57 protein-coding genes and 2 tRNA genes (2 of these 59 cut by a window edge) are annotated in these 57,671 nt (G+C 37.7%); 22 read left to right on the top strand and 37 right to left on the bottom strand.

Going from position 1 to position 57,671, the window contains the following annotated elements; genetic code table 11:
• The 3 genes in view from HBN50_RS06725 to HBN50_RS06715 are tightly spaced (at most 36 nt apart) and all read right to left on the bottom strand, a layout consistent with a single transcriptional unit that may run on beyond the window.
• Nucleotides 1-713, bottom strand: partial view of an amino acid ABC transporter ATP-binding protein gene (locus HBN50_RS06725; protein WP_443135168.1) — the 5' portion only. 43 nt of this gene lie to the left of the window's left edge; only the first 713 of its 756 coding nucleotides appear in the window; its start codon is at nt 711-713; the stop codon falls past the left edge of the window.
• Between the two features lie 36 nt (nt 714-749).
• The gene (locus HBN50_RS06720; RefSeq protein WP_273868819.1) at nt 750-1,427 is read right to left on the bottom strand and encodes an amino acid ABC transporter permease; all 678 of its coding nucleotides are present in this window, start codon (nt 1,425-1,427) and stop codon (nt 750-752) included.
• Between the two features lie 14 nt (nt 1,428-1,441).
• Entirely contained in the window at nt 1,442-2,215 is a 774-nt protein-coding gene (locus HBN50_RS06715) for an ABC transporter substrate-binding protein (RefSeq protein WP_273868817.1), read from the bottom strand.
• A 204-nt stretch (nt 2,216-2,419) separates the two neighbouring features.
• Here HBN50_RS06715 and hpf point away from each other — a divergent pair, with 204 nt between their 5' ends.
• Nucleotides 2,420-2,737 (top strand): ribosome hibernation-promoting factor, HPF/YfiA family, encoded by a 318-nt coding sequence (gene hpf, locus HBN50_RS06710; protein ID WP_273868816.1) that lies wholly within the window; start codon nt 2,420-2,422, stop codon nt 2,735-2,737.
• Nucleotides 2,738-2,774: 37 nt separating this feature from the next.
• Here the strand turns inward: hpf and HBN50_RS06705 are convergent, their stop codons facing one another.
• On the bottom strand, nt 2,775-3,533 hold the full coding sequence (locus tag HBN50_RS06705) for a hypothetical protein (RefSeq protein WP_273868814.1): 759 nt from the start codon (nt 3,531-3,533) through the stop codon (nt 2,775-2,777).
• Nucleotides 3,534-3,664: 131 nt separating this feature from the next.
• Here HBN50_RS06705 and HBN50_RS06700 point away from each other — a divergent pair, with 131 nt between their 5' ends.
• The 3 genes from HBN50_RS06700 (at nt 3,665) to HBN50_RS06690 (ending at nt 6,569) form a co-directional block, all read left to right on the top strand.
• Entirely contained in the window at nt 3,665-3,961 is a 297-nt protein-coding gene (locus HBN50_RS06700) for a hypothetical protein (protein ID WP_273868813.1), read from the top strand.
• Between the two features lie 85 nt (nt 3,962-4,046).
• On the top strand, nt 4,047-6,062 hold the full coding sequence (locus tag HBN50_RS06695; protein ID WP_273868812.1) for a TonB-dependent receptor plug domain-containing protein: 2,016 nt from the start codon (nt 4,047-4,049) through the stop codon (nt 6,060-6,062).
• Nucleotides 6,063-6,077: 15 nt separating this feature from the next.
• Nucleotides 6,078-6,569 carry a hypothetical protein gene (locus HBN50_RS06690; RefSeq protein WP_273868810.1) on the top strand — a complete coding sequence of 164 codons (492 nt, stop codon included), beginning with the start codon at nt 6,078-6,080 and terminating at the stop codon, nt 6,567-6,569.
• On the opposite strand, the gene HBN50_RS06685 is transcribed toward HBN50_RS06690, so the two are convergent.
• Together HBN50_RS06685 and HBN50_RS06680 are read right to left on the bottom strand one after the other, a co-directional pair.
• On the bottom strand, nt 6,459-7,322 hold the full coding sequence (locus HBN50_RS06685) for a hypothetical protein (RefSeq protein WP_273868809.1): 864 nt from the start codon (nt 7,320-7,322) through the stop codon (nt 6,459-6,461). The genes HBN50_RS06690 and HBN50_RS06685 overlap by 111 nt on opposite strands.
• Entirely contained in the window at nt 7,319-8,137 is an 819-nt protein-coding gene (locus HBN50_RS06680) for a C1 family peptidase (protein WP_273868808.1), read from the bottom strand. Before HBN50_RS06680 ends, HBN50_RS06685 begins: the two co-directional genes overlap by 4 nt.
• Nucleotides 8,138-8,314: 177 nt before the next feature.
• On the opposite strand from HBN50_RS06680, the gene HBN50_RS06675 reads away from it, so the two are divergent.
• Entirely contained in the window at nt 8,315-9,430 is a 1,116-nt protein-coding gene (locus tag HBN50_RS06675) for an extracellular catalytic domain type 2 short-chain-length polyhydroxyalkanoate depolymerase (RefSeq protein ID WP_273868807.1), read from the top strand.
• Here the strand turns inward: HBN50_RS06675 and HBN50_RS06670 are convergent.
• Nucleotides 9,320-9,778 carry a GNAT family N-acetyltransferase gene (locus HBN50_RS06670; RefSeq protein ID WP_273868806.1) on the bottom strand — a complete coding sequence of 153 codons (459 nt, stop codon included), beginning with the start codon at nt 9,776-9,778 and terminating at the stop codon, nt 9,320-9,322. The genes HBN50_RS06675 and HBN50_RS06670 overlap by 111 nt on opposite strands.
• Nucleotides 9,779-9,826: 48 nt before the next feature.
• The gene (locus HBN50_RS06665) at nt 9,827-12,049 is read right to left on the bottom strand and encodes an NADP-dependent isocitrate dehydrogenase (RefSeq protein WP_273868805.1); all 2,223 of its coding nucleotides are present in this window, start codon (nt 12,047-12,049) and stop codon (nt 9,827-9,829) included.
• Nucleotides 12,050-12,391: 342 nt separating this feature from the next.
• On the opposite strand from HBN50_RS06665, the gene HBN50_RS06660 reads away from it, so the two are divergent.
• The 4 genes from HBN50_RS06660 (at nt 12,392) to HBN50_RS06645 (ending at nt 16,389) form a co-directional block, all read left to right on the top strand.
• Nucleotides 12,392-12,937, top strand: coding sequence for an HNH endonuclease (locus tag HBN50_RS06660; protein ID WP_273868804.1), 546 nt, complete (start codon nt 12,392-12,394; stop codon nt 12,935-12,937).
• Between the two features lie 181 nt (nt 12,938-13,118).
• Nucleotides 13,119-13,619: a hypothetical protein gene (locus HBN50_RS06655; RefSeq protein ID WP_273868803.1), complete on the top strand. Its 501-nt coding sequence runs from the start codon at nt 13,119-13,121 to the stop codon at nt 13,617-13,619.
• A 242-nt stretch (nt 13,620-13,861) separates the two neighbouring features.
• Nucleotides 13,862-15,103 carry a hypothetical protein gene (locus HBN50_RS06650; protein ID WP_273868802.1) on the top strand — a complete coding sequence of 414 codons (1,242 nt, stop codon included), beginning with the start codon at nt 13,862-13,864 and terminating at the stop codon, nt 15,101-15,103.
• Nucleotides 15,100-16,389, top strand: coding sequence for a hypothetical protein (locus tag HBN50_RS06645; RefSeq protein WP_273868801.1), 1,290 nt, complete (start codon nt 15,100-15,102; stop codon nt 16,387-16,389). The genes HBN50_RS06650 and HBN50_RS06645 overlap by 4 nt, the downstream gene beginning before the upstream one ends.
• Before the next feature lie 2 nt (nt 16,390-16,391).
• On the opposite strand, the gene HBN50_RS06640 is transcribed toward HBN50_RS06645, so the two are convergent.
• The 5 genes from HBN50_RS06640 to HBN50_RS06620 all read right to left on the bottom strand — a co-directional run bounded on the left by HBN50_RS06640 (nt 16,392) and on the right by HBN50_RS06620 (nt 18,231).
• Nucleotides 16,392-16,766 carry an NIF family HAD-type phosphatase gene (locus HBN50_RS06640; RefSeq protein ID WP_273868800.1) on the bottom strand — a complete coding sequence of 125 codons (375 nt, stop codon included), beginning with the start codon at nt 16,764-16,766 and terminating at the stop codon, nt 16,392-16,394.
• Between the two features lie 10 nt (nt 16,767-16,776).
• Nucleotides 16,777-16,914, bottom strand: coding sequence for an NIF family HAD-type phosphatase (locus tag HBN50_RS06635; protein ID WP_273868799.1), 138 nt, complete (start codon nt 16,912-16,914; stop codon nt 16,777-16,779).
• Nucleotides 16,915-16,997: 83 nt separating this feature from the next.
• A tRNA-Cys gene (locus tag HBN50_RS06630) sits at nt 16,998-17,075 on the bottom strand.
• A 106-nt stretch (nt 17,076-17,181) separates the two neighbouring features.
• Entirely contained in the window at nt 17,182-17,841 is a 660-nt protein-coding gene (locus tag HBN50_RS06625) for a hypothetical protein (protein WP_273868798.1), read from the bottom strand.
• 84 nt (nt 17,842-17,925) lie between these two features.
• Nucleotides 17,926-18,231, bottom strand: coding sequence for an HU family DNA-binding protein (locus HBN50_RS06620; RefSeq protein WP_021270872.1), 306 nt, complete (start codon nt 18,229-18,231; stop codon nt 17,926-17,928).
• A gap of 294 nt (nt 18,232-18,525) precedes the next feature.
• Here HBN50_RS06620 and HBN50_RS06615 point away from each other — a divergent pair, with 294 nt between their 5' ends.
• Nucleotides 18,526-20,157 carry a hypothetical protein gene (locus tag HBN50_RS06615; RefSeq protein WP_273868794.1) on the top strand — a complete coding sequence of 544 codons (1,632 nt, stop codon included), beginning with the start codon at nt 18,526-18,528 and terminating at the stop codon, nt 20,155-20,157.
• On the opposite strand, the gene HBN50_RS06610 is transcribed toward HBN50_RS06615, so the two are convergent.
• From HBN50_RS06610 to queA, 7 genes are all read right to left on the bottom strand, one after another.
• A complete protein-coding gene (locus tag HBN50_RS06610; RefSeq protein ID WP_273868793.1) occupies nt 20,154-20,828 on the bottom strand; it encodes a hypothetical protein in 675 nt (224 codons plus the stop codon). The genes HBN50_RS06615 and HBN50_RS06610 overlap by 4 nt on opposite strands.
• Nucleotides 20,800-21,729: a protein translocase subunit SecF gene (secF, locus tag HBN50_RS06605; RefSeq protein ID WP_273868791.1), complete on the bottom strand. Its 930-nt coding sequence runs from the start codon at nt 21,727-21,729 to the stop codon at nt 20,800-20,802. The genes HBN50_RS06610 and secF overlap by 29 nt, the downstream gene beginning before the upstream one ends.
• Before the next feature lie 26 nt (nt 21,730-21,755).
• Nucleotides 21,756-23,465, bottom strand: a complete 1,710-nt coding sequence (gene secD / locus HBN50_RS06600; RefSeq protein ID WP_273868789.1) for a protein translocase subunit SecD — start codon at nt 23,463-23,465, stop codon at nt 21,756-21,758.
• 137 nt (nt 23,466-23,602) lie between these two features.
• Entirely contained in the window at nt 23,603-23,905 is a 303-nt protein-coding gene (locus HBN50_RS06595) for a twin-arginine translocase TatA/TatE family subunit (RefSeq protein WP_273868787.1), read from the bottom strand.
• A gap of 12 nt (nt 23,906-23,917) precedes the next feature.
• Nucleotides 23,918-24,268 (bottom strand): preprotein translocase subunit YajC, encoded by a 351-nt coding sequence (gene yajC, locus HBN50_RS06590; protein ID WP_273868786.1) that lies wholly within the window; start codon nt 24,266-24,268, stop codon nt 23,918-23,920.
• Between the two features lie 24 nt (nt 24,269-24,292).
• Nucleotides 24,293-25,408 (bottom strand): tRNA guanosine(34) transglycosylase Tgt, encoded by a 1,116-nt coding sequence (gene tgt, locus HBN50_RS06585; RefSeq protein ID WP_273868785.1) that lies wholly within the window; start codon nt 25,406-25,408, stop codon nt 24,293-24,295.
• Between the two features lies 1 nt (nt 25,409).
• A complete protein-coding gene (gene queA / locus HBN50_RS06580) occupies nt 25,410-26,474 on the bottom strand; it encodes a tRNA preQ1(34) S-adenosylmethionine ribosyltransferase-isomerase QueA (RefSeq protein ID WP_273868783.1) in 1,065 nt (354 codons plus the stop codon).
• A gap of 136 nt (nt 26,475-26,610) precedes the next feature.
• Between queA and HBN50_RS06575 the strand changes: the two genes are divergently transcribed.
• The 3 genes from HBN50_RS06575 (at nt 26,611) to HBN50_RS06565 (ending at nt 29,978) form a co-directional block, all read left to right on the top strand.
• Entirely contained in the window at nt 26,611-27,882 is a 1,272-nt protein-coding gene (locus tag HBN50_RS06575; RefSeq protein WP_273868781.1) for a hypothetical protein, read from the top strand.
• An 84-nt stretch (nt 27,883-27,966) separates the two neighbouring features.
• Entirely contained in the window at nt 27,967-29,037 is a 1,071-nt protein-coding gene (locus tag HBN50_RS06570; RefSeq protein WP_273868779.1) for a DUF2515 family protein, read from the top strand.
• Nucleotides 29,037-29,978, top strand: a complete 942-nt coding sequence (locus HBN50_RS06565; RefSeq protein WP_273868777.1) for a hypothetical protein — start codon at nt 29,037-29,039, stop codon at nt 29,976-29,978. Before HBN50_RS06570 ends, HBN50_RS06565 begins: the two co-directional genes overlap by 1 nt.
• Nucleotides 29,979-30,005: 27 nt before the next feature.
• On the opposite strand, the gene HBN50_RS06560 is transcribed toward HBN50_RS06565, so the two are convergent.
• On the bottom strand, nt 30,006-30,758 hold the full coding sequence (locus HBN50_RS06560; protein ID WP_273868774.1) for an HAD family hydrolase: 753 nt from the start codon (nt 30,756-30,758) through the stop codon (nt 30,006-30,008).
• A gap of 82 nt (nt 30,759-30,840) precedes the next feature.
• Between HBN50_RS06560 and HBN50_RS06555 the strand changes: the two genes are divergently transcribed.
• Complete coding sequence (locus HBN50_RS06555; protein ID WP_273868771.1) at nt 30,841-32,637, top strand: CocE/NonD family hydrolase; 1,797 nt, start codon at nt 30,841-30,843, stop codon at nt 32,635-32,637.
• On the opposite strand, the gene HBN50_RS06550 is transcribed toward HBN50_RS06555, so the two are convergent.
• The 4 genes from HBN50_RS06550 to HBN50_RS06535 form a co-directional block, all read right to left on the bottom strand.
• Nucleotides 32,618-32,977 carry a hypothetical protein gene (locus HBN50_RS06550; RefSeq protein ID WP_273868770.1) on the bottom strand — a complete coding sequence of 120 codons (360 nt, stop codon included), beginning with the start codon at nt 32,975-32,977 and terminating at the stop codon, nt 32,618-32,620. The genes HBN50_RS06555 and HBN50_RS06550 overlap by 20 nt on opposite strands.
• A gap of 150 nt (nt 32,978-33,127) precedes the next feature.
• Nucleotides 33,128-33,565, bottom strand: coding sequence for a hypothetical protein (locus tag HBN50_RS06545; protein ID WP_273868769.1), 438 nt, complete (start codon nt 33,563-33,565; stop codon nt 33,128-33,130).
• A 178-nt stretch (nt 33,566-33,743) separates the two neighbouring features.
• Nucleotides 33,744-33,828: transfer RNA gene (locus HBN50_RS06540), tRNA-Leu, on the bottom strand.
• Nucleotides 33,829-33,934: 106 nt separating this feature from the next.
• Nucleotides 33,935-34,285, bottom strand: coding sequence for a hypothetical protein (locus HBN50_RS06535; protein ID WP_273868768.1), 351 nt, complete (start codon nt 34,283-34,285; stop codon nt 33,935-33,937).
• Between the two features lie 276 nt (nt 34,286-34,561).
• Here HBN50_RS06535 and HBN50_RS06530 point away from each other — a divergent pair, with 276 nt between their 5' ends.
• The gene (locus tag HBN50_RS06530) at nt 34,562-34,777 is read left to right on the top strand and encodes a hypothetical protein (RefSeq protein ID WP_273868767.1); all 216 of its coding nucleotides are present in this window, start codon (nt 34,562-34,564) and stop codon (nt 34,775-34,777) included.
• On the opposite strand, the gene mnmA is transcribed toward HBN50_RS06530, so the two are convergent.
• From mnmA to HBN50_RS06515, 3 genes are all read right to left on the bottom strand, one after another.
• On the bottom strand, nt 34,769-35,917 hold the full coding sequence (gene mnmA / locus HBN50_RS06525; RefSeq protein WP_273868766.1) for a tRNA 2-thiouridine(34) synthase MnmA: 1,149 nt from the start codon (nt 35,915-35,917) through the stop codon (nt 34,769-34,771). The genes HBN50_RS06530 and mnmA overlap by 9 nt on opposite strands.
• A gap of 63 nt (nt 35,918-35,980) precedes the next feature.
• Nucleotides 35,981-37,123 (bottom strand): M28 family metallopeptidase, encoded by a 1,143-nt coding sequence (locus tag HBN50_RS06520; RefSeq protein ID WP_273868765.1) that lies wholly within the window; start codon nt 37,121-37,123, stop codon nt 35,981-35,983.
• Nucleotides 37,123-38,334, bottom strand: a complete 1,212-nt coding sequence (locus HBN50_RS06515; RefSeq protein ID WP_273868764.1) for a hypothetical protein — start codon at nt 38,332-38,334, stop codon at nt 37,123-37,125. Before HBN50_RS06515 ends, HBN50_RS06520 begins: the two co-directional genes overlap by 1 nt.
• A gap of 114 nt (nt 38,335-38,448) precedes the next feature.
• Here HBN50_RS06515 and HBN50_RS06510 point away from each other — a divergent pair, with 114 nt between their 5' ends.
• The 4 genes from HBN50_RS06510 (at nt 38,449) to HBN50_RS06495 (ending at nt 41,906) form a co-directional block, all read left to right on the top strand.
• On the top strand, nt 38,449-39,156 hold the full coding sequence (locus tag HBN50_RS06510) for a hypothetical protein (protein ID WP_273868763.1): 708 nt from the start codon (nt 38,449-38,451) through the stop codon (nt 39,154-39,156).
• 113 nt (nt 39,157-39,269) lie between these two features.
• A complete protein-coding gene (locus tag HBN50_RS06505) occupies nt 39,270-40,421 on the top strand; it encodes a DNA cytosine methyltransferase (RefSeq protein ID WP_273868761.1) in 1,152 nt (383 codons plus the stop codon).
• The gene (locus HBN50_RS06500) at nt 40,393-41,409 is read left to right on the top strand and encodes a Ppx/GppA phosphatase family protein (protein WP_273868759.1); all 1,017 of its coding nucleotides are present in this window, start codon (nt 40,393-40,395) and stop codon (nt 41,407-41,409) included. The genes HBN50_RS06505 and HBN50_RS06500 overlap by 29 nt, the downstream gene beginning before the upstream one ends.
• Nucleotides 41,410-41,543: 134 nt before the next feature.
• Nucleotides 41,544-41,906, top strand: a complete 363-nt coding sequence (locus HBN50_RS06495; protein ID WP_273868758.1) for a hypothetical protein — start codon at nt 41,544-41,546, stop codon at nt 41,904-41,906.
• Between the two features lie 72 nt (nt 41,907-41,978).
• On the opposite strand, the gene HBN50_RS06490 is transcribed toward HBN50_RS06495, so the two are convergent.
• From HBN50_RS06490 to HBN50_RS06450, 9 genes are all read right to left on the bottom strand, one after another.
• Entirely contained in the window at nt 41,979-44,798 is a 2,820-nt protein-coding gene (locus tag HBN50_RS06490; protein ID WP_273868757.1) for a hypothetical protein, read from the bottom strand.
• Nucleotides 44,785-45,912 carry a hypothetical protein gene (locus tag HBN50_RS06485; protein ID WP_273868756.1) on the bottom strand — a complete coding sequence of 376 codons (1,128 nt, stop codon included), beginning with the start codon at nt 45,910-45,912 and terminating at the stop codon, nt 44,785-44,787. The genes HBN50_RS06490 and HBN50_RS06485 overlap by 14 nt, the downstream gene beginning before the upstream one ends.
• A gap of 245 nt (nt 45,913-46,157) precedes the next feature.
• The gene (locus tag HBN50_RS06480) at nt 46,158-47,333 is read right to left on the bottom strand and encodes an ABC transporter permease (RefSeq protein ID WP_273868755.1); all 1,176 of its coding nucleotides are present in this window, start codon (nt 47,331-47,333) and stop codon (nt 46,158-46,160) included.
• The gene (locus tag HBN50_RS06475; protein WP_273868754.1) at nt 47,333-49,459 is read right to left on the bottom strand and encodes a 3-hydroxyacyl-CoA dehydrogenase NAD-binding domain-containing protein; all 2,127 of its coding nucleotides are present in this window, start codon (nt 49,457-49,459) and stop codon (nt 47,333-47,335) included. The genes HBN50_RS06480 and HBN50_RS06475 overlap by 1 nt, the downstream gene beginning before the upstream one ends.
• Before the next feature lie 12 nt (nt 49,460-49,471).
• Nucleotides 49,472-50,767 (bottom strand): thiolase family protein, encoded by a 1,296-nt coding sequence (locus HBN50_RS06470; protein ID WP_273868753.1) that lies wholly within the window; start codon nt 50,765-50,767, stop codon nt 49,472-49,474.
• Between the two features lie 215 nt (nt 50,768-50,982).
• A complete protein-coding gene (locus HBN50_RS06465) occupies nt 50,983-52,023 on the bottom strand; it encodes an outer membrane beta-barrel protein (protein ID WP_273868752.1) in 1,041 nt (346 codons plus the stop codon).
• A gap of 146 nt (nt 52,024-52,169) precedes the next feature.
• A complete protein-coding gene (locus HBN50_RS06460; protein ID WP_273868751.1) occupies nt 52,170-52,406 on the bottom strand; it encodes a hypothetical protein in 237 nt (78 codons plus the stop codon).
• A gap of 38 nt (nt 52,407-52,444) precedes the next feature.
• Nucleotides 52,445-53,824 (bottom strand): hypothetical protein, encoded by a 1,380-nt coding sequence (locus HBN50_RS06455; RefSeq protein WP_273868750.1) that lies wholly within the window; start codon nt 53,822-53,824, stop codon nt 52,445-52,447.
• A 7-nt stretch (nt 53,825-53,831) separates the two neighbouring features.
• On the bottom strand, nt 53,832-55,142 hold the full coding sequence (locus HBN50_RS06450) for a glycosyltransferase N-terminal domain-containing protein (protein WP_273868749.1): 1,311 nt from the start codon (nt 55,140-55,142) through the stop codon (nt 53,832-53,834).
• 198 nt (nt 55,143-55,340) lie between these two features.
• Here HBN50_RS06450 and HBN50_RS06445 point away from each other — a divergent pair, with 198 nt between their 5' ends.
• The 3 genes from HBN50_RS06445 to tmk form a co-directional block, all read left to right on the top strand.
• Nucleotides 55,341-56,180, top strand: a complete 840-nt coding sequence (locus HBN50_RS06445; protein WP_273868748.1) for a hypothetical protein — start codon at nt 55,341-55,343, stop codon at nt 56,178-56,180.
• A gap of 151 nt (nt 56,181-56,331) precedes the next feature.
• Nucleotides 56,332-57,519, top strand: a complete 1,188-nt coding sequence (locus tag HBN50_RS06440; RefSeq protein WP_273868747.1) for a hypothetical protein — start codon at nt 56,332-56,334, stop codon at nt 57,517-57,519.
• 40 nt (nt 57,520-57,559) lie between these two features.
• Nucleotides 57,560-57,671, top strand: partial view of a dTMP kinase gene (gene tmk, locus HBN50_RS06435; protein ID WP_273868746.1) — the start only. 575 nt of this gene lie beyond the right edge of the window; the window shows 112 of its 687 coding nt (coding positions 1-112); its start codon is at nt 57,560-57,562; its stop codon lies off the right edge, out of view.

The following is a 57,671-nucleotide window of genomic DNA, read 5'->3' as shown; positions in this document are numbered from 1 at the left end:
GCAGGTGAGCTAAATATTTTTTCAGGACTATCTTGCTCGACGATTTTCCCTTCATCCATGAAGACAACACGCGAGCCAACTTCTTTAGCAAAACCCATCTCGTGCGTTACAACCATCATTGTCATCCCTTCATTGGCGAGATCTTTCATAACTTCTAAAACTTCACCAACAAGTTCAGGATCTAGTGCACTCGTTGGTTCATCAAAAAGCATCACATCCGGCTCCATAGCAAGAGCTCTAGCGATGGCCACACGTTGCTTTTGACCACCAGATAAACTAGATGGATAAGCATCTTTTTTATCTTTTAAGCCTACCTTTTCCAAAAGAATAATGGCCTTTTCTATGGCCGCACTTTTTTTCATTCTTCCAAGTTGAATAGGGGCCTCAATGATATTTTCTAAGACACTTAAATGACCAAAGAGGTTGAATGATTGAAAAACCATACCAATGTGAGAGCGTTGTTTATTGAGAACACTTTCTTTGCGCTTTACAATTTTACCGGACTCTTCTTTAACACCAATGGACTCTCCCCTGTAATAAACGAGACCGCCTGTTGGTACTTCAAGATGGTTTACACAACGAAGAAGAGTTGATTTTCCCGATCCACTTGGACCAATGACAACGACAACCTCCCCCTTAGCAATATCCATACTAATATTTTTTAAGACATGGTTTTCATCAAAACTCTTTGAAAGATTTTTTATTTCAATAATGGGTCTATCTGCAGACTGATCTTTTGTAGATGTCATTTAAATCTCTCCTCTTCTAGCTAGGCGTCTTTCTGTATAAGTCGAGACGATCGTCAAGGCCAAAACAATCATGAGATAACCTATGGCCGCCCAAAAATAAACTTCCCATGGACGAAGATACTTAGCACCAAGTCTTTGAGTCATGTAGAGGAGCTCTCCAAGTGCGATAACAGAAACAAGGGATGTATCTTTTGAAAGAGCGGCAAGCTCATTAACTACCGGAGGAATTAATCTCTTATAAGTTTGAGGGATAATAATTCTTCGCATCCCCTGCCAATAACTGAGCCCAAGGGCCCTTGCTGCCTCTAACTGACCTTTTGGAATTGATTCAATCGCCGATCTAAAAATCTCCGCAAAATAGGCCCCACAATTGAGACTGAGCCCCAAAACACCTGCAGGAAAAGAATCGAGAGTGATATCTAAAACCTGTGGAAGAGCAAAGTAGATGAAGAGAATTTGTAAAAGAAGAGGCGTTCCTCTAAAAATTGTAACGTATAAAACAGTTAAGGCCTTAAGTGCTTTTGAATTTGAAATTCTGCACAGGCACAGAAAGAGCCCGATACACATTCCAAAAAATGCACTTACGATAGTTAACTTTAATGTAATTCCCATTCCAAGGGCAAGCCTAGGAATAACGATTTGAGTTGAAAACTCAAGAAAACTGAGAGGATCATCCATAATATTGTTCTCGTTTAATTATGTGGAAGTCTATTGAACCACTTCTTATAAATACGATTAAAAGATCCATCTTTTTTCATCTTCTTCACCGCTTTATCAATTTCAACAAAAAGTTCTTGATCACCTTTTCTAATGGCAATACCAACTGGCTCCGGCGAAATGGCCTGTCCAGTAACATCGAAAGTCTTCTTATCAAGGGCCGCGTAGTAAGAACCGACAGGTTCGTCAATAACGATGACCTGGGCCTGATTACTTTTTAAAGCAGAGAAAGTATCTGTTGCAGCAACAAAAGTTTTAACAGCTTTAATGTTGACTTCTTTTTGAAATTTTTCAACAGCTTCACTCGACGTTGTATCTCTTTGAACAGCAACAACAAGACCATTGAGATCATTGATTGTTTTCACTTGAGGTCCCGACTTTTTAGAAATAAAAACTTGTCCCATCTTCACATATTCAACAAAGTTCACGACACGCTGACGCTGCTTTGTTACGTTCATACTCGAAATGATGACATCGTATCTCTTACCTGCAAGACCAGCTAAGATACCGTCCCAAGGCATCACAACAAACTCCGCTTTCACACCAAGTTTTTTTGCTAACATATTGGCGAAGTCGATATCAAAACCAATAACTTTCCCCTTAGCATTTTCAAACTCCATCGGTGGATAAGTTGAGTCCACAGCAACTTTTAAAACACCACTTTTTTTAAAGTCTTCAAAAGTTCTAGCAAACGCGCTCGACTGAAAAAAGAAGGCCAAGATCGCCCCCCACAAAACAAGCATTTTCATATTGTTACTCCTAAGAAATTAGATAGTTATTATGATACTTGACATTGGTTCAGCCCCCTACTTAAGAAATCCTCAAGACAACGTAAAAACGTACACTTAACATCCTAGTAATTAGCAAAAACTTTGCAATAACTTTGCAAACACCCGCTTGAACTTAACAAAGTTCCAAGAGAAGATAATTTTACCAAAGCAAAGGAGTAATGAATGCAATTACAAATGACATTTAAGAAGAAACTTAATCACGGAGTTTTAGAGGATATCATCCAAAAGAAATCTAAAAAGATTGAACGCCTTCTTGGGAAGAATGTCAAAGTTCAATGGCTTCTCGATGTTGAAAAGGACAACCACTTTAGCGAGGTCCATATCTCTGGTCACAAAGGACCAATTATTAGGGCCCATGCCATTTCAGACAACCTTCTAAAGACAATTGATGATGTAATTAAAAAAGTTGAAACACAGATTAAGAAGAAAAAAGGTAAACAACACAATTATAGGCCACTAGATATGGTTGCCAATACATGACCAATCCATACACTTGGGGCCACAGATGGCCCCACTTTTAATTTAAAACCCAAGAACTATCATAACAACGACTATCCATATCTTTACAACTACCTGTTCGATAAGCATTCTTGGAGCAAGAATAATAAAGACGATTCTTTTTCTTACATCCTGGGTAGATAATGGAATTTAAGTGAATCGGAAATAGCGCAGGACTAGAAGTATCTTTAATTATCCCTCCCATGAGAGAATCTGTTCTACCAATTGCACGGCAATCATAAATTTTCTCACCCTTTGAGTTCTCCATTATGATTTCTTCATACTCATCAACTAAGCCTAGCTGATGCAATGTCTCATGCACGACAGTAAAACAATTTAAATCAAGACTCCACTTATCTGAAGAGGATCGAATATTAGGATCAATGAGTTTAACTTTTTCGGCCTTAGGTTTTTTGATTCCATCTAACCCTTTATGCCATAGACTTAATTTAATCTCTCTTCCTTGCTCATCTCGAAGGGCCTTCTTATATTTCTTATAACAAAAGTTAATTCTCTCGCGCACTTTTGAATAAGAATTATAGGCCGATGAGTTTTGACTTCCTTTATTAAAAGTAAAATCGAAATTAACGAAAACTTCGTAGCGATCTTCAGTAAGACGCTTCAAAATATAATTACCAGCAACCCCAGTTTCACGCTCATTCTTTACTTTGAAACTCTCTCCAATACTAAGATCGCGACAAAGGGATCGAGAACTAAACAGACCCGCAAATGAATTCAAACTAGTGGCAAAAAATAAAGATAAAATAATTGATTTCATTCCCAAGTCTTAGCATCCCTCTATTTTTTGTGTCTAAAATTATGACACAAAGCAAAGAGGTCTGAATATTTTACAAACCACGCAAGGGTTGATAACAAGAGCGCACCAACAAAACGAACTTAGGAAGCTCAATGAAAATCGTTCTCTTTGCTCTTTTAACTGCAACGAATGTCTACGCTCTTTGCTTAACAGATCAAGCACAAGTTAGTGCAACAGTACTCTCTGTTATGGATACAGGAAATGAGTGTCTCTATGAAGTTGAAGTTGGTGAAAATTCTCCCCACGCTCTTTGTGCCCTTTCAAGCTCGACAATTGAATCTCACCTTATCAGTGAAAGGAACAATGGATCATGCACTTACCAGCAATATGACCAATTCCTAAGGGTTCTTGTACACGATAAGCAAAATGACACAATCTACTTAGATTAAATAAAATATTCTTACATAGTATGAAGAATTGTCATCATCTACAAAATTGTGACATTTTTTTGAGAAGCTGTGCTTATTTATAAGCATGAAATTTCAAAAAGTTTTTCTATTTAGCCTTATCATAGGCCAAGTTCCTAGTTTTGCTCAGACAACACTGGGCACGATTAACGTGAGCGCGAAGAAGACAACTCTCGCGGCCACTAGCGAATCAGATGTCTCATCCAATGAATCTTTCGACCAACAGGCCATTGATTTATTGCAATCACAATCACTCGATGATCTCTTAAAGCTCTCAGTGAGTTCAACCACTCTTGGTGGTCCTCGCTCAAGTGGAGAGGCCTTATCGATTAGAGGTCTTAAGGCCGGAAAGCTCTTTCTCTATGTTGATGGCATGGCCCAAAGGATGCAAACAGATCATAGTTCTATGCTTGCCCTTGAAATGGAAGATATCGCAAGAGTTACCATTTATTCAGACTCCCAAGCGGAAGTTGGAAGTAGTATTGGAGGTGGTGCTAGCTTTGAAACAAAAGATGCGACTCATTATCTTTCTAAAAAAGATAAAGCTGCTGGAGAAATGCAAGTCTCTGTTCAAGGGGCCAACAAAGAGAAGATGACCAATGCAAAGGTTATGGCCAGAGAAGAAGATTACGATATTTATTTGAGTGCAACCAAGAGAAAGGCCGACGATACAGTTCTTGCTAATAAAGAAACTCTCACAAACTCGAGTTATGAAGATGAAAACTTTCTCTTTAAAGCAAATCTTCCCGATTTTATCGAAGATCAAAAACTAACTTTTCAAGTTCAGCGCTTTCAAAGAACAGACACTGTTCCCCTCAATCCAAGCCTAAATCCTCCTAAAGACCTTTATGATCTTCAAGGAAATACAAAGCAACAGAGATTGAGTTATAAAATCGAACACAATGCTATTTTTGATAATCTCTCAATTAAAACTTTTGCTTACGATCAAAAAAATCGTATTAATAAAATCAGACAGAGTGATAGTGAAGAAGAACAACGTGTTATTCAAACAAAGTCTCTTTCGACAAACCTGATCTATAATTACGAAGGTCTCTATACTTTAAAAACGGGAGCAACTGTTCTTCAATATCAACTTGAAGGAAGTAAAGCAAACCAGGCACTACCAAGTTATGCGGATGGGAAAGCTCGTGAGCTGAACTTCTATGCTAAGGCGGATGCAAGGCCAGCTGAATTCTTAACACTTGGCCTATCTGCTCGAACAATTGACTATAAAATGGTCTCTGCTAATCAAGACTTTGAGCAAAAAGATATTAGTGAAATCAATTACAGTAGTTATGTTGAATTTGATGCTTACAATAAGGCCTTTATAAAATTAAGCTACGGAGAAGGGACAAACAATCCTCGCCTTCAAGATGTCTTTGCCGATGGACTTCATAGAAAGTCAGACAACATAATGTTTGCTAATAACTACTTCATTCCAAATCTTGATCTTGAAACAGAGAGATCAAAAAAGTATGAAATACAGGGAAAAATTGAGACAAACCTCTTTTCTTCCTATGACCGTCTAAAGCTTCAATACTCGCAATACTGGTCATATGTTGACAATTATATCACTACGCAAAGTGAAGAGAAATTTGTTTTTGATTATCCTGAAACAGGTACAACTCAATTTGTTAATATTGAAAATGTAAAATTAAAAGGTAGAGAATTAACTCTAGGTTATGCCAATGACTACTTTGATATCAATATGACATATGCCCGTTACCGTGGAATCAATGTTAACCAAGCGCTTCTCATTGAAACAATGCCTGCTGATCAGTACACATTTAACACACAGGCCTTCATCGACAATTGGGGACTCACCTTGGGCTATCTCGGACAGCTCGCACTAAAGCAAGATCGTCAAAACAGGGATGTTTTACAAAGAGAGCAAGAATCACCAAGCTACTTTGTTCACAATATTTATGCGAAAAAAGATTTCCTCAAGGGAACACTTAAAGGTTTAACAATCACAAGCGGAATTGATAATCTTACAAATAGAAAATATAGAAAATACGGCTCCCACATTATGGAAGCTCAAATGAATTACAAAATGAAAATCGGATATATTTTTAAAATCTAATAAAGGAAGGACAAGATGAAAAAAGCTCTACTCTCTCTGCTTATTTTACCAACACTAACTTATGCAAATATTCCAACTGGAAATTACCAACTTCAAAAAATCATTTGTACAAAATCAAATGAAACGATTTATAACATCGATAAAAGAAGCAAGTACATGAATTACTATATTGGGCTTGATATTCAAGATGGAACAATGAGAATGAAGGCCGTTGTTAAGGCCCTTGAGTGGAACCCAGCGGGTCTATTTAACTGCACTCAGTACAACTCAGGAAAGTTCTCTTATAAAGGTGAAAACCAGTATGAAGGTTACCTTGATTACGAGTCAGGAAAGTGTAATATCGCTCTTATGACAAGATATATTGAAAAGAGAAAGCTTGGAACAGAAGCGCAGGGACTATTTACTTACAAAGTTGATGGGCGCATGCTTACAATTCAAAGTCCTAACTCTGGATTCTCTTGTGTTAAGTCTGACAGTAAAGTGACTTACATCTACAAAAGAGATTAATTTATTTTCTAATGGCCCAGGTGGAAACCAACATCTGGGTCTTTTCGCACCAAAGATCCCTGCAATAGATGTGTCAAAACGACATTGAGCACTTGGATAAAACGTATTTTCAAGATTTAGTTTTTTAGCAATCTCTAAAGAGGGATTAATGAAGCTAACTTCTTCGCCTTGATATTTAAAAAAATTCATATCATCGGCAAGCGCACTCATCGCGCGCACACAGAAAATAAAATCCTTTGAATCAACTCTACATCTTTCAACAATTTTTGGGTCCATCTCATCGAGACGCTCGATTCGATCCAAATGAGTTTGTCCCTCAGAAAGATAATTGAAAACAACTTTAAGACACTTTGAACTTGCAAAGTAATCACTTTGACCTTCGGTTGAACTTCCAGATAATTTATAAGGATACCCCCCTATACCATGTCCAAGCTCATGACAGGCCGTTAAAGCGAGGGCATCAAGGCTCATCCCCTCTAATCGTATAAACCCACCAAATAAGAAGATATGATGAAAGAACTCTCCTTCTCTTTCATAACCAGAGTAAGAAGCGTGAACCTCATTTAAATTCCACCAATAGTCTTCATACCCAGGTGCGATTAATTTATTTATTACAAGATGATGACGATCATTTTCTTTTAAATCTTCAAAAGCAGAATGAATAGCGACTTTAAGCAAATTAAAGTCGCTCTTTTTTATTTCGGCCTTAACCGTTAACGAGAAGAAAAAAAGAAATACTGAAAGTGCTTTCATTTGCCAATATCTGAAAGGATTCTATCCCAACGAAAGGAAATTGGATCTACAGCATGCTTTAAAACGTAGTCATAAGACATATAGCCGTAGCCCTCATCACCCCAGTTCTTTGACCAGCTATTTTTGAATTGAAAAATTCTCTTTTCTTTATCATACCCAGTGAAGTGGATCGCATGGCCATAACAAGCAAGCTCCCCTGACTCGCACTTTTCAAAAGTTTCATCAGGTAGGGAAACATTTTGTTCATCCCAAAGCGGGGGATAAACCATCACAGTTGCAACAACTCCATTTCCATCACGAATCTCATCTTCATAGAGATCTGTTTTTGACTTCCATGAGCTCCATAAATTTGTCACCATCTTTACTTCAAGACCAGACATTCTGACAGTCTTTAGAGAGTCGACATCGACTGGACCTTGAGAAAAGCATGTGCTTGGCGCACTCTCATCGAGAGGATCATAGCTAGAACAAGGCCCACCGTTTTCAAAGAAACTCATCTGATAAGGAAGCTCACTCTCTTCGACAAAGAAGTACTGCTTTCTAAAATTGAGCGCGATTTCGTACGTGTAACCATGTTCAGAGTTGGAATACTCTCCAAAGTGCTCTTTCCCATAGTAAATTTGAAATTGTTCAGAGATATCAACTTCTAAATCAAACTTCTTTTTGATTGAACCTTCAAGCATTGCAGTTACCGCAAAATAGGCACATGTATTTCTATCTTTTTGGCTTTTTACAGGACTTTGATATTTTCTAATTGAGATCATTTCGGCGCTTGTGCCAAATGACAGAAGGAGTGTTAATACAAATAATTTCATAGATTCCCTTTCTTAAGTTTGCTCTAACTTATCGAAAAAGAGATCGTTTTCACACTTATTGTGAACAAATATGTAAATAAGATATGCCTTATCGGGTTTCTACTAACCAAATCCTAACAGAAAGAACCTAGTCAAAAAGTCTTTAGAAACACTAACATAGAATCAAAGGAGCCTATTTTGAAAACGATTTTCTTCGCTACGACAATGATCATCTTCATAATTAAGATAACCACACCAAGTTTTGCAACGTATCTTCAAGTCAATAACAAGCTGACAGTTTCGGGAATTTCCTCAGGCGCTTTCTTCGCCCACCAATTTCACTTAACTTATAATGAAGATGTTATAGGTGCCGCTCTCTTTGCTGGAGGTCCCTTCTATTGTGCAAGAAATAGCATAAATCGGGCTCTAGATACATGTATGAAGGGAGAAGATAGTCACACTCTTGCCCTTGAATCTCATTCAAAGTTAAAAGATCTTGAAAAAGAAGAGCTCGTTGATCATTTAGATAACATAAAAAATGATCGCGTTTTTCTATTTAGTGGTCTCAATGACAATGTGGTTGATTCAAGCGTAGTTTATCAAGTAAAAAAACTCTACCTTCTTCTAGGTATAAAAGAGGGTGACCTCTTTTACAAAGATTCCACTCTTGCAGGTCATGCCTGGCCAACACTTAATTATGGAAATCCTTGCGAAACTCCTAAACAGGGACCTTTTATTAGTGATTGCGATTATGATGGAGCATTGGAGTCTTATCGATTTCTCTACCCCAATAAAGAAATCTCTTCTATATACAATGGTGGTAATCTCATTGAAATAGATCAATCAAACTTTTTTACAGAGAGAATTGACTCTATTCTTATGCAAGAAAAAGGATATCTTTATATACCAAAATCTTGCTATGAAAAAAGATGCGACTTTCACATTGCCTTTCACGGCTGTGCTCAAACGCTTGATCACATCCAAGAACAATTTATTAAAGAAACAGGTATTATCGAAGCTTCTAAAAAGCTCGATCTCGTCGTTCTCTTTCCTCAGGCAAGAAAATCATACTTGCCGAGCATGAACCCCTACGGTTGTTGGGATTGGTGGGGCCACTCTAGTTCTGATTACTATCACAAAAAAGGAAATCAGATGAATATTATAAAGAAGATGGTCGATTACTATATGAGTAAATCGAATGATCTAGAGAAGCAATTTCATTTGAGCGCGATCAAAGAACACCCCATCGCGCTCGACGATTTCACGCTTAACAACTTTAAATCCAAAGTGAGAAAAAACAGGTTCACTCAGTAAACTAGCATCACAAGAAATCTCTTTAAGGTTTAAATCTCTTGCATAAGTAATCGCCCTTTTTAAAAGATGACTTGCAACCTTATTCCCCTCAAAATCGGGGTGAACATAGAGGCTAGATAAGTAACCATCATCATGAAGACCTAAAAAACCTGCAGGCCTTGTTTTTAGAAACGCTATTTCTACACGACCCTTTAGGACAAATTCTTCGAAATCATCTTTTTCACTAAAGCTTGACCACATATGAACTTGCTTTTCATCATAAAGCTTTCGCCCAATATGAAGAGCACTTAAGCGATAAATCTCTTTTAAGTTTTTTAAGTCTTTATTAGTCGCGATTTTGAATTTCATAGAAAATTTGTGGGAGAAAGCAAGAAGTTGTTTCTCCCACAAGTTAAATTACATATTATCGATAATTGAATTGAAAGTATCTGATGGACGCATCGCCTTTGAAACTTTTGTTTCATCAGCATGATAGTAACCACCCATATCAATAGCAACACCTTGAACTTTATTTAGCTCACCAACAATCTTTTCTTCGTTTGAAGAAAGCTCTTTGAAGATAGCGCTAAATTTATCTTTAAGCTCACTGTCCTCATTTTGCTCTGCTAGAGCTTCGGCCCAGTAGAGAGAGAGATAAAAGTGAGAACCTCTGTTATCAAGTTCACCAACTTTTCTAGAAGGTGATTTATTTGTTTTTAGAAACTTTGAATTGGCAACGTTAAGGGCCTTTGAAAGCACGAGGGCCTTCGCATTTCCATTCTTTTGACCAAGATCTTCTAGTGAAACAGAGAGAGCAAGGAACTCTCCGAGAGAATCCCATCTAAGGTGATTTTCTTCTGCAAATTGCTGAACGTGCTTTGGAGCAGAACCACCTGCACCAGTTTCAAAAAGTCCTCCACCAGCTAATAGAGGTACAATTGAAAGCATCTTAGCACTTGTTCCAAGCTCAAGAATTGGAAAAAGGTCAGTTAGGTAATCTCTAAGAACGTTACCTGTAACAGAAATTGTATTTTCACCATTTTTTACTCTTTCAAGTGTATAGCGAATCGCTTCAACTGGCGCGAGAATCTTAATTTCTAGGCCATTTGTATCGTGATCTTTAAGATACGTTTCAACCTTAGTAATAAGTTCAGCGTCGTGAGCTCTATTTTTATCTAGCCAAAAGACAGCTGGTTGACCTGTTAGGCGTGATCTAGTGACACCTAATTTAACCCAGTCTTTAATAGCAACATCTTTGGTTTGACACATTCTGAAAATATCACCGGCCTCTACATCAAATGAGAAAATTTCTTTTCCATCATTATTTGTGACAACCACTCTTCCAGCATCAGTCATTTCAAAAGTCTTATCGTGTGAACCATACTCTTCAGCCTTTTTGGCCATGAGACCAACATTTGAAACGTTCCCCATAGTCTTAACATCAAAAGCTCCATTTTCTTTACAAAACTGGATTGTCTCTTGATAGATACCAGCATAGCTTCTATCTGGAATAAGGGCCTTTGTATCATGAAGTTTCCCATCAGCTCCCCACATTTTACCAGATGAACGAATACAAGCTGGCATAGAAGCATCAATAATAACATCACTTGGAACATGAAGATTTGTAATACCCTTATCTGAATCAACCATCGCAAGTGCTGGCCCATTTTCGAGGGCCGCTTTAAGATCGGCTTCGATTTCAGCTTTCTTAGAAGGCTCAAGAGTTTCAATCTTTTTATAAAGATCGCCAAGACCATTATTAGCATTCACTCCAAGTGTAGCAATTGTATCAGCATGCTTAGCGAAAACGTCTTTAAAGTAAACTTTCACAGCATGACCAAACATAATTGGATCTGAGACTTTCATCATCGTTGCTTTTAAGTGAACAGAAAGAAGAACACCCTCTTTCTTCGCCTCTGAAATTTCTTTTTCAAAATAGGCCTTAAGATCTTTTGCTCTCATACGAGAAGCATCAATCACCTCACCAGCAAGTAGTGGAGTACTCTCTTTAAGAACTTCCCTCTTTCCATCGTTTGAAATAAACTCAATTTTCACATCCCCTGCACTTTCCATTGTATGTGAAAGTTCAGAACCGTAGAAATCACCTTCATTCATGTGAGCGACGTGAGACTTAGAATCTTTTGACCACTCACCCATCGAGTGTGGATTGTTTTTAGCATATTCTTTTACCGCATCAGCGACACGACGATCAGAGTTCCCTTCACGAAGAACAGGGTTAACAGCTGAACCAAGAACTTTAGCATAACGTGACTTAATTTCTTTTTCTTCTTCACTTGAAGGGTTTTCAGGAAAATTAGGAACCGTTACACCGTGCTCTTGCAATTCACTGATACAGGCCTTTAGCTGAGGAATTGAAGCTGAAATATTTGGTAGTTTAATAATATTGGCACCTGGAGTTTTAGCAAGCTCTCCAAGTTCACTTAGAGCATCAGAGAGTCTGTGCTCTTCTTTTAGGAATTCAGGAAAATGAGCAATCACTCGAGCTGCAAGAGAGATATCTTTTAACTCAACTTCGATTCCGGCCGTTTTAGTAAAGGCCTCGACGAGAGGAAGAAAAGAATGCGTTGCAAGAAAAGGTGCTTCATCTGTTTTTGTGTAATAAATTTTAGATTTAGTCATGTGATTTCCCGTGGGTTTCATAGGATTAATATTTAAAAATATTCATCAAGAGCATATATCAATTGGCTTCATTGATAAAGACTTACATTGCCATGAGCATCGCATTAAATAAGGATGAAACGGTCTCGAAAAGTGTCCGAGCTTTTCACTCAGTTACATTTTAATCCCAATGTCCCCGCTCTATGGATCGTTGTGACCCTAAACAAGCGCACTATCGTTGGCATCATTTTTGCGAATATAAAATTGCCTAGGTTAGAAGGCAAAAGGAGGAAATTAAAAAACTTTTTAGGATTGAAAGTTTTAATGCCACGCACACACGTACACACACAAAAAAGAGAGGCCATGATGGAATACCAAAAAATTTTTGTATCAATGATTTGCTACATTACTCCTCTAAGCGTTGTTCTTTATGTCTTACTATTTCACACACTCCCTACAAAAGTTAGTGCGGCCAATTACTATGTCAACTTTGTCGCGCCGGTTATCGTTGAAAAAAGCAAGTTGAGCTATGGCAATAGTGCCAATTGGAAATATCTACGCAAAAAAATTTTTGAAGTTCAAGGTGATCGTTGCCTTTGCTGTGGAAAAAAATCTGAGCAACTCCATGTCGATCACATTAAGCCAAAAAGTCGCTACCCTCACTTAGAATTTATGATCGACAATCTTCAGGTGCTTTGCCCTGAATGCAATATGAAAAAATCAAATTCCCACGAGACTGATTACAGAAAAACAGAGCACCTCGTCTCTCTTGTCCGTGAAATTAATAACAATAAACTTCTTCAAAGAAAGTATGTCTACGACTTCAAAGTTCTTGAAAAGCTCGCCAATAAGAGATTCAAGGCGGAAATGAAAAATCGAAGTTATATGCAGGTTCTTCCAATTGTTTAATTTTTTAAAGCCTTAGAATTATTGAATTCTAAGGCGCTATTTTTTTGACTAAATTCTAAACAAATGTATCGAAATTCACTATTTCTTCATTTTCAAATCATTAAAATCACATAATAAATTTTGGCCCACTTCTTGGATAAGCTAAATCACACAACACGTTATAAATCTAAGGAGATTTCAAATGAAAAAAACACTATGTCTTACTCTAGCCTTGTTATCAATTGGATCATTTGCTGAAACTGCTCATAAAGTATTTCCAGAAAGAGACTTAACAGCAGCAGGAGTGAATAATATCACGAATAGCGAAAACATCACTTGTGGTCACCTTCGCTTTATTGAACGTGAACTATGGCACGTAGACCCTTCAAGAAATGACGGGAATGACATTAAAACAGTTTTTAAAGTAGGACTCGTGAAGCCCTCAGTAGCGAAATACAATAGCAAACAAGTAGAACAAGGCTATCCAGAGTACAGTGCTTCCATCGGGGATAGATCAAAAACTGATGTCGTTAGATTTAGAGTTGGTAGAGACAATAAGGAAGACCTTCAATATATGAATGATCTTTTAGAAAAATCAACATTCACTGAAAAAATTGGAGAATCTGGAGATACTATTTCTTGGTATCGTATAGATGAATCCAAAGATAAAAATGAACAAAATGTAATTTGTATTACAAAATAAAGAATAAGGCCCTCAGAAGGGCCTTTTTTTATTCTAACATATGTCTAAAGTCTAAACAGTCTGAAACACCCAAAACGCTGAAATGACAAACAATAAATGAAGATAATACTGGAACGATTTTTGCTACTAATTAATCTATGAAAAAGCTCTCCATCCTCTTATTACTTATGATAATAAACCAACTGTGCTTGGCAACAGTGAAAAATGATGTTCAAAAAGTTGATATAGACTTTTATAGGAAGATGAAACAAGCTAATGCTGTTTCTTATGAGGTGGCAACGAACCAAGCGCCGTTATCTAAAGAGCTCATTCCAGAGGACTCAATTTTTTTTGAAGCGAAGAACAACTCATTTTTACAAAAATTGATTGATGAAACATTTGAGACAATATTCATAACAGAGAATCAAGAGAACTTCCTATGCGAGGTATCGAGCTCCATCGGGCAAATTATTCAACTTACGGGTGTCTCATCAAAATCAGCTGAAAAGATTTATGAACATTGTGAGAATGATAATTACTTCAATCCAAAAGCTGAGATTTCTCGAGTACAAAAAGACTATATTTTTGTTTTAACAAAGGATAAATACGAACATTTCGATAGCTGGACAGATATGCTCGGTAAAACATTTGTTTTCATCGATCGTCCAATGACAAAAGTAGAATTCATGAAGGCCATCATTCATGAGTTTTTCATTTCTTTAGACATGAAGCTTCTTCTTTCAAATCAAAAGGCCTTTGCGCTTGATAATAATCCGAGGCTTATTACATTTTTTGAATATATAACAAACGATGACTATAGCTTTAAAAATGATAAATTATTTAATCGAGGTGCTAAGAAAGAATTCATGGACCTTCTTGGCCTTTATCCAATGGTCCTTTTAAAATTTGGATTCTCGGCCATACGATCAATGTACTTTGAAGAGCTTACTTTAAGACAAGCGGGTATTAAAACAAATGAGATCATTGAATATATTGAGAGTGATCAATGCCACGAGGTTTTTAAAGATGTATCAAATGGACTTTTTGATTATCAAGACTATCTTGTTCCGATGCACTTTCTCATTGTTTCGCCACAAGAGAGAAGATACCTTGCTAGAGATCACTATTTCAATAGAGACCAATTAAAAAAACTACAAGAGTATTTTGTTGATCAAGCGCCTTCACTAAAAAACAAAAAGACAAAAGAGAAGATATCGGCCTGCACTTATCTATCGCGACCAGTTATTGGCAACCTTTCGACATTTTATAATCGTGGCCCAAAACCAAGAATTAAAGGTGGTTGGTCAAAAACTTTAGACGATTCAAATAAGAAGTTTAAGACATTAAATGATGAATTATTTATGAAAGACTTTTTTGGAGACATTCAAATAAAAGATCTTCCTGATAATATTGATCAATCGAAGAAAGATCTTAATAAACAGCTTCTCGATACGAATCTTTTACTTAAGAGTATTACCGATAAATACCAAGGTGATGACAAATGATCCACCAATTTAATGAAATCGAAATAAATATTCAAAACCATAACTTTGATAAAGCAAAGGAGATGATCGACTCACTCTCTCCTATGACCAAAGCGCAAAAAAGACAAAGGGCCCATCTCCAATCGAGATACTACCTCTATCAAAACGACTTTCAAAAATCGCGCGAAATACTGACAAATCTCTTAAATGATTATCAAAGTCATATTGGTCCTCTTTGTGATTTAATCACACTCGATTACATGCAAGAGAGAAAGCTCGAATTTAAAAAGAGGCTTCATCTTTTGGAAAGAGAAGTTGAACTTTGCCGATTAAAACTGACAAATGAGAACCTCTCAAAGACACTGATATGCCTTGCAAAATTTCTTGAAGTTGATGGAAGAAATAAGAAGGCACAAATTCTCTACAAAGAAGTACTGGAATTACTTCCAAGTGAACATCCAAGTCACCTCAATGCTCTAGCACAACTCATTCGCTTGCAAGCGAGGTGGAATATAAAACAAAATCTCACCTCTTATTACGAAAAACTATTTTTCCAAACAGAAAAAGACAATACATTAAATCAAAATATTGAAGTTCAACATGCCCTCTATGCGGCCGAGCTTAAACTCTTTGGCCTTGAAATAGCAAAAAAGAGAAAAGAAAAGATTTTTAAAGATCTCGATCCCTATGATCAAAACCTCTTTCTTATTGAAGAGCTTGAGTATTCATATTTTTGTGGTCTCATTCCAAAAAATATAGAAAACGAATTGAATCAAAACGAACTCTCACAAAGTGAAAAAGCACTACTAGAATTGAGTGACAAAATAATTCCGGACTTTCAAAACCTAAAAGAATCATCGTGGTCATCTGATGTCCTACGCCTAATGGCCATAACAATCAAAATCACACAATCCCACGACCTACAAAAGCTCTACTTCTTTCTAACAGACAACTTTTCAAACGATGAAAAGAAGCTTTGGCACAATTTAATCGAGACTCCAAAGGAGTCTAAATCATCTCTTATCTATAATAAAGAAAAGTTTGAACTAAGCTTTAAAGATCAATCTCTCAATATCAAAAGAAAGCAAAATGCTCGCATCATCTTTGATCTATTTCAAGGAAAGGAATATCTTAGTATCGAAGAGTTTGTGAAAAAGGCCTATAACCTTAACTACGATGAAAACAGCTATCATCGAGCTCGTATGGCCATTAAAAGAACCAATCAACTCATCACAAAAGAGCTGGCCTTGGCCGATTGCTTTACGATTGATAAAGATTTGATTAGAGCAAATATTGAAATTAAGTGAGACTATTGATCTCTCCAATTTCTCTTTTCAATATTTCTAACATCATCAACTCCTGATAATGTTTTTAAATACTCGATTAAATGAAGCAGTTCATTATCGTCGTGATCTCCTAAAAATTCACGTACGCGTATAAGGTTTCCATAATTATTCTGATACTTGGCCGGCGTATCATCAATGGCGAGAATAGAATCTAATGAAAAACCAAGACGCTTTACTTTAGAAAGTTTCTTTAAAGGCACCCTCTCATTTAAAAGAGGATCGAACTTCCAAGTACAACGATGAGAAGACCAAGAGAACTCTAACGAAGACTCTTTTGGCAAAATTAAATCAAGAACATGCTCCATATAATTCTCTGATCCAGAGGTCCAAATGGCCACTTTGAAATTATTAAAAAAGGAAGTTTAAAAACTCTTTTAAGTGTGGTCTGAGCACGACGTGAAAAGGACCTATGCTTGTAGAGTTTTCTACAGGAACATCACTTGCGTGCAAAAGTGTTTCATCGATATCTAGAATAATTAACTTCATAATGAAAATAATTTTAATGGAAATGAGTGGGAAAACAACAAGAGAAAATAAAAAAGCCAGCTTCGAGAGCTGGCTTTTTAAAATGGAGGTCAGAATCGGATTCGAACCGATGATGCAACAGTTTTGCAAACTGCGCCGTTTGACCACTCCGGCATCTGACCATAAAGTAAAAGTGATAATGAAGGATCAAAGGTGAATTGTCAACACTTTGAAGACCTTTTTTTCTCTTAAAATCAAAAGGTTACAAATTCTATTTAAACAAATCTGTTACTTACTGAGCAGTTTAATTTGCTCAAATTGCACCTGAAAGCGAGAGTTAGTGTCATCGCCATCACTACTGAGCCAAAGGGCCAAAACCTTCTTCGTTGGATCTAAGTCGACTGTGATATCAAATTGATCACTCGCCTTAGCAACAAATGATTCCTTAAGAAGCTCACTTTGGGGATGAGTTCGTCGTTGATCTTTTAATCGATCATCGTCGTAGAGATTAAAAAATTGAATATAAGAAACACCACTTCCACTGGGGGCCAGTTCAAAAAGTGTCGTAATCCATTTTGCAGCGATGGCCTTTTGAAAAAAATTAAGAGTTTGCTCACCTTCGTAAACAACCCCTACTCGAACGAGAAAATCATCTGCGCCTTTGTCCCCTTGCTTTTCTTTTAAATTCAAAGTGCCTTTTATATGGCCTTTAAAATGAAGTTTTTTAAAACTAGTCGCTGCACTTAAAGGATAAATCAAGGGAGATGCTGATGAGTCGACACCAATTGTAAGAAGGTCCTTATCAAAAGAGATAGTATTTTCTTTTAGAGATGAATACTTAAGAATTTGCCAAGAACTGGCCTGAAACTTGGCCTCATGATCTTCATTTGCACAGACAACTTGTGAAGTTAGTGCATTTAAAATAAGAGAGAAAATAATTTCTTTCATAGGCAAAAAGTAAAAAGACTATCAGACAAAAATGAGTCTGATAGTCTTTAATATGATTCTTAATCTAAGAAAACTGGATAGAAATTACGCTTCGCGGATTACGTACTTGTCCTTACCTGCATCAACCATTTCTTTAAGTTCTTTACCAACTTTAAAGAATGGAACTTTCTTAGGTGGAACTTTTACGATCTTTCCAGTCTTTGGATTTCTTCCCTCATAGGCCTTGTAATTTCTATTGGCAAATGATCCGAAACCACGAATTTCAATTCTTTCGTCATCATAGAGAGACTTAATCATACTGTCGAAACAAATGTTTACGATTGTCTCGGCCTGCTTGTGAGTAAGGTTCGCTTGCTTCTCAACGGCAGCAATTAAATCCGCTTTTGTCATATTCTTCCTCCAGGAGTGAAAAATCTTTTTGCTAATGCCAAGCCTATCGGTAAGTTTCTAAAATTACTTAAGCAATATAATACAAAAAGAGCATCTTCCCAAAAATCAATAACTTATATTTCTATTAACGCTTAAAAGTGACCAATTATCAAGGCATTAAGTAAAAAATAATAAAAAAAGGATAAAATATAGCTCATTGAAATCATTGAAAAATTCAGAATATCCCACAATCCTACTGGGACCTTAATAAAATATAGTAAAGCTTGTCTGAAGGAAGACGAAAAGGTTCATAGGATGAAAAAAATAATACTAATGACAATTGCTCTCGCCTTCGTTTCTTGTGTTCAAGAAAGTGGACGTGGTACTCGCCTTTTCACGGCCAAAGGTGTCTCGACAACAGATTGTAGCGGACTTTACTTTGATGCAGTCACAAAAACTCAATGTGTTAGTCAGTGTGAGTCGGGCTCACATATCGCCTCAACAGAAGAGCTCGCAACTCTTAAAGAAGGCCTTACAGAAGATCAAAATACTATTTTAGATACGGCACTTGGTGCTTGTGTAGAAGATGTTATCGACACATCAAGACCAAGTGATGCTATTTCCATTCAAGGTGATTTCTGTGTTTGTCAAAATAAGAAAAGTACAACGCTTAACACACACCCGCGCTGTCCAACTTTTTGTAATAGTCTAAGTGATGATAATACGGCCGTGACAATCTATGGTTCCGTAACTCTTGATGATGCTGTTACAAATAATGACTCTCTTGGAAACCTACACAATTGGTGTACAGTTCCTCTAGAAAATGACACGACAAACCCTCAATGTGTATTAACTGATGGTAGTGGAAGAAACTTTGCCCTGACAACCTCTTCAGGCTCTAATGAATTTCAGGCCATTTTATCGGGTCTTCCCTTTAATAAACAATATGTTCTTTTTATTCAAGAAAATGCCACAGGCACTTCTGCAAAAACAAAAGATACACTTCAAGTCTTCCTTCAAACACCAACTGATGAAGATAACGAAGATATGGTTCGCTTTCAAACGATGACTCAATACACTTGTATTCGTCGTCTGATTGAACAAGATCAAAATACATCAAAAGATTATTACGTCGACTCAGCGAGATCACACTTTTACTACCGCGCAAGTAATACTCCTCCAGCAATTCCAGAGAGTGAAACAAGTATTTTCTGTCACGATATTTTCAACACGGCCTATAGCCGAGTAGATAGCGCTCTTTACGATCGATTAGAAAGGCGCTTTGATCATTTTGGTGTTTGGTATGATTCTCGTTTTTACAACGATACCACTGGCCAACTCTATATGAATACATTGATAAAAGAGAAGTATGCCACTAACACTGGAGAAACTCTCGATACGAATATCTTTTTTCCACTAAGTTGGGATAATGCTCCTCAAGTTGATGGGATTTCGACAAATTCAAACGTGCGTGGATATCTCATGATTCCATTTGTCGATGAAAGAGGATTTGGCAGTTGTCCAACTTTAGAAGACTATGACTCCGGTGGAAGTCTCTACTCTGTTTTAAAAGAATACGTTAAAATTCCAACAGAGGCCCTCTACTTAGCAACTGGTCCAACGGAAACATTTACATCAACAGATGGGTCGATGACCACAGTAAACCCTGATGTCATGCTTGTTCGTGAAAGTGAAGTAAAAAATCTATGGTTTCTAAATATCAATGGGACACCAACAAAACCAACAGATCTCACTCTAAGAGATTACACTGCTTTTTTCTATTGGCCACCAATTGAAGGAGACACTGACCCCTATCAACAGAAGGGATATCAGAAGCTTTACACAATTACTGAAATTGGTGAAGACTCGACATCTGGAATTCCAGTTGGAAGACGACCACACGACAAAAGAGTTGCTTGCGTTCCTGCCGTAGATTCGCTCGATTAGAATAACGTTTGTTTCGCTATATCTAGTGTTGGTTTAACATCATCGAAAAACAGATAGAAAAAAACACCAAAGCGAAGTGAGAGCGTAAAACAAAGTTGTACAAACCACTTTCTCATCTTGGTAAAGAGACCGTCCTCATCATTTTTAGAGAGCTTTTTAAGCGCTATTGCAAAAATAAAGATTCCGATATTGATCCCAACAAAGATCCAAAGTCTCTTTTTCTTTTGAACAATATTCGCTAAATCAGGAAGGGCCTTGTTGTCGCGAAGAAACGTCGTTAAAAACTCTAAATAACGTGGATCTTTTAAAAGAAATTTATTGCGTGTTCCATCTTTTGTTAAAGTGACTTTCAACTGCCTTTGGAAGGCCGATCTTGAAATAGATTGATTGGCAGCAATAACTTGCCTTAAAACCTTTTTAAAGTCCTCAGGGCTTTTCATAACATCCATCATTTTAGGAGATGTACTTAGAGAAGCTATGCTTTGATTTCCGGCCAATTTTTGTAAGGCCTGCATGTCATAAGCAGTTCGATCAAATTGTCCATCTAGATCAGGATCTAGGTCTCTCTCGCCGCGAGACGAGTTAGCATAGGAAGAATGGAGTGAAAGGAAAAAAAGCCCTGCAAAAAGCAGGGCCATAGATTTATGCATTAACTGTTTCGTTAGTCTCATTCTTTTCGGCCTTCATTCTATCAAAAAGAAGTGTTACAGGTGCTGCAACAAAAATTGACGAATATGTACCAATGATAACACCAAGTGAGATTGCAAGAAAGAAATCTCTAATTGCTAAACCACCGAAAAATAACATTGTCATAGAAACAAAAAGTGTTGTCCCTGAAGTTAAGAATGTACGTGATAGCGTTTCGTTAACAGCATTATTAATGTGCTCAGAAAGAGGACGTCCAATAAAGCGTGCTTCGTGCTCGCGAACACGGTCATAAACAATAACGGTATCGTTAACCGAGTAACCAATAACCGCTAGAAGTGCAGCAACTGTTTGCAGTGTAAACTCAGTTCCCGTGAAAGCAAATACCCCTAGGATGATTGAAACATCGTGGAAAAGTGCCACGATAGCTCCCGGTGAGTATTTGAAGTCAAATCTAAGACCAATATAGATCATAATTGCAATCAAGGCCCAAAGCATCGCTTGGAAACCAGAGATTCTAAGTTGAGCACCGGCCTTTGGACCAACGATATCAACTTTTCTAATCTCAATACCTTTTGAGGCATAAAGAGAGTTAAGAGACTCAGTTGCTTTTTGAGTAACCTGGTTAAGTTTCTCTTCTGAAGCAGCGACTTTTAAAAGGTATTCATTGGCCGACTCCTCACCAATAGATTGAGCCGTTAGTCCTTTGAAACCTGCTTTTGACATATCTTTACGCAGATCATTGAGTGGAACGTGTTCAGTGAATTTCACTTGAATCTCAGCTCCCCCCCTAAAGTCGACACCGTATTGCATTTTTGTAAATACACCAGCAAGTGAAGCAACAACAACAATCACACTAAGGATTGAAGTTAACGTAAACTTGTTAGTGAAGTTAAAATTTGTATTTGCTTTGATAATTTCAAACATTGTTATCTCCAATTGGCAGCAAGATCTTAGATACTAAGATCTTGCCCCTCAACTTTATCCATATAGAATTCAAAGAATAATCTTCCAGCAAAGTACGATGTATAAACAGTCGCTACGATACCAATAAGAAGAGTGACGGCGAAACCACGAATAGGCCCTGTCCCAAAGTTTAGAAGACAAAGACCAGCTAGAGCTGTCGTGATGTTGGCATCAATAATCGTCCAGAATGCTTGTTCAAAACCTTTTTCAACGGCTTTGTAATTAGTTACACCCTTTCTAATCTCTTCTCGAATTCTTTCGTAGATAATGATGTTGGCATCGACGGCCATACCAATCGTAAGAGCAATCCCAGCGATACCTGGTAGAGTTAGAGTTGCCTCAAGCCCAACAAGTGCAGCTAGTACGAAAAGAACGTTAAGAGATAGGGTAACCATTGCAACGGCACCAGAAACTCTATAGTAGATAAAAATAAAGATGAAAACGAGGGCACAACCAACAAGGGAAGCAAAACGCGCTTTATCAATTGAATCGTGTCCAAGTGATGGACCAACAGTTCTTTGCTCAAGGAAATCAAGTTGAACAGGAAGAGCACCAGCTCTAAGAACGAGGGCAAGGTCTCTCGCCTCTTTCATTGTTTGGTTGAAGTTTCCTGAACCAAGTGTAATTTGAGCGCGCCCACCAGCAATTCTCGTTTGAATATTTGGAGCCGAGTAAACGTTACCATCAAGGATAATCGCCATACGACGACCAATATTCTCACCAGTTACTTTTTCAAAACGATCTGCACCTTGTTTCTTAAAATCAAGTGAAACATAAGGCTCGTTTTTTTGTTGATCGATTAGAACTCTTGCATCAGCAAGATCATCACCAGTAATTCTTGGGTTTAGATCAACGAGATAAGGAATTTTAAGTTCAACTTCATTTGTTGCCTTAGAAACCTTCTTCTCAAAAGCTAAAATATAGTTTTTTGGAAGTTCATCTTTAAGATTTTCGTTAACCTTTTTAATGTAATCAGAAAAGCGGTCACCTTTGTTAAAAACAATCCCTGCATCTTCTGTCTTTTTTAGCCAAGACTGAACTTGCGCCATTGGGATTTGATCATTAACAAGTTTGAACTCGAGTTTGGCCGTACGACCAATAAGTTCTTTTGCTCTATCAATGTCTTTAACACCTGGAAGCTGAACAATGATTCTATCTTTACCTTGAGAAACAATCTCAGGCTCTGTAACACCAAATTCATCAATTCTGTTTCTGATAACTTCAATTGACTTTGTAACAGATTGCTCTTCAATTGTTCTTTTAACATTGTTAGTAAGTGCGATTTGAATCTTTGAAGTGTCTTCACCAGTAATTCTTAGAAGACCATTAAAAAATTCGTGAATCTTATCTTTAGTTTTTTGAACATCACTTGCCGAAGAGATCATAATCTCCATTTTCGGATCAAGTGGGTCAGTTGCATCGATCTCTCCACCTGTAACGATAACACCTGCATCGTCTTTCATTGTGTACTCGATCTTGCGTGCGTAACTTCTTACTTCATCTTTATAGACTTTTTTAAAGTCGATCCCAAGAATCATGTAAAGCCCACCCTGAAGGTCTAGACCTAGGTTGATCTTAGACTTAACAGGATAATTACTCTCCTCATTGAAGTCCATGACTGTTGGAATGACCACGACGATTGACATAACCGTAACCGCGATCAGAAAGATAAAGCGATACCACCAGCTTCTTTTCATTAACATACTCCCTTAAGTTCGAAGCGAATCGAACGTCCGTATTCACGTGTAAATTAAACCACTAAAAAGTATAGTGGATAAGTATACAATAATGCAAGGAAAGGAATAAATAAGGAAAGAAAGGAAAACGCAGGTGGTTAAACTTCACCTGCGTCATTTTTTTGTCGGACTTCTTCACTTGGTTTTTCATTGGCCAAGTTTTCTTTTTGCACTGCGCTTGTTTCGACTGCTTCCTCGTCGTGAATCTTCACAGTCTGCTGTTCTGGCTGACTTTGAGGTGTCGTGTCATTGACATGATTCATGAGATCATCTTTTGCCTTTTGAAACTCTCGTAGTCCCTTACCTAGCCCCTTTGCAAGCTCAGGAAGCTTTTTCGGCCCGATAAAAACAAGGGCAAAAACAAAAATAATCAACAATTCAAACATGCCTATACCAAACATGCGCTCTCCAATTTAGTCGTTCTTCTTTTCTTCGAAGATCGTTTTAGCAAGCCCAGCAATCTGACTTTTCAATACTTTTAATTTTACACCATCTTCAACTTCAAGCGTTACTACTTTTTCAGTCAGCCCATGGATTTTCCCTAGGATACCCGCTTTTGTGTAGATCTCATCACCTTTTTTCAGTTCACCGATAAGCTTTGCTTCTTGTTCAAGCTTCTTTTTCTGTGGACGAAGGATAAGAAAATAAAAAATTACGAAGATGAATACAAGTGGTAGGAACTGCATCATTCCGTTTTGCGCTGCTGGTGCTGCTGCAGCTTCTTGCGCGTTAGCACTAGTCATAAGTAAGGCAAGTAAACTCATAAAATAACCTCTATTTAAAAATTATTAACTCCACTCGTTGGAAGAGTATTTGTTATAAAAGTTCGTATAATATTCGTCAAACTTATCCGCAATGATCGCCTCGCGGGCTTCTTTAACCATATTGAGATAAAAATGAAGATTGTGATAACTAATCATCTGACCCGCGAGATACTCTCCAACATTGAAGAGATGGCGAATATATGAGCGTGAATAGTTCTTACAAACTTTACATTCACATTCTGGATCAGGGGGAAGTGTATCGAATTTAAATTTTTCTTTCTTGATTGAGATTGGTCCATGGCTTGTTAAGAACTGGCCATTGCGAGCATTTCTTGTTGGAAGAACGCAGTCAAACATATCAAGACCCGCGCGAATTCCATTGAGAACATCGAGTGGCTTTCCTACACCCATGAGATAGCGTGGCTTCTCATCTGGCATAGTATGAACAAAGTTATCGAGGAACTCGACCATCTCATCATTTTTTTCACCAACAGAAAGTCCGCCCAAAGCAAACCCAGGAAAATCCATTTCTTTTAGACGCTCCATGCATTCGCTACGAAGATCAAAATGAAGACCACCTTGAATGATTCCAAAGAGACGTTGGTGCTCTTTAAGTTCATAATCTTTACAGCGCTTGGCCCAGCGAAGAGTGAGTTCCATACTCTCTCTAAGTTTTTCTTTCGTTGCCGGAAGCGCAGGGCACTCATCAAAGGCCATGACAATGTCACTACCTAGGGCCTTTTGAATTTCCATCGACTTCTCTGGAGAGATAAGGTGATAAGAACCATCGATATGCGATTGAAACGTCACCCCTTCCTCTGAAAGTTTATTAATGGCCGATAGAGAAAATACTTGGTAGCCACCAGAATCTGTGAGGATTGGTTTATTCCAATTCATAAAACCGTGAAGTCCACCTCCCACTTGTTCAATGAGTTCGTGACCAGGTCTTAAATAGAGATGATAAGTGTTTCCTAGAATGATCTGGGCACCTAGTTCTTCAAGCTCGTGGCCCCACATGCACTTTACAGATGCACGCGTACCAACAGGCATAAAAATAGGTGTTTGAATTTCACCGTGTGCTGTTTTAATAACACCGGCCCTAGCATTTCCACTTTTAGCTACTTCTGTATAATAGGACATATTACCTCAAAATGAGCATTGCATCGCCATAAGAAAAGAATCTGTATTCATTTTCAATGGCAATTTTATAGAGTTCTAAAGTTTTCTCTCTTCCAATAAGCGAACTTACGAGCATGAGAAGAGTTGATTTAGGTAAGTGAAAATTTGTGATGAGTCCATCAATGCTTTTCACATCTTTACCTGGGTGTAAAAAGATATTTGTCTGATAACGCTTATCCGCCTCAAGATCAAAACCTGTACTTTTAAAAGATGACTCGAGAACGCGAAGAGAGGTTGTTCCAACGCAAAAGCGAGGTCTCTTTTGTTCAAGTCTTTCAAGGTTTTGTTGGTCGACAAAATATTGTTCTGTGTGCATGTCGTGATCGAGAACATTTTCAGTCTTAACAGGAGCAAACGTCCCAAGTCCTACGTGTAATGTAACATAGGCCCGATCAATATTTTTTTTCTCTAATTTTGAAAAAACCTCATCGCTAAAGTGAAGCCCGGCCGTAGGAGCGGCAACGCTTCCAACTTCTTTTGCATAGACGGTTTGATAATCTTTTTTATCAAGATCATCAGATTCTCCACCGCGAATATAGGGAGGAATTGGAATTTTTCCATACTCTTCAAGATAGTTTGCAAGAGAGCTTGCTTGAGAGTCGATATTAAAAGAAACCCCAAAGCGCCCCTCTTCAACCCAAGTAATAGTCGCTTGAACATCACCATCGAGAAGATAAGTATCGCCAAGATCTTTCTTGCCACGACTTTTAATTAAGCAAGGATAACTTCCATCGACATCGACAACAGAGAGAACAAAGATCTCGGCCTTTCCACCCGTTGGTTTTTTTCCAACAAGTCGACAGGGAAAAACCTTGGATTGATTAAAAACGATCTGAGCTCCGCTTGGAAGAAACTTATCAAGTTCTAAAAACGATGTGTGGGTAACCGTATCGTCTTTTGCATTGTAGACCAAAAGCTTAGAAGTATGACGATTGGGCGCAGGTCTTGAAGCAATTAGCTCCTCTGGCAAATGATAGTCATAACTTGAAAGTAAAAGGTCTTTAGGATCAATTCCCTCAGGTAACATTCTCGTTCCTCAATGATAGATAAAAGATAAGTTTGTGATTTTCTATAACTAAATCATGATTCTGTCCATGAAAGTCGATCCATTTAGGGAAAAATTCCCAGTGGTGAGAAATCTTATTTATAGCTAGAATAAGTCTATGAAAATATTCAGATTCCTTACGACATTTTGTGTTCTTGTAGCTAGCTCATTCACTCTCGCTCAAACCGGCCCAACAATTTCCCTTGGTCCTGTTGCGCTTGGCGAAAAAAGAATAGAAATCAACCTCAAAAACTTCAAGGTCGTTAAAAAAAAGGGATCAAGGAAAGTAAGAGCAAAAATTATTGAGGACTCCATCCAATGGGTTCGAAGTGAAGATAATCTTCTCATTCCAAGAGCGAGACTGAAAATCCTCATTGAAGGAGATGATGAAATCACACTTGATTATTTAGGCGTAAATATCATACCTGCAAGTTTTAATAAGAAATATAAAGAGAGTGAATTATTCATTAACCTCTTCAATCCAGGAAATATCAAAGTCTATCAGGGAAAAAAGGAAATTGAATCCCTAACGCTCATAACCACAGGTGTTGCCAATCAAAAGATCAAGCATCTCATCGATTATAGTTGTGTAAAACACGATCTTAAAATCGAGGGTCTGGACAATGAGTTTCTCTCCGTTGGTTGTCGAATGGAGAGAACGGGAAAAATTGGCAATGAAAGATCGAGACTTCGCATTAGCTGGACTAACCCTAACCTTTTTGCCCCCAATGGAAACACACCGCCTTTTGTTTCCTTTCTTACTGATAAAAGGCCAATTCAAGTCACTCTTTATGACAAAGATGGTAATAAAAAAATCGTAAAGATTAGTGCCAATATCAACAAGCGCTATAGAAGAATGAAAACGGCCATCGGACTTGGACCCTACGCTTTTAAATCACATAGTGGTGATCGAGACAGGGCCAGTACTGTCGCGCCTGCGGCCATGATTTATTCGCGTTTTGATTTAACGGAGCAAAGTAGCTTGCGTGCTTTTGAAGCTCTCATCTACCGCGAAACAATTTTTAACAATCTTGGGGCCTACTTCGCCTATGATCTTGGAAATGCTTTTGATCATCGCTTAAATTTAACGGCACTCCTAGGAGCTCAGGTGCTCTCTTTTCAATTTGATCAAAGCACTAGCTTCACTAACAAGCTTATCTACCCTCAAGGATTTGAAGTGGTCTATCGCCACGCTTTTAATATGGAAAATTATAATCTCGTATACGGCATGTTTATTTCAACTCAAAGTGAAGAGACCTACGACAATCTATGGCTTCGCTTTGGAAAAGGTTTTTTCTGGGAGCTTAACTACATTCGTTGGGCCAGAGAAAATGAGAGCACGACCACTTGGGGTCTCTCGATTGGTATCCCGACGGCTTCTTTTTTCTAATAAAACGAGAACTTAGAGACTATAAATAGTTCATGTTTTCTATGTTTTGACGTCATATCAAAGAAATTCGGCTAAGAACTTAGAATGAAACGTTTTATCATCGCAACATTTTTCGTTCTCTCACAAAGTATCTTGGCCGTTACCTATAAATCCAATGGCCCTATCGATGGTCTCTCACATATTAAAGATCTTGTGGATTCCAATTGGTCTATTCAAATAAAAAATTACTCATGCTTAGAAGATCGTGCCCTAGATTGGAAAAAAAAGGCCAATCAAATTGTTGAAACAGATTCACTTGATAAATTTCAAACAAGCCCTAGACTGCGCATTTTAGAAGAGGGGATCTTAAAAAATGCTCTCATCAATTACGCTTACTCACGACTTTTCATTGAGCATATGAGCGAAAATGAAACGCCTTATGCCTTCTGGCTCGGTTCGGCCACTTATGGTTCTAGACAAGTTGGTCACGAACTAAGAGATGCCTACTATAAATTGGCAAAGCTTTCCAAGCACGATGGTTTTCCTTACTTAAAAGAATTATTAAAGTCTGAAAAACACATCAAGGGGATTAAGGCCTTTGTCTTTTACTTCAAAGAGTTTAGTTACTATATGGCCACATCCAATCAAGCAATTTACCAAGATATTTTTTGGCAATTTCTTGCAGCGAAATACTGTGGTCCACAATTTGTCAGTCGAATGCTTTTAAACGAGGCCCTAAAAATGAGAAAGAGAAGTGATTATAAAGATCACTACGAAAGAATGGCCCTCGCTTGGAAGAGAATGAGCAGCAAAAATGCCGACACCATTTTAAGAGGTAATCTCGATCTTCTTTGGGATGAACAAAACTTTGTCCTCCAACCACTTCTCTATAACCCGTGGCATGCAAAAATTGTTTCGGCATCAAAATTCTTTAATAGCTTTGCCGTCCCAGGAATTCCTGGAGTTCATGGGGAGCTTCTCGATTTTAATGACTACAGCAAATTACACGATCAAAAAAATAACCTCTCAAATTTCGAATCGAGAATGAAGTGGGTTAGTTATCTTGTAAAAAATCATAAAGACTATTTTGTCGACCAACATAATAAAGGACTTCTTGAAAAACTATTCTACGATGTTCAAGAAGAAAGTTTACTCGTTCTTGGAGACTATCTCTAATGAAGTATTTACTCATATTACTTATAACCATCACTTCCTCTTTTGCTAATCAACAACAAGAGCTAACAATTGATCTAGCGAGACAGTCCCTTAATGAAGCGAAGGCCATCAGTGGCGATGTCGATGATATGGGACAAAGAGCACTCTTTTTGCACTCGCTCTACTTAGATTCCAAAAAGAACTTTCCCTTTGCACTTTCAATCTCTCACCTCACTCTTGGTATTGAGACATCGAGTTATTTGACAGATAAAGCAAAGAGAACTCTCCTCTTTTTCAAAATGAAAGAGATGATGAAAGATTTTAATATGTGGGGAAAAGAGCTTCGCTCACTAAATCGCTTTATGGTCACTCACCTATACTTTGCCTATACTTGGGCAAAGAAACTTCATGCAAATAAATTATCGGTACCTTCAAATAACCCATTTGAAAAAGATGATGAACTCTTTGAAGTCTATCGAAGAACAAGCTATCTCTACTGGGCCTTTGAAGATATGAACTGGGCCATTGAAAATGGAATCACACTTCCAGAGAAAACAATGGATGAGCACTTTGAATTATTTGTCGATTGGGAACATCGTCTCATCATTCAAAACACATTGAAAGAAACCTACACGCAACTTAACTCTCTTTTACAGATGACTTTAAGAAACGTCCCTTCAAGACTAGTAGAAAAATTATTTCTCACTCCCTTAACAGGACTTAGAACAACGATGAACCTTGAGTGTTTCAAAGAAGAGTCGTACCTAAGAACACCCGATTTTCTCGATTATAATGAGAGAATCAAACAGGCCCGAAGCTTCTATCAAAAGATGAAAGAAATCGATTTTGACCCAAATAATGAATGCTACAATGATGAATACTATCTCTCAAAATTTCCAGCACACTTTATCGTAAGGCCCGAGGAATATTTGAGAACATTGAAAATTGAAAAGATGGAATAAAAAAGGCCTCGTTTAAAGAGGCCTTTTTTATAGATAATTTAACAACTCTGTAGCTTTTTTAAGTTCCAAAAACTTTTCTCTTTGCTCACGGGAAGGCTCGACGACTTCATGGGCCCATTGTGCAACACATGGAATATGGACAGCACTTGCTCCTAGCTCAACGACAGGAAGAACATCTGATTTCATCGAATTTCCAATCATGATAAATTCACTTACATCGATGTTGTGGCCATTTAAAATATTTTGGTAGGTCTCAGGATTCTTCTCATTGACGACGTGAACTTCTTCAAAATAATCGCCAAGACCAGAGCGAGCAACCTTACTTTCTTGATCAAGAAGATCACCTTTTGTAATACAAATCACTTTGTAATTCTCTCCAAGTTTTTTGAGAACATCATCTATTCCCTCATACTTGTTGATTGGATAAGAAAGGATTTCCTTACCCATATTAATGATAATCTGAATGTCTTCCCCAGAAATTTTATAATTTGTTAACTCTAGGGCGGTTTCAATCATAGAGAGCATAAAGCCCTTGGCCCCATAGCCAAAGAGATGTAAATTCTTAACTTCATTGGCATAAAGTTCATCTTGAAAATCTCTTTTTTCGATATATTTTTCTAAAATTTGAAAAAACTTTGCTTCTGCACTTCTAAAAAAAGGCTCGTTTACCCAAAGGGTATCGTCAGCATCAAAAGCAACCACTTTAATTTTATTTTTATCTATCATTTTAATTCCTTTTTTAAGCTCGCCAATTAAATCAATAACACGATATTCAGTCATTTCTTGGGTAATATTTACAAAGATTGATATCCATAAATTATTTAATGATATTTTGGATGAATCATCGAATCAGGAAATGACATTGAAAATACAATCTTTTAAACAACTAAACCTTAGAGATTTCTTCTATATCTTGATCTTATCTTCTTTTGGTTTTCAAACAAATAGCTATGCAAAAAACATAGACTACCTTTGCGCATTTTTGAAACATGATTTTAAAGATTCTCAATTTGAGATGAGAGCACGTACAGCAATAACAATCGAAGAAGACCCTTTACTCAAACTAGCACTAGAAGGAGCTTGCGATAAAAGAGAACTCCTTCTAAGCGAAGGCCCTGTTAAGGTTTATAAAACATTAAGTGACTCAGTTGTGCTTGTTACAGGAACTGATCCTTTAAAAGGAACATTTACACCCTTTTATTTAACAAAAGTTCCAAGTTTTACAAGTAAACAAACAATTATCTCATCCAATGGTGATCAACTCGTAACAAGGGTTATGATCCCGACGAAGAAGAATTTAAAAACAACTATTTTAATGAGAACGCCCTACCATCTCGCTTCTCCTAAGCACTATCTAAAAGACTACTTTAGATATGTAGGGCTTGGTTACAATGTGATCATTCAACCCATAGCTGGCTCAGTCCTAAACACAGGAGTGTTTAAGTGGCTTAACTTAGAAAAGGAAGCTAAAGATGCTAGTGCAACAATGGACTGGATAGAAAAGCAATCATGGAGTAACGGTAAAGTGATTCTCATAGGAACATCTTATCCAGGGTCTCTTGCTCTTGCTGGAGCCAGCACCAATCATCCAAGCATCATTGCAACAATAGCCTCCAGCGCGCCGACGAACAAGAATCGTCATAGCCTCTCTAATGGTGGCTCGGTTCTTGGAAAGCTCGCCTATGAGATTGCTGTTAACTCACATATTGCAAACTATGAGAGAGTCTGGCCTTCTCTCTATCGTATAAGTCAAAACTATAACTACAACCAGATTGATCCCTTGCTAAATGAAACGGGATTTTCAAGTTTCAATCTAGATGCAGTGGCCAATGATGAGAAAAATGAAAAAGAACACAGGACCTTCATAGAGAAGATTAAGCAAACAAGTTTTTCAATTGTTCATGCGGGCGGGGCCTTTTCTGATCAAGACAGTCTTGATAGCTATGAAAACTTCAAGGATTTAGAAGATAGAGAAGATAATTATTTTATTCTCCACCCTGATGGGCACTCCGATGTTACTGAGAGATCGCTTCTAAAAAGATTTTCACAAAGAGAACAATCAAAATCATCATTCACAAATATGATGAAAGATCTCATGTACGGAAGAAAGTTTTGCGCGACAACAGCAAGCTTTAATTTTGGCGTCAATCCTTTGGCCTATAATCCACTAACGAAAGAGAATTGTTACGATTCTTCCAAAGACTTCGAGTCTAGTTTTGAAAAAGTAACATTTAAATTTAAGTATTCGCACGATATCCAAAATGGAAATTCCACTATTCAATTTTTTAAAATTAATAGTCACGAGCTTGGAATATTCTTTGGTCCAATAAGAATCGAAGTGAAGCATAAAATAAGAAATGAAAATACTGTTAAAACCACGGATTTCTCTCTCTTATTAAAGCAAAAAAACTTACCACAACAAAGTCTCAACATTGGTAATATCTATATCAATGAAAAAGGCGATCGACAGTCATCTGCGACAAGTAATTTTACATTCTTTTCACATCTAGACCTTGAAAACGAAATGACACTTTATTTAATTAAAAGAGATAATGAAACAAAAGATGCTAAAGAAAAGCTTGAAGTAGAGTCAATTGAATTGACTCTACTTAGAAAGAAAGCTCAAATTAGTAAACTTCTTAATCTAGAAGCATTCTAAAGTTTTCAGTGATACATTTATCAATAAATTGCTCGTACTCCGAGTGTGAAGAAGCAAAGCCTTCTTTATCTGCCCATCTTCTACAACTACTGTCATATCTTGTAACTTCGCAAGTAACAAACTCATCCCATTTATTTAGTTCTTCATTACATTGAATACTCTCGTTTTTAGATTCAAGTTCATAACACCAGTCCCCCCAATTAGGGTTTCCGTTGTTAAAAACAAATTGATTCAAAACCATTTCTAAATCAGTATAAACACCAAGTGGTTTCTCACATTGAGTTTTTGCCATAGTTACATTTAAAGAAAGGAGTAAAGAAAGAGCGATGATTACTTTCATAATAAGTCCCAAGGATAGAGGTTAAACGATGTTTCTTGAGCACTAATTATCATCAAAAATTGTGGAAAGCAAGGGAATGCTCCGTTAGAAAACTGTTAAGTTAGTATGAGAAGGTTCACAAAGAATGAACCTTCCCTATATCCGATGTTCTTACTGACAACGTTCAATTTTAGAGAGTGCACGAGAAAAAGCGTCGTCATAAGAGACGAGGCCAAACTTTGAGGAATCTTCTCCAGCGAAGACTTTCATCATTTTACCGTCCTTGGGATTTCCACTCACAAGCAGTTCGCTCCCCTTAAGAACAGTATCAGTACTACCATTCGTCCTATACTCTACAAGGGCATAAACTTGCGTGCATGAATGTTTTCCATAACCCATGGTTTTAAGGCACCCTGTAGAAATTGTTTTAACTTCAATATTCGCCTCTTCATTCGATTGAACAATATTGTAGTTTTGCTTCACAAGTCGATCCTCAAGTTGGTAGAGACGATTGGATTCACCTTTGGCCGAATTTAAATAGACATTGCAATCACTCGCAAATGAGCTCGCAACGGATAGAAGTGATAGACCAAGTAATAACTTTTTCATAAGTATCTCCACATTGTTTTTATTTGTTCCATTAACAATGTTTTCATATTGCTATCATTAACTAATTTTTTGTTACTAAATGAAAAGATTATAAGAGGTGTTATTATTTAGACACAAAAAGGACAAAAAAAAGGAATCCTATCAGGATTCCTTTTTAACTATTCTTAGAATGTAAGAATGGTGCCCAGAACTGGACTTGAACCAGCAAGCCTTGCGGCACACGGCCCTCAACCGTGCGTGTTTACCAATTTCACCACCTGGGCAGCATGAAATGTAGAAATTAATTTAATGAGGATTCTACAATATGACAAGCTCTTTTTTCAAAAAGCTCTTCTTTTTTTAACTACATACAGCGTAAAGAGATTGTTTTTAGCGTTTATCAATATAGAAATCAAGCTCGCTTAAATAAAAGCGCACACGCTTGGTACTCTCTTCTAAGCGATCTACTTTTTGATTCATTCTCTCAAAAAGGCCTAAACTTTGATTGTCATTATATGAATCAACAAGGGCCTTCGCCTCATCGAGAGCTCGCGCTTCAAGTTGCTCATCTTCATAGTAGTCAACAAAGTCTTCGTCTTCATACTCAGAAAATTCGTTTAAAAGATCATTGAGAGGGTCATCGAGGACCTCCTCTGGATCAGGCGCATAATTTTTAGCAGCAGGGAACATGACGAGATTCTCATCAGTGCTTGAATCCAACAATTTTTCTAAGTCTTTCATTTCCGTCCAATAAGTTAATAAAGTTTCTTCTCATGGATTTAAAGTATCCACGCTAGTTAATGCACAGGACATGCCAACATAAGTTGTCCTAAGCTGCTAATATTTAGTTTTCTTAACAAGCTAAGATTGTCTTAAATTGTGACATCGTCTAGGAATCATACAAAAAAAAGATCAATGAATTCCACCACTTGTGATGTATTTTTTCTAGACACCCCTATAATTCTTTCCCACTTTTAAGGCGTTTTTTTACAGGAGATAATAAATGAGGAGGCTTTTATGGAACAAATCAGTTGCATGAAATGTAAGTACTACAAATCAACCTATGACCCGCGTAGCCCAAGAGGGTGTCGCTTTTATGGCTTTGAAACGGCCAGTATTCCTTCGATGGTCATTAAGCGTGAAACAGGTAGCGAGTGCATGGCCTACGAAAAACGAGCGAATGCTAGAGAGAAGAAAAAAGAGCTCGATCTTAACGATCCTAAACTATGGTAGTTCTTTGTTCATCTCAAAGTAGCTAGGCCCTTTTGATTCAATCATTGCCCCACCCAGACAGACCTCTTGGCCTTCAATTGTCTGGTAGAAAACAATACTCTGTCTGATGGCCACCCCTCTTTGAGGTACGTCAAATTCAACTTTAACTTTATTGCCATCAAATTCAGTAATCACACAATCTTGGTCTTTTTGGCGATAGCGAACCTTAGCTTTACAGCGATAAGGAAGCTCTAAATTGAAGCTCTCACTAACGAGAGAGATTTCATCAGCATAGAGATAGTCACAATAAAGGGCCGGATGTTGATCACCTCTTTCAACGATAACCACATTGCGCTCCATATCCTTGTCAACAACATACCAAGGCTCACCAGGACCACCAAGGCCTAGCCCTTTTCTTTGGCCAATTGTATAGTAGACAGAACCTGTGTGCTTGCCTACAACCTCACCAGCGAGTGTTTCAAAGTTCCCTTCCTTCATTTGAACATATTGAGAGAGGAAGTTTTTAAAATTTCTCTCACCAATGAAACAAATCCCAGTGCTATCTTTTTTATCATGAGTGATAAGATCATACTTTTTAGCAATTTCTCTAACTTCTGGCTTTGGAATATGACCAATGGGAAAGAGAACCTTATCAAGTTTAGATTTCATCATTGTATAGAGAAAGTAGGTCTGATCTTTATTATCATCATTCCCTTTCACTAGGCGGTTTTCACCATCGAGAAAGAGGTTTTGACAATAGTGTCCCGTTGCTAAGTAATCAGCGCCAAGCTCAATGGCCTTCTCTAAAAAGACCTTAAACTTGATTTCACGGTTACACAGAATATCGGGATTTGGTGTCATTCCCGCTTTGTATTCTTCAACAAAGTGCTTGAAGACATTATCGCGATACTCTTTTACAAAATCGATGGAATAATAGGGAATATCGAGCTTCTCGCACACTTTAACGACGTCTGCGAATTCTTTAGACGATTGGCAAACGCCAAACTCATCTTTTTCTTCCCAGTTTTTCATAAACATTCCAATCACATTGTAGCCCTGCTCTTTTAAAACAGCAGCACTGGCCGAGGAATCAACCCCCCCAGACATTCCAACAATGACAGTAATTTCTTCGTTTTTTCTTTGATCGTGTATTCTCGCCATGGCCTATAAATACACTAGAATAGGCCTTTGGCGCAATCAATTAGTTGATTTCATGAACAATCTTTACTTAAGCTCCATGGCCCAAGAAATGACAGAACCACTGAGATAGAGAAAAGAATGATAGAAGCTTTTGAAATTAATCGTTTCAACAAAATCATTTGATGTATGATGATTTTTACTATTGTAATCACTCTCCCAGTTTTGGGTGAAAGTCACGGCTGGATACCCATTTTCCCAAAAAGGAAGATGATCACCTGTATTGAAATTATTGCCAACGTATTCAAAGTCGATGTGACTAGACATTTTCTTTCCAGCAACGTTTAGCATATCAAAAAGAGCTTTATCGTGCGAAGAGGGCCCACCCATCCCCTTTCTTCCATAGGCCTTGAAATTTCCATACTTTTTTTCTTTATCTTCATTTTTAGTATCGTGGCCGAGCATGAGAACATTGACCATACCATTGAAATTTTCTTCTTTAAGAGGTGTTTCGTATTTTTTTAAATAGGCCCTGGCCCCTAGAAAATCGAATTCCTGAAAATCAAAGAAGACAATACGAATTGTTTTTTGAATCTCAACTTGCGAGAGAAGTTCAATCATTTGTAAAAGAGCTGAAACTCCTGTGCCATTATTATCTGCACCTGGTTGTCGTCCTTTATTATTAACAACCATATTCTTCTTATCAAATATCACTGTGTCATAATGGGCACCAAGAAGAAGAACTTCATTTGGATACTTAGAACCTTTCTTTTCCCAAATAACGTTCTTTCCCTTTATTCCCTTAAATGAATCCAACCTCTTGATCATATTCTTCGTGAAAGAATCCCATCGTTGATAAATCTTATCACCTGGTTGAAACTTGCCAACGATTTCATTTTGAAACTCTTGAAGATAACTCTTTTTCGCTCTTTCCAAGTCTGGTTCAAATTCATCGACTATGACAAGGCCCTTAGAGTTTGGATCTTTTCTTTTAATTTCTTCTACTAGCCATGAAGCGACTTTTTCATGACTGGCCGTTCCCACCATACGAGAAGGTCTGTTATTTTTAATAAAATCGCGAAGTGTTTTAATGAGATCATCTTCTTTTACTTTAGTAACAATACTTTTTACGCGATAAACAGATGTTGGGTTTTTCTCTCTCTTTTTGAGATTCACAGCAAGTGTTTGCATCGTAAAAAGTAAAATAATTGCACTAAAACAAAACTTCATTATAACCTCATTTGAAAAATATCGATGAGTGGCTTTTTCAAAACATCTTCTTCTTCCTTAGTAAAAGGAAGCTGTCTATATTCAGCATTTTCGTAGTATCCATAACTCTTAACGACACCTGAGCCAATAACCTTAGCCCCGACTCCTTTGCGATTATAAAAGGCCACACGAGTACCAGGAGAGAGTACCCCCTCCTTTTCACCCTTTAAATCAACGAGTGCAAAGTCATTATTTTTAAAATACAAACAGCAACTTTCAATCTCTTTTGAATTTGAAATTTTATAATAACAATTGATAGGCACAGAGCGATCGAGAGCTTCTTCACAAATAAAATGAGAAATATAGAGGTGACTATGTTTTAATTTATCTTCTCTACCAAGTAGAATAGAACCATTAGAAGGAACCACGCGAACAACGACCATATTCTTATCGAGCGGTTGACTCATTTTGAAATTCAAGCGCGTCGTCTGTCCTACATAGAAATCACTATGAGATTCGTGATCACCAAGAGTTCGCCCATCATACTGGCTGTAAACGACACCCTCTTTAATCATTGTATGAGGAGCTCTCTCTTTAATCAGATCGAGAATTTTATCTTTGATATCAAAATCTCTACGCGCTCTTTTAAGTTCTTTGTAATCTCTATCGACGTTAATACCAACCAAATCATAAATACGTTGAGTCTCCTCACGTCTTAAATCACTTAGAGGAAAGAGAAGATGATCATAATAAGAATCTGGTAAAGTTGCGACGCCAAAACTTTCATCATTATTTAAGTCATTAGAACTTAGAAGATGATGTTCGCCAGTGATTTGGTTTTTGTAGAGTTTAGCAAAATGTCCTGTGGCCACGAAGTCCGCTTTAAGTGCGCCTTTTTTTTCCATTAATTTACTAACAATGAGCTTGTTATAATCAGGCCTTGCATCATAGCGACGCCCCTGCAATCTCGCAGCAACCAGGGGGTCAATCACCTGGTCGAGAAATTCCCCATAGCCTTCAGTGGCATAGTAAGGGATTTCAAGTTGATCACAATAAGATTTAATAAGATCTAAATCACTAGGGAGCCACTCTTCAAAGATTTCGTTTTCAATTTCATTGCGTGAACGCAGCGAAACAGTAACGCCAATACATTTGTGACCTTGTTTTTTTAACAAATAGGCCGCAACTAACGATTCAATTTTTCCATCCATTCCAATGATGACAGTGGCCAAAACAACCTCCTAGTTTTGCCCTTATCCCATTATATCTCGACATAACCTCCTGAAATAGTTGGGGAATAATCTTCTAATCTAAGGCCCAAACAACAAATAACCGATAATTTTACTATGAATTACGCTCACAAATTTAAAATTGAAACTATGACCAGCCAAGATATTGTCCTCTTTGTTCCTAAAAAGAGAGAAACTCAATATCTAAACGAGGCCATGCGTGCTTTGAAATCTCTAAGAGTTAAAAACTACTTTGTCTTTGCTCATATCGGATCTCAACAGTCGTTTATTCAAAATATGGATCTTCTCTCGCAAATTACACTGGAGACAAATAATAACGTACTAAATCAAAAAAATGAGACTATGCTAGAAGACCTGGCCGTAAGACTAGAGACGAGGCCAGCTCTCAAATCTCTCTTTCACGCCATTGGGCCTGTACAAAAGAAAGTGAGCGAATGCTCCTCTAAAGAACTGCTCATTGCTTCTATGGTAAAAGGGCTTCTCTCTGAAGCACCACTAGTAATTGTTGAATGTATTGATGAACATGCAGATCCTTTTTTAAAAGCTCTTTTTAAAAAGGCCATTCTCGAAAAGAATGAAAAAGATAAAACAAACTTTCTTATTCTGACTCATGATGCCCACTACTGGAGTGAGTTATGTGACAAGAGCATTACTTATAATGAAGATCTAAGCTATTCACTTAATAACTTAGAAGAGAGAAAAACTAAAAACACTTCACTCACAGTGCACAATAATAAAATAACACCACTAGACAATCCCCTTAGTCTCGTCCAGAGCTTAGAGGCCATGAAAAAAATCTCTTAAACAATTCTACACATCGCACTATCCCCTGATATTAATTGACATAATCAGTTGCGTAAATTCATAATCATAAGGGTCATATTAACAAATCACACCAACAAAGAGATCACCCCCTTATGGTCAAGAAATTGAACTTTATCGATATTTTTTCTGGAGCAGGTGGCCTGTCTTGTGGACTTGAACAAGCTGGTCTTAAATGTGTTCTTGGCGTCGATGCAAACAAGCATGCCATGGAAACTTTTGCTCTTAACCATAAACATGCCAACGTCTATTGCGGAGATATCAAAAAGCTTACAAAAAATAAGCTCTTTGATCTTATCGATAATAAAGAAGTACACGTCGTCGTTGGAGGGCCTCCATGCCAAGGATTTTCTACTGTTGGCCTTGGTGATCCAAAAGATACAAGAAACACACTCTTTAAAGAGTTCGTTCGCATCGTAAGAGAAACCAATCCTTACTACGTTGTCATTGAAAACGTAACAGGACTACTTGCTAAGAAAAATGAGAAAACGCTAAGAGCGATCTTCCAGCAATTTCATAAATTAGGTTACAACCTTGATGTTCGCGTTATGTCTGCTGAGCAATATGGTGTTCCTGAAAAAAGAAGAAGAACGATTATTATTGGTTCACGCCTAAATACTGAGATCGATTTTCCAAAGAAGACTCACGATACAATCATCGCAAAAACTTTTAGACCGGCCATAACTGTTGGTGATGCTCTTAAAGACATCGCAACAAAAAAAGGCGAGATCATTAACCACGATCTCGAACTTGCTGAGTTAAAGTCAAAACTCGATAAGAAAAGACTAAAAAGAATCCCAGATGGTGCAGGAATTCGTTACGAAAAAGACGAAAAGAAATACTTCACTCCATCACTAAAGCTTGGTGTTGATTGGAAAACTCTTCCAGAGAATCGTTTCCGCCAAACAAAGTACCAAAGACTGAACTCAAAGGCCCCAAGCCCTACAATCATGACTCACCGTCATAGTTACTTCCATCCAACTGAGCACCGCTACCTTACTCAAAGAGAAGCAGCTCGCTTACAAAGCTTTCCAAATGACTTTGTCTTTGCGGGACCAATCTCTGCCCAGTGGCGCCAAATTGGAAATGCCGTACCTCCAGAGATGGCCAAGTGTATTGGAAAAAGTCTTGTTAAAATGTACAAACAATCTTTGAAGAAAAAAGATTTGGTTACCGATAATAAAAGAAAAACTGTCAACCAAACAATTAGGAGTGTTCGTGAGAAGGCCTTTGTCTATCGCACTTAAATTTATCTCTCTAACGGCTGTTGTCATCACTCTTAGTGCTTGTTCAACAACATCGACAAAAAATAGCTGTATCGTCAATCGTGCGGCCTTTGACATGGGTTCAGGCTCAACGAAGATGGTCGTAGCAAGAGTGAATAAATGTGATCTAAAAATCGAAAACCTACTTTTAGAGGCCCAAAGACCGATTGGCTTCAAGCAGGATCTTATCGATTCAAAAGACAATAAGTTTTCAAACAAGATTATCTCTGCCGCTACAAATTCACTCATGGAATTAAAAGCGAAGGCCCAATCACTTGGTGCCACAGAGTTTTCGGCCATGGCCACATCGGCCTTTAGAACGGCCAATAACGGTAAAGAAGTCCTCAATCTTTTGGCAAAAAGAACGGGAATGAATCTCAAAATTATTAATCAAACAACAGAAGCTCGTCTTGGATACTTAGGTGCGAAAAACCTTATCCTCGATAAGAGACCATTTATTGTTTGGGATATTGGTGGAGGTTCTATGCAACTTTCACACAGAGACGAAAAAGGAGTGTGGACACACTACCTTGGAAAGATTGCTTCAGTTTCTTTTAAAGACCAAGTACTAAAGAAGCTTTTCAAAAAGAATAACCGCTCACCTAACCCACTTGGAAAAAGACGGGCCCTTAAGGCCATTGATCTTTCTAGAAAAGCGGCCGAAAAAGTTCCAGCTTTTTTCAAAGACCTTAAGAATTACAACATCTATGGTATTGGTGGTGTACACTACTTTTCTGTTAGAAAACAAACGGGCATCAAGACAAAGACTTATCAGCAAAACGATGTTTACACGACTCTTTTAAAGAGATCAAAATTAAATGATCGCCAAATTGGTGGCCCATATGCGCAAACTGATGTTACAAACCTTGCTCTTGTCTTAGGACATATGCAAAAAATGAATATTGCTAAAGTTAAAACACTTAAAGTGAATATGGCCCACGGACTACTCTTGCATAATCAAAGCTGGTAAAAAGAAAAAATTAAATACAGTATCGACAAGGCCAAATTGCTTTCGAGTCATTGGGCCTTTTTTTATGAACAAAATTGAACATCCGTTGACGCAAAAAGTTTCTCTTTCATAAAATCTCGCCTAAAGGAGATTTTATGAAAAAGATTATTTTACTAGCAACATTACTTTTTACAAGTGTCCACTCTCAAGCAAAACCCCATTGTGAAAATGAAGTTCATCACCTAGAAAAGGTCAAAGAGGCCCTTCTTCTCTACAAGAGCGAAACGAAGAGCTTTACAGATGAACTCGACCACGAGCTTCAAGGAACTTATGCTGTCTTAAAAACGTGGGAAGGTAAACGCCTCTACATAAAAGAGAATGGCTTCAGCGTCATGGGAGTTTTTGTAAAGCAGGTTGAAGATAAGCACACAGAACTCGACTATAAACTGAGAGAAAACTTAGATAAGATGGATTTCATTCTTTCTCTACTTAAGGAATGCCTAGAAGTTGAGCTTTAAATTAAATACAAAAAAGGCCGAGTATACTCTCGGCCTTTTACACACATACACACATTTACACAAAACTAAGTTTTATAGAAAGCTCTTCAGCCCTGTTCTTGTTGTTTGAGGTCCTGGAATTACTTCAATTGTTCCAGGGAATGATCCATCGATATGATCAAGGAGTAACCATCCCTTATCATCTTCGCTAAGCTCAGGGTTTTCAATCATATGACCCCAGTTCTTGATTAGAAATTCATCAGGAGACTGTTGCCCTACAAAACCTGCTGCGAGAAGTAGAGTTGATTCATCTTTAAGCTTATTTTCAATTTCTTTGTACTTATTCACTCCTCTAAGGACTTTAATGAATTGTACTGTACTTGCATCATAAGCATCTCTCATGATTGAAGTGTCATTTGTAAATTCTTGCATATAGTACCAGTCTTCTGAGATTTCTTCTTTTCTCGAATCGGCACAAATATAAGCATCCATTTCAACTTTCTTTGGCTTATCAGCAGGAATCCATGCGGCATGATTATGTACATGACGAGCATTTCTATCACGATACTGCTTACCCATAACAATTAAACAGTTCGAAAATTGTCCTTCTAGAGCAAGGTTGAATCTTTCAACACCCATGTTATGAAAAGTTGAAATATCATGTCCATTACCTTGACTCTCTACATCGTTCCAAGACTTACCCATACCAAAATCAAAGAGTCTAAGACCAACTGATAGGAACTTTAGAGGATCAAGCTTTGTTGCGATATCAAAAGCTGGTACTCTAAGGTTCTTCCAAAGGGACTCTTGGTGCCCTTCATAAAGCTGGTAACGAGCACCCATTGAGAAACCAAAACCAGTGGCCCAATCAGGTGTTGCTTTAGTAATTTTATCAACGTGCTTGTACTTCTTAATCGCAAAGTAACGATAGAAGTCCTTCATACACTCTTTATAATCTCCGTTTCTAAAAAGCTTTGTTAATTCAGTATGATACTTTGGAAGATGAAAGTTGAAGGCAACTTTACAAAGCTTATCTTTAAACTCTTCAGTTACAAAGTCGATATTCATTTGCGAGTTGATATCTTCATTTGTAAAGTTCATCTTATAAGTTTCATTGTATTGCTTTACAGACATTGCCTTTAAGTCTGGCAGAGTCTTATTAAGGTGACCAATGAAGATGTCTTTAGCACTTCTTTTAAATGGATTATCAAAAGTTCTCTTATCCGTAAGTTCATTAATATTCTCGAAAAGAAACTCAATGTATCTCTTAAAAGCAATCTGCTCTTTATTGAATTGTCCATCCGCTTTATTAATCTGATCGATCTCAAAATTGTTATCAGTATTTTTCCCTAGAAGAATATTTTTCTTCCAAGCTTCAATATCTTTTTCGGAAACCATATTTCCATAGTTATTGGCCGTATTAGTGTTATTCTTTTCTCTTACAGTGATTCCCGCTTGAGAAGCATCCATATTAAGATCTTCAGACTTAAAGACGTTTGTCTTAATCCATGGAATTTTCGCTTTAAAGAAACCTGTTACAACAGCTTCATCAAGTCCGATATCTTCTAGTGGCTCAAGCTTGAAAACTGAAACAGTTCTCATTGCTAATTTTGGAAGATCAGTGTGCTTAATCTGTAGTGAGATAAGATCGTTGATAATTCCATTTTTTACTTCAACTGTTTTTTGTGCACCAGTAATGAAAGTAAAGTCATTATAGTTTTCAGCTGTTATAGGAATATCTGTTCCCTTTGGAGCAAGTACCATGAAGCTTAATTTGAACTTACCATCGTTAAGAGGAAGATACTTCGCAGTCTTTCCAAAACGGTGACCTTTATAAACTCTTGGGTTTAGTACGACTTGGTAAGAACGAGAAATCGTAAGACCAAGGTAATCATTAACTCTAAAGTTATCGTTATCATTTCCAATAAGGATGTACATCACTCCATCAATTTGGATTTGATTTTTTAAAGGGATTGGATTTTGCTTAATTTCTCCGTATCCATACTCTGGATCAGTATCCACAGCAAAAATTGTTCTCTCAGGCTCCCATGGGTTAAGAGCAACATTACGTCCAACGCTCTCACCTTCAAGAATACCGTCTAAAACTTTTACACTAAACTGGTAAGGGATCCACTTTGAGTAGCTATACTGCTCATAAGTAGAATCAAATACACCTTGAAAACAACCTTCACGTGTTGTTCTTGTTTGTTTCTTATGAACTTTTCCAGTTCTTGGGTCTTTGATTTCAATTTCAATATTTGTCTTTCTAAGTCTTTTTCCTGATGTATAAGAAGAAATACATGAGTGATACTCAGTTGAATATGACCAGTATTTCACATCACTTCTTTTAATTTGAGTATCAGCATCAGCGAAAAGCTCAATTCTCTCAAGAACAAGCTCACTGTCCGTTTTATAACTTGTAAGTGACTTTTCTTCTTTTTTAATCAGACAACCTTTCGATTTTTTCTGATCAGAGAAAGTATTGCTTAGAGAGTCAATCGAGTATGCTGCTGTTGCTTGCATATTTTGACCATCAATCTTAATTGTTTCGTTATATACCTTACAATTGTCTTTATTTTTATAGTCGATTTCTACAACTTTATCCCAAGCAACACAGCCACCAACGTCAGTGTACTTAACTGTTCCGTCACCAAGAACGACTTTTCTATTAGAGAGATCTTTAACTTTAAGGCCATCTTCAAGACATGCTTGAACTGTGTATTGCCTTGCCGTTGTAATCGCATCAATACTCTCTTCTTCACGAATATCAGTCGTACTTAAAACCTTAAGCGTTTTAAGCTGAAGACGAGACTCTTCTTTGGCTGCTTCTTTCGTTCCATCTACCTGTGCCGAACAACCAGCGAGAATCGCTGCCATGGCCATAACGAGGTGGTACTTCTTAGAAAAGGTCATAGAATTTCCTTAGTGTGATGTGTAAAATTTGATCGTTTGCTTGTGTGTCGTTTTTTTCAAGAACTTTGTTTGTAACAACGTTCGTTCTTACTTCAAAGTTATTGGCAAGGTCTTTATATGTGTAGAAAAGCCTTGCACCTTTTTTGTTGTTGTGTCCGTAGTATTTATTATTGTAGTAAGCAACAGAGGCATCTGATTCAACTTCAAAATTCTCTGCTCCAAGAATGTGCATTGATGAACCGTAATAGTAATTACCTGTTAACCCTACAACTGTTCCTTTATTCGCCCCAGTTGGAGCTTCAGTATTTTCTACTTGAGCAAAATAAGCTCCAAAAGCAAAATCTCTGAATGTTAGGGCCGCATCAGCATAGTAGCTCCACCCTTGGTAGTTATAAGTAAAATTTGTTCCTGTCTCACGTACACCTGAAATTGTGTTTCCATTAAATAGTGAGCTATAGGCAACTTCATTTGATAATTTATCGTAGGCAAAATGACCAAGACCAAGCTTCATCTTAAAGCTTTCATACTTGGCAAGAGCTTGGATCGACTCTTGAAAATAAGATGGTGATCCCTCTTCTACTTTGTCTACACGATCAGAAAAGTTATTTGTATTTGGCGAAGCTTGAAGAGCTTGTAATCTTACACCAAAGTGCTTTCCTTCTAATGTATATGTTTCTCTAAGTCCTAGGATTGAACCAGAGATGAGTAATTGATTAACCGCTGTGTGATCATTACTTAATGAACCAGCTTCAAGAGTAAGTGATTTTAATCCATCGTAAACAAGTGATCCCTCTTTAAGAATGAAAGAGTTCTTAGCGCGAAATTCATTATTATTATAGAGAGAGTCTGTTGAACCTGATTCCGCTTCAAAGGCAACATTGAATTTTAATTTTAAATTAGGATAGAATGCGTGATGCCCGCTTGCTCCGGCATATAGGCCTTGTTTCTTGGCCTTATTAACATCACTATTTTGTGAAACAGCAAAAAAGCCTACACTCGCTTTCACCTTCGTGTCGCGCTCATTCTCTATAACCTTGTTGAAGCTCGAAAGACTAAAGTCATCTGCCGATACTTGTAAGGTCGTTAATAATGATAGTGCTAAAAGCTTTTTCATAATTTCCCCAAAATGTTGATTCGATATATATTAAGCAAGAGTTATGCCAAAGAATAAAGACAGCTAGGGTCACTATACCCCTGTAATTACACAGTAAAAAAGCACTGTTTACGAAATGGACTCACAAGGAACTAACAGGTGTTTAAATGTTTGACAGTTTGCGGGTAGGACCATTAAGATGCAATTTTTCCCAAGCAAGAACTCAATAAAATTAACATCTTAATTATTCTAATTTAGAGGGAATATTAACGTCCCAATGAGCGTATAAAATCGAGATAATTATTCTCTCTCTTAAAAGATAGAATTGAAATTTCAACAAAGACCCAAGAGATGAGAAAGGGAACGAAAAAGGAAATACCTACCCCTCTGCCCGTCATGGCCACAGGAATCTTTCGATCGACAAAAACATCTGGCATGATTTCTGGTCCAAATTGATCGAAGAGCTCCAGAAAAATAATTGCTCCACCAAGGCCAGCGACAATTGCGCAAAAACTAATAAAATGGATCGCCTTTGACGTTGAACGATAAATCGTTCTCTTTGAGGCCCCTTGAATCCAAAAACTCGCAAGATCGAGCTTAATGTGACCAAAGAAAATCATAAGACCACTGGTGATACAAAGTGAAACGAGTAGAGTCATTCCAATAAAGAGAAAGATCATCACGGCATTTTCTAGATTAAGTGCCCATACTAAGTTCTGATTTTTTTCTTCCCAAGTTTGCAGGTAGGCCTTTTCTTTGAACTCTTTTTCAATACTCTCTTTTAAAGAACGGTAATTATACTCTCCAAACAAACGAAAAGTATTGACGACATCCTTTTTAATAAGGTTTTGAATGAGCGAGAGTCTCGTCCAAACGTGGGCAGCATCAACTTCAGGATCATCGGTAATGATTCTCTCCTGTACTTGAGTTTGTGCCATACGTGGAATTTCACCAAAAAATGTATCAGTATGAGAAGGTGAAATTAGTTGAAACTCACTCCCCTCACGAAGTCTTAACTTATAGGAGAGCTCACTTGGGACAAGCGTCCCTTCGAAATCTCTCTCTCCAAGAAAACTCTGGCGGTAAGAATCATCAGAAATTCCATGTACAATAACCGGAGCAAGATAGCCTCCATGTTGCAAAAGAAGCTCAATGACATACTCACGACTAATGTCGACCCCCTTATTGCTTAAGGGCATGATAAGCTCATTTAAGCGCCTTATAGCATCACGGTTCGTTGTAGTGACATGGACAGTGGCATGGCCAAAAATCGCTTTAGAACGACTAATACGATTTCTTTGAAGACCACCCATTGTTGATTGTAAGACCAACAGGGCGAAGCTAGAAAGAAACAGGCCAGTGATTGCTAAGATAAGCAATCGCTGGCGTGTTCTAGCATTGAAAATATGAGAAACGAAGTATCGTTGAAAGTGAGAAAACATTAATTCATTTCGTAGAATTTCTTTTTCTCAGCTGCAAGTTTCTTTAATAGATCACTTGCACCATAACGATCTTTATCTACTGATTCAGCGTATTTCGCTAGCGCTTCTACGATACGATCAAGACCTTCACTATCTGCATAGCGAAGTAGCCCACCTCTAAATGGAGGGAAACCAATACCAAAGATTAGACCTAAATCAACATCATCTGCCGACTGAACGATCCCATCTTCTAAGACAGTTGAAGCTTCATTGATCATTGGAAGAAAAATTCTCATTTGAATTTCAGTTTCACTCATCTTCTTTGATGCCTTTGGAAGAAGCGCCATGGCCTCATCATTGAAACCGTCTTCTTTTCCCTTCTCATCGTAGTTATAGAAACCTTTATTTGTTTTTCTACCTAGAAGACCTTTTTCTACAAGAGTCTTAGAAACACCACTTGATTTGGCACGCTCTCCAAGACCATCGTAAATAATTTTTGCAACTTTTTCACCAACATCGATTCCAACTTCATCGAGTAGACGACATGGACCCATTGGCATACCAAAGTTGAGACATGCATCTTCGATATCTTTGATTGAAACACCTTCTTCAAGAAGAAAACCTGCTTCATTCATATAAGGCATAAGGATTCTGTTAACGAGAAAACCTGGGCCATCTTTAACAATAACAGGTGTTTTCTTTGATTTTAAAACCCAATTATAGAGTGACTCTAAAGTCTCAGGAGCAACTTTGTCGTGAGTGATAATCTCAACAAGTGGCATTCTGTGAACAGGGTTAAAAAAGTGAAGACCTGCAAAGCGCTCTGGCTTTTCTAGAGCAGAGGCCATTTCTTGCACTGAAAGAGAAGATGTATTTGAAGTTAAAAGAGCATCATCTCTCATGTACTTTTCAGTCTCAGCAAAGACTTTCTTTTTGATATCCATGTTTTCAACGATGGCCTCAATAAGAAGATCAATCTTATTAAATCCACGATAATCAGTTTGTGGACAAATAGATCTTTGCTTTCTTTCAAAATCATCAAAGCTCATTTTCTTTCTCTTAACAGCTCCCATAAAATTTGAAGAAGACTGCTTAAGTCCAAGCTCAAGAGCATCGACATTGAGATCTTTCATGATTGGTGCCATATTACTTTGGGCCATGAGCCAAGCAATACCACCACCCATTGTACCTGCACCAAGAACACCACCACGTGATAGTTTAGGAACATCGGCACTCGACTCTGGACCAGAGTATTTTTTTACTTTTTCAGTCATAAAGAAAATATGCTGAAGGTTTTTAGATTGTTCTCCAACACAAAGCTCACCAAACGCTTGGGCCTCACTAGCAAGGTAGCTCGATCTTCCCTTCATCATTCCCGCTTCCATAACATCGAGAATTTTAAGAGGTGCTTGGTAAAAACCTTTTGTCTTTTTTAAAACATTTTCACGCGCCTTTTGAAAAATAATTTTCTTTGAAAGAAAATTATCAGAGGCCATTGATTCAAGTGATTCTTTTAAACCACCTTTTTTTGCTTTCTTAACAAAGTGCTTTGAGGCTTGCTCAACAAGTCTCTCCTTTGGATAAACTTCATCGACAAGACCAAGTCTCTTGGCCTTTTTACCATTAACTGTTCGACCAGAAAGAATTAGATCGAGGGCCTTTGGAAGACCAATCTTCTTAGGCATACGATATGTTCCACCAAAACCAGGAATAAGTCCCAACTTCACTTCAGGAAGTCCCATCATCGTTCCCTTAGCATCTGATGCGATCACAGAATTACAGGCAAGGATAAACTCAGTTCCCCCACCAAGACAAATTCCATTAACACAAGCAACAGTAGGAATTGAAAGGTCCTCTAGACGGTTGTAAATATTTTGTCCTTGCTCAGCTCCATAGGCCCCATCACTTTCAGTTTTCATTCCAGCAATAAGGTTGATATCGGCACCAGCAAGAAAGCAGCGATCTTTATGAGAAAAGAAAATCGCCCCATCAAGGTCTTTCTTTTTTGCGTGTAGCTCTTCGATAATATCGCGAAGCTCACCCATTGACTCCTCATCAAGAGTTGTCATTGATTTATCACAGTTATAACCAAAGCCGATTAAGGCCTTTCTATCTTCAATTTCAAAACTAATTCTTTTATAACTCATATCAGTCTTCCCTTACTTAACGAGGTTCTCAATAATGATGGCACCACCTTGACCACCACCAATACAAAGTGAAGCTACACCAAATCCGGCCTTTCTCTTTTTAAGCTCATGAGCAAGAGTTACCACAAGACGAGATCCCGTTGAACCGACAGGGTGTCCAAGAGCAATTGCTCCACCATTAACATTAAGCTTCTCATCTGGAATCTCTCCCCAAAGAGTGTCAATTCCAAATTTGTCAGCAACAGCTCTATCAGTCATTCCCTTTCTAACGGCAATGATCTGGGCCGCGAAGGCTTCGTTAATTTCAACTAAGTCCATTTGATCAAGAGTCATGTTCGCTCTTTTAAAAACTCCATCCATTGCATGAAGTGGCCCCATTCCCATTCTCTCAGGCTCTAAACCATGGAAGTGGTAATCGACAACTCTTGCCATTGGAGTGAGGTTGTATTTTTTAAGTGCTTCCTCAGAAACAAAGAGAAGTGCTGAACCACCATCAGTAATCGGACAAGCATTCCCAACAGTCACTGTTCCCGATTTTTTCTCAAAATAAGGTCTCATCTTAGCAAGCCCTTCAATCGTCGAGTTCTCTCTCGGTCCACTATCGCGAGTAAGTAGCTTTGAGAGTTTGTGACCGTAAGCAAGAGGAACGATCTCATCGTCAAAACGACCTTCGTTCATGGCCTTAATTGCTTTATGGTGAGAGTTATTCGCATACTCATCTTGTTGCGCTCTTGTGATACCGAGCTCTCTTGCAAGAAGTTCAGCAGTTTGCCCCATATTTAAACCACAAAAAGGATCTGTTAGCCCCTGCTCAATGGCCACGATTGGCGAAAGAAATGGAGGTCTAAAAGTCGAGATGGCCTTAAGCTTATCGCTTACTGTTCTAGCTTTCATGATTTTAACAAAAAGCTCTGTCATCTCTTTTGAGTATATGAGAGGCATATTGGACATCGACTCAACACCACCGGCTACGATGATATCACTGCGTCCACTTGCAACCTTTAAAAAGGCTTGGCTTACGGCCTCAAGACCAGAAGCGCAGTTTCTATGAACAGAATAGCCACTAGTTTTCTTGTGAAGTCCAGCTTCAAGGGCGATTACCCTTCCAATATTTGGATATTTTGCAGGAGTCCCTGTGTTTCCAAAGATAACTTCATCAATTTGGTCAAGCGGGATATCAGTATTGTCCATCATATTGCGGACGAGGTAAGCCCCAAGAAATGGTGCTTGTACATCCTTCAAGTCAGTTCCGGCCTTGGCCTGAGGCGTACGCACGGCTTCGACTATGTACACAGGTCTAAACGACATAAGTTCTCCTTCAGTGGATTTTATATTCTAGAAAATTTTAAGGGAAAAAGCATTGAAATGAAAGAGAAACTGAAAAAGGAAAAGAGTGTTATGTAAGAATTTAAAAATGACTTAATGTTCAGTAGAGAAAAACAAAAAGGAAGACCGAAGCCTTCCTTTTTTACCTAAGAAAACCATGAAAGAACCTGGAGGCCCTCGCCTCCAGGAAAGTATAATTAGAATCTGTAGAGTAGTCCTGCGTTAACAGAGATTTGATCAGCATCTTCAATTTGACCTGTGATATTTCTCAGGTCACCTTGGTCTGAGCTTAGACCTTGTTGAGGTAGGTTTTTATCGTACCCACTTGATAGGGCCTTGTCATAGCGAACCTCTAGGTTAATACCAAAACTAGATGTGAAATTAACATCAGATCCTAGCATAACAGCTCCAGAGAGGTAGCTTGATGAGAATCCCTCATCGTACTGATAATAATTGCTATTATTATAAGTACAGTATCCATAGTAACTACAGTTGCTTGTTGTCGGCATGTAGTTCGAGTTTTCATATTGTGCTTTAGACTTATTGTAAGCAACACCTGCTCCAGCATATGGTCTAAACTTTGAGTCTTTAATAAATTGGAACTTTCCGTTCATTTCAATCTTGTAGCGATTGTATGAAACATTCGAGTTGTAGTAACTTGAACGCCCAATATCAATAGCATCTACTTTCATGTAACCAAGGCCAATTCCTACAGTGAATCTGTCAGTAATTTCTGATTCAAATCCACCTTCAAGCTTAAGATTACTTTCGATATCTAGAGACTGACCAGTAAAGTTCGTCATCCCTGTTGAAAGATAAACCTTGTGCTTCTTTTCACCTTCAACTGGCTTCACTTTGTTTTCAATTCTCTGCACAGCTGATTGTCCGTAGTTCACGGAATCAGAGTTCATTGAATTAAAGCCTCTTTGAAACGCATCTTGAAGCTGCTTAGTAAGCTTAATTTCAGCTTTTGTTCTTTCGTCTTCAATTTTCTTGTCGACCATTTCATTTGTTTTACGCTCTAGCTCTTTTCTCATTTTAGCTACGCGATCAGCTGCAGATGGTCTCTTTTGTTTCTTTTGATAAAGTCCTTCAATATCAATTTGGTCAGAATTGAGGATTTGATCTGTTTCACTCAGTAATAAATCATCCTGAGCAAATGCCGGCATAACGGGCTGTGCTAGTACTGCAAGAAGCGCAAGTTTTGCGGCCTTTTGTCTAATACCTGTTACTTTCATGTTGTTCTCCTTCTTAGGTCTTATACTTTTAATTAATTTATAAAAGATTTTTAAACATAACGCATCGCACCATGAAGTATTTTCTAGGGGTGTCAGGTTTTTAGACAGTTTCCAAACACAAATTCAACAACTTAGAAGAGAAAAAGCTATCTACGAACTTTAAAATAACGAAATTGTCCAGGAGTAATGAGTGATTTAAGGTTACAAGCAATAGATTGATTGGCCCCAGTACAATTATCGAGATCCCCAAGAAAGCGCTCTTTAATGATACCGGTGATAGAAGCGATCAAGCTTACGACAACGGCCAAGAGCAGAAGATACTCTACGACTGCTTGTCCGCTTTGTGCAATATAGCTTTGAGAAGATGGGCCTTTATTTTTCATTATAGAATATGATACCTCATTTAATTTCAGGATCAAAGCTAGATGAATTGGTGCATCTCGTTGATGTCCATCATACTACTAAGAAGTCCTAGAGGTGTTTCGCGATAAGGTCCAAAGTAATGAACGCCATTCAATTTGTCGTTAAAGCCAGGCCTAGAGTGGTCAAAGATCGACACTTTCTTTGGAAACCAAGTACTCTTCTTATAAGGACTAGGCCAAAGCTCTTTACCATAGCTAATATTCTCCTCAATAAACAGTTCATCTACATTGGAGATAAGGTTTTTAAGATCTTTTTTAAGAGTCTCTCTTAAATAGTCTTTAACAAAGGAGAGCTTTGATCCTTTTTCATAAAGAGTGAAGACTTTAAAGTGAATATGGTCTTGGTGAAAGTCAGCAAACCACAGAGGAACATCTGTACCAACTTTATTAACGTCAGTGAAAAAGAATCTCTCTCCTGTTAAATGAGAGTCGAGTCCATCAATTTTCCAATCAATAACAACATCTCTTAGACACTCGTCTTTATTTGGAAAAATAATAGGCATCTCATCCAAACTGCCACCAATAAAGACAACCTTATCGGGATGAACAATACCTTCATAACTTGAAAGCTCTATGGCCCAAGGCTTCTTCTTATGAAACTTCCACTCGCGAAGCTGGCAACTTTTATAGATTCCGCCAACCTTTTCAAATTCTAAAACAAGGTCTTCCATTAAAGACTTTGAATCTAATTCATAACTTGGTTGTAAGAGACTTAAAAGAAGATGAAACATCTCAATCTCTGAAAGGTTGCAATCAATCTTTTTATGAAAGATCCCACGAGCGGCCATAAGAAACGACTGAAAAAACCATTTGCTTGATTTATTTTCAAATTGCTCTTTTTTGATGACCTGACTAAAGGCCTCATAGATAGAGATCACGCCTTTTGGGCTCATTGAAAGAAAACTATCCAGACTTAATCCTTGAAGACTTTTAAAGAAATAAGAACTCTTTCCAATTCGCTGGAAAAGCTTCTCGCATTCAGAATCAAATGACTCTCTCTTAGCCTCATCACCAATGAGTTCGAAAAAAGCCTCATGTCCAATTGGAATATAAGGAGAGAGTTTACGATAGAGTTCAATTAAGTTTTGAGAAGGACGGTGACCGAGCTTCACTCTTGTTTGACCAACAACAATTGAATAAGGTCTTGCCGTTAGATACTTTTTTACATTAGAAAGAGAAGTAAGATGATTGTCCTCACCCCAAGAACTGATAAAAGTCGACTCAATAGGACCAAAGAAGTCACTGTATAAGCTTCCAATATCGACGCGTTCATCATCGAGTAAAAGTACTTTTAAATTTCTTCTCATCATCTTCACAGCGAGCATTATCGAAAGATAACTTTTCCCTACGATGACTAAGTCAAATTTTTTATCGAGCAAGATCGCCTCACAGCTTCTTTATCATTTCATTAAAACGCATTGAACTAAGATCAATAAGTTCGTTGCATTTGCCCTCATTGAAGGAATCTCTATTCTCTACTAAAGTCCATAGACTTGGCAAATCAGAAAAAGAACAGATCGCTTGATCATCATTTTCTTTAACTAAATCAAATTCTGTTGAACGGTGAGTCTTTGGTCCACAAAAAACGAAAGCTCCGGCCAAATAAGGCTCCAATACAGAGTGAATACTACGACCAAATCCTCCAGAGACATAGGCGTTTCCAAAGAGCGAGTAGAACTCACAAAGTCTTCCAGGTAAAGCACTTATAAAAACCGTTCCCTGCTCTTGTTCTTTTAATTCGCTCGAGACCTTTTTAAGCTTTTCACTATCGCTTTCATCTTTTCTATAAAGACAAACGCTCTCTAGACCTTTTAATTTTAAAAGTTCTTTTAATTGATCAACACTCTCATCATTGATTTTATGTGGACAAAGAGCGACAAAGATCTCTTTGTTTTTAATTTTTTCAATCATGACCTTAGAGAAGCTCTCAATATCAACTGGCCAGCAACTTCCGTAAACGAGACGCTTGCTTCGAGGGTACGATTTAATGAGTTCAGCAATTCCACTTTGCTCGTAGACGGCAAGCTTCTTTTCTTTTTCCTGTAATCGCTTATTGATTTGAACCACGCGAAAGTCAATGGCATCATCAACCGGAAGTGAAAGATCAATCATTTTGTTTTGATCTGACTCTGTAGCAGGAATAATCTTTGTAAAATAGCGGTACGGAAAAAGACCTGGAGAAAAAGGTGAATATTCTTTTCCCTTTAGCGTTGCCCACACAAGTGTAAAGCGCGAGCAGAAACGACTTAATAAAAGAAGCTCAGGAAAAAAGTCATAGCGAACCATAATAAAATGATCTGTCGTAACCCATAGAAAAGGTCTTCTAAAACGTGGCGCCTTCAATAAAGGGAGACGCAAATATCGAAATGAATTTGGATAGACTTTATAAAGTTCTTTAATTTTTTTCTCGACACTTGGAGAAGTAAAGATCAGCTCAACTTTTTTAGCACTCTCTAAATACCTTCTTACAATCGGAAGAACTTGCTCTAACTCCCCTTCACTAGAAACATGAACTCCAAGATCAGCTTCGAGACCCTGCTCACTAAAAGACTGACACCCTGGCTCATTATTGCGTTTTTCAAAGAGAAGTCTCTCTTTTAAAAAGCGATTAAAAGGAGTGATGGGTCCTACAAGTAAGGCCAGCATTCGCATGAAAGGTATCGTGATAAGAAGATAAGTGAACTTTAAAAATTCCATGTCAGTGTCACACTGTCCCTTTTAGAGTGGAAGGCCCGAAATAATTAAGGAAGCCTATAGTTATAGAGTAATTTAATTAACATTTCCTTACAAATGCAATTTTTTTAGGTTTTCATCGCGTCAACTCCATGACAAATCAGTCAGTGTTGTGAAATAACTGTTTTTGCACGAATTTTGGGAAATATTCGAGGAGAGAAAATGAAAATTAAAGGACTATTAGTTGCATCAATGATGATGTTAACGGCAACAACAACTTTAGCAGAATCAACAAACACTTCAAGCTCAGCATTTTCAGACATCTGGAAAAAACTGAAAGACTCACCATTTTCAATGAGCTACCTAAATGACACTTATGCAAGTGCCAAGCTTATGCAGGACAAGGGACTTAAGTCAGGTCACTACCTTTACCTAAACTACAAGCTTGATAAGTATCACAAGTTTACAATCAAGCCACTCGTTCACACTGACTGGACTAAGAAGCAAAAAGATGACAACCAAGTTCACACAGAACTTCACTCAACTGAGCTTCGTTTCACAAGATCAAGCATCTTAAATCAAAACGATCACGGCGTTAACTACTCTTTCTTACTAAGAAACTACGTTATGAATAACGCGAAAGAGTCGGGATATGACACATACCACCTACTCTACAATAGCTTTTCAAGAAGCTTTGGAAAATACAATCTATCTTTTGCACCAGGTCTTTATATTTATAACAAAAACAAAGGTGCTAACAACGTTCAAGATACAATTAACTACGTTGGTCTAACTCACACGTACTCAGTGAATGACAATATCTACCTATCATTTGCTAATGCTTACTATGGTTACAAATACGATGATAAGTCCAATAACAGAGAGCTTCTTCTAACAAACCTAACTGCTGGTTACACATTCTCTAATGGTGTTGATGTTTCTCTTTACTTTGAAGGGTACACATTCGACTCAGCTATCGATAACAACCTTATCGCTTCATACCAGCCAGAATGGGTTAAAAATAGCTATGTAGGAACGCTTGTCAGCTTTCCAATCTTCTAATTTTAACGAATTACAAACTAGTCAACAAAAAAGGTCGGTTTTTATCTGACCTTTTTTTGTACCTTTTTTCCCCCCACCCATCTTACAATAAGTATATTGAATATATCTTAAGACCAACCGATAAGTTCAAGGAACTGTTAAGGATGGTATTATGAGTGAAGCATTAAAATTAGAAACATTAGATTCCCTTGTTCTAACTCATGAGCAAATCGAGGCCCAAGATCTACCAAAAGAGAATATTTTTGAAATTAAAATTAATGATTCAATCTATGGGCCATTTTTAGGCAAAGAATTAAAAGACCATCTCGAGTCTGATACTCTCGATTTAAGCGACATCACTCTTCGTACATACGGTCAAGAAGACTGGAGTGATCTCGTCTCACATCCCTACTTTCAAAGAAGACGCCCGCAAGTTCTAACAGATAAAGACAGTTCAATTCAAGAGTTCTATCTACTGATCGAAGGACAAAAACAAGGGCCTTTTCACGAAGATAAAATAAATGAATTACTCCAAGAGAAAGCTCTCGTTCACACAGACCTCGTTTCTGAAGATGGACAAGAATGGACTAAAATTCACCACTATAAGCAATTTGATCGAAGGAAACTAACAAATAAATCTCTTCCAGATGCCACACACCTTGCAGAAGGTCTTGTAGAGAGTGTCGATCAAAATAAAATTTTAAAAATGGCCCGCGAAAAAACGCAGAGTGAAGAAGCGCTAGCTGGTCTAGCATGGGCACATCATCCAGAAGATCGCGTGCACATGAATGCAGGACCTGTCATTGTTGAAGATGAGCATTCGCAATCAAGTGAAACAAAATCAAAACTGCCATGGGTTATTCTTCTTGTACTCTCTCTCGTTGGAATACTGACTCTCGTTATAAAGGGAAAAGATGAACCAACTCAAACGACAGTCAATAAAAAAACAACCTTTGCCCCTCCCAAGGCAAAGCAAGCAAGATCATTTAAAGCACAAGAGCTCAAACCAATTCAGGCGAAAGAATCAAGGTCTCAAGCAAATAATATTAGAAACTCCAGAGCTGTAACGAGAGGAACAAAAGCGTTCAAAGATTCTGACACATTCAAAAACTTTGAGAAAAAGAAAATGATGGATGATGCCTATATTAATGAAGACACTTACGATGCTGAGCAAGAAGAACGTTCATTTCAAGATGATCCTGTAAGAAGTCGAATCCCAAAAGAAATTCTAGATCCGGCCATGGAGCCAGATAATGTTCTTGATGCAGAGTTTACAGAAACAGAGCAACCTGAAAATCTTGAGCAAGGAGAAGTTCAAGAGTTAGAAGGTGAAATCTTTAACGCAGCGGAAGAATATTAATCATAGGCGATGAGCACTAAGATGTGCTACATTAAAGCCCATGGAAGAAATCAATAAAGAATTATTACAACAATTTAGGCCGCCTGCGTTTCCTGGATCTTTCTTCATTAGCTTCGAAGGAATTGAAGGAGCTGGCAAGACAACTCAAATCA

The organism is Halobacteriovorax sp. GB3, assembly GCF_028649655.1.
Classification (GTDB): Bacteria; Bdellovibrionota; Bacteriovoracia; order Bacteriovoracales; family Bacteriovoracaceae; genus BSW11-IV.
This window is presented reverse-complemented; position numbering and strand designations above follow the sequence as displayed.

What these genes read in the sequence shown, in the direction of transcription:
- HBN50_RS06665 (WP_273868805.1), bottom strand. Translation starts at nt 12,049, where the DNA reads ATGACTAAATCTAAAATTTATTACACAAAAACAGATGAAGCACCTTTT.
- secD (WP_273868789.1), bottom strand. Translation starts at nt 23,465, where the DNA reads ATGAAAAGAAGCTGGTGGTATCGCTTTATCTTTCTGATCGCGGTTACG.
- HBN50_RS06720 (WP_273868819.1), bottom strand. Translation starts at nt 1,427, where the DNA reads ATGGATGATCCTCTCAGTTTTCTTGAGTTTTCAACTCAAATCGTTATT.
- HBN50_RS06520 (WP_273868765.1), bottom strand. Translation starts at nt 37,123, where the DNA reads ATGAAGTTTTGTTTTAGTGCAATTATTTTACTTTTTACGATGCAAACA.
- HBN50_RS06535 (WP_273868768.1), bottom strand. Translation starts at nt 34,285, where the DNA reads ATGAAAGACTTAGAAAAATTGTTGGATTCAAGCACTGATGAGAATCTC.
- HBN50_RS06440 (WP_273868747.1), top strand. Translation starts at nt 56,332, where the DNA reads ATGAGTGAAGCATTAAAATTAGAAACATTAGATTCCCTTGTTCTAACT.
- HBN50_RS06645 (WP_273868801.1), top strand. Translation starts at nt 15,100, where the DNA reads ATGATCCACCAATTTAATGAAATCGAAATAAATATTCAAAACCATAAC.
- HBN50_RS06595 (WP_273868787.1), bottom strand. Translation starts at nt 23,905, where the DNA reads ATGTTTGGTATAGGCATGTTTGAATTGTTGATTATTTTTGTTTTTGCC.
- hpf (WP_273868816.1), top strand. Translation starts at nt 2,420, where the DNA reads ATGCAATTACAAATGACATTTAAGAAGAAACTTAATCACGGAGTTTTA.
- HBN50_RS06565 (WP_273868777.1), top strand. Translation starts at nt 29,037, where the DNA reads ATGAAGTATTTACTCATATTACTTATAACCATCACTTCCTCTTTTGCT.
- HBN50_RS06530 (WP_273868767.1), top strand. Translation starts at nt 34,562, where the DNA reads ATGGAACAAATCAGTTGCATGAAATGTAAGTACTACAAATCAACCTAT.
- HBN50_RS06680 (WP_273868808.1), bottom strand. Translation starts at nt 8,137, where the DNA reads ATGAAATTATTTGTATTAACACTCCTTCTGTCATTTGGCACAAGCGCC.
- HBN50_RS06490 (WP_273868757.1), bottom strand. Translation starts at nt 44,798, where the DNA reads ATGACCTTTTCTAAGAAGTACCACCTCGTTATGGCCATGGCAGCGATT.
- HBN50_RS06485 (WP_273868756.1), bottom strand. Translation starts at nt 45,912, where the DNA reads ATGAAAAAGCTTTTAGCACTATCATTATTAACGACCTTACAAGTATCG.
- secF (WP_273868791.1), bottom strand. Translation starts at nt 21,729, where the DNA reads ATGTTTGAAATTATCAAAGCAAATACAAATTTTAACTTCACTAACAAG.
- HBN50_RS06560 (WP_273868774.1), bottom strand. Translation starts at nt 30,758, where the DNA reads ATGACTGAATATCGTGTTATTGATTTAATTGGCGAGCTTAAAAAAGGA.
- HBN50_RS06705 (WP_273868814.1), bottom strand. Translation starts at nt 3,533, where the DNA reads ATGAAATCAATTATTTTATCTTTATTTTTTGCCACTAGTTTGAATTCA.
- HBN50_RS06510 (WP_273868763.1), top strand. Translation starts at nt 38,449, where the DNA reads ATGAATTACGCTCACAAATTTAAAATTGAAACTATGACCAGCCAAGAT.
- HBN50_RS06695 (WP_273868812.1), top strand. Translation starts at nt 4,047, where the DNA reads ATGAAATTTCAAAAAGTTTTTCTATTTAGCCTTATCATAGGCCAAGTT.
- HBN50_RS06545 (WP_273868769.1), bottom strand. Translation starts at nt 33,565, where the DNA reads ATGAAAAAGTTATTACTTGGTCTATCACTTCTATCCGTTGCGAGCTCA.
- HBN50_RS06655 (WP_273868803.1), top strand. Translation starts at nt 13,119, where the DNA reads ATGAAAAAAACACTATGTCTTACTCTAGCCTTGTTATCAATTGGATCA.
- HBN50_RS06475 (WP_273868754.1), bottom strand. Translation starts at nt 49,459, where the DNA reads ATGAGTTATAAAAGAATTAGTTTTGAAATTGAAGATAGAAAGGCCTTA.
- queA (WP_273868783.1), bottom strand. Translation starts at nt 26,474, where the DNA reads ATGTTACCTGAGGGAATTGATCCTAAAGACCTTTTACTTTCAAGTTAT.
- HBN50_RS06480 (WP_273868755.1), bottom strand. Translation starts at nt 47,333, where the DNA reads ATGTTTTCTCACTTTCAACGATACTTCGTTTCTCATATTTTCAATGCT.
- HBN50_RS06550 (WP_273868770.1), bottom strand. Translation starts at nt 32,977, where the DNA reads ATGAAAGTAATCATCGCTCTTTCTTTACTCCTTTCTTTAAATGTAACT.
- HBN50_RS06450 (WP_273868749.1), bottom strand. Translation starts at nt 55,142, where the DNA reads ATGGAATTTTTAAAGTTCACTTATCTTCTTATCACGATACCTTTCATG.
- HBN50_RS06570 (WP_273868779.1), top strand. Translation starts at nt 27,967, where the DNA reads ATGAAACGTTTTATCATCGCAACATTTTTCGTTCTCTCACAAAGTATC.
- tgt (WP_273868785.1), bottom strand. Translation starts at nt 25,408, where the DNA reads ATGTCCTATTATACAGAAGTAGCTAAAAGTGGAAATGCTAGGGCCGGT.
- HBN50_RS06470 (WP_273868753.1), bottom strand. Translation starts at nt 50,767, where the DNA reads ATGTCGTTTAGACCTGTGTACATAGTCGAAGCCGTGCGTACGCCTCAG.
- HBN50_RS06445 (WP_273868748.1), top strand. Translation starts at nt 55,341, where the DNA reads ATGAAAATTAAAGGACTATTAGTTGCATCAATGATGATGTTAACGGCA.
- HBN50_RS06660 (WP_273868804.1), top strand. Translation starts at nt 12,392, where the DNA reads ATGATGGAATACCAAAAAATTTTTGTATCAATGATTTGCTACATTACT.
- HBN50_RS06635 (WP_273868799.1), bottom strand. Translation starts at nt 16,914, where the DNA reads ATGAAGTTAATTATTCTAGATATCGATGAAACACTTTTGCACGCAAGT.
- HBN50_RS06495 (WP_273868758.1), top strand. Translation starts at nt 41,544, where the DNA reads ATGAAAAAGATTATTTTACTAGCAACATTACTTTTTACAAGTGTCCAC.
- HBN50_RS06700 (WP_273868813.1), top strand. Translation starts at nt 3,665, where the DNA reads ATGAAAATCGTTCTCTTTGCTCTTTTAACTGCAACGAATGTCTACGCT.
- HBN50_RS06715 (WP_273868817.1), bottom strand. Translation starts at nt 2,215, where the DNA reads ATGAAAATGCTTGTTTTGTGGGGGGCGATCTTGGCCTTCTTTTTTCAG.
- HBN50_RS06610 (WP_273868793.1), bottom strand. Translation starts at nt 20,828, where the DNA reads ATGAGACTAACGAAACAGTTAATGCATAAATCTATGGCCCTGCTTTTT.
- HBN50_RS06505 (WP_273868761.1), top strand. Translation starts at nt 39,270, where the DNA reads ATGGTCAAGAAATTGAACTTTATCGATATTTTTTCTGGAGCAGGTGGC.
- HBN50_RS06465 (WP_273868752.1), bottom strand. Translation starts at nt 52,023, where the DNA reads ATGAAAGTAACAGGTATTAGACAAAAGGCCGCAAAACTTGCGCTTCTT.
- HBN50_RS06620 (WP_021270872.1), bottom strand. Translation starts at nt 18,231, where the DNA reads ATGACAAAAGCGGATTTAATTGCTGCCGTTGAGAAGCAAGCGAACCTT.
- HBN50_RS06625 (WP_273868798.1), bottom strand. Translation starts at nt 17,841, where the DNA reads ATGAAAGAAATTATTTTCTCTCTTATTTTAAATGCACTAACTTCACAA.
- HBN50_RS06650 (WP_273868802.1), top strand. Translation starts at nt 13,862, where the DNA reads ATGAAACAAGCTAATGCTGTTTCTTATGAGGTGGCAACGAACCAAGCG.
- HBN50_RS06690 (WP_273868810.1), top strand. Translation starts at nt 6,078, where the DNA reads ATGAAAAAAGCTCTACTCTCTCTGCTTATTTTACCAACACTAACTTAT.
- HBN50_RS06460 (WP_273868751.1), bottom strand. Translation starts at nt 52,406, where the DNA reads ATGAAAAATAAAGGCCCATCTTCTCAAAGCTATATTGCACAAAGCGGA.
- HBN50_RS06575 (WP_273868781.1), top strand. Translation starts at nt 26,611, where the DNA reads ATGAAAATATTCAGATTCCTTACGACATTTTGTGTTCTTGTAGCTAGC.
- HBN50_RS06615 (WP_273868794.1), top strand. Translation starts at nt 18,526, where the DNA reads ATGAAAAAAATAATACTAATGACAATTGCTCTCGCCTTCGTTTCTTGT.
- HBN50_RS06685 (WP_273868809.1), bottom strand. Translation starts at nt 7,322, where the DNA reads ATGAAAGCACTTTCAGTATTTCTTTTTTTCTTCTCGTTAACGGTTAAG.
- yajC (WP_273868786.1), bottom strand. Translation starts at nt 24,268, where the DNA reads ATGAGTTTACTTGCCTTACTTATGACTAGTGCTAACGCGCAAGAAGCT.
- HBN50_RS06670 (WP_273868806.1), bottom strand. Translation starts at nt 9,778, where the DNA reads ATGAAATTCAAAATCGCGACTAATAAAGACTTAAAAAACTTAAAAGAG.
- mnmA (WP_273868766.1), bottom strand. Translation starts at nt 35,917, where the DNA reads ATGGCGAGAATACACGATCAAAGAAAAAACGAAGAAATTACTGTCATT.